The organism is Flavobacterium piscinae, from assembly GCF_004122145.1.
In the GTDB taxonomy this organism is placed as follows: Bacteria; Bacteroidota; Bacteroidia; order Flavobacteriales; family Flavobacteriaceae; genus Flavobacterium; species Flavobacterium piscinae.
In genome coordinates, this window is sequence record NZ_SBKQ01000010.1 from 115,343 (window position 1) to 158,611 (window position 43,269).

At 33.6% G+C, this 43,269-nt stretch carries 41 protein-coding genes (1 of these 41 running past the window's edge); 16 read left to right on the plus strand and 25 right to left on the minus strand.

Going from position 1 to position 43,269, the window contains the following annotated elements; genetic code table 11:
* Positions 1 to 451, minus strand: the 5' portion of a protein-coding gene (locus tag EQG68_RS10660) for a DUF4294 domain-containing protein (RefSeq protein WP_317125520.1). 248 nt of this gene lie to the left of the window's left edge; only the first 451 of its 699 coding nucleotides appear in the window; the start codon lies at positions 449 to 451; the stop codon falls past the left edge of the window.
* An 86-nt stretch (positions 452 to 537) separates the two neighbouring features.
* Here EQG68_RS10660 and EQG68_RS10665 point away from each other — a divergent pair, with 86 nt between their 5' ends.
* Together EQG68_RS10665 and EQG68_RS10670 are read left to right on the plus strand one after the other, a co-directional pair.
* Positions 538 to 1,626, plus strand: a complete 1,089-nt coding sequence (locus tag EQG68_RS10665) for a M42 family metallopeptidase (RefSeq protein WP_129464873.1) — start codon at positions 538 to 540, stop codon at positions 1,624 to 1,626.
* Positions 1,627 to 1,709: 83 nt separating this feature from the next.
* On the plus strand, positions 1,710 to 2,906 hold the full coding sequence (locus EQG68_RS10670) for an LETM1-related biofilm-associated protein (protein WP_129464874.1): 1,197 nt from the start codon (positions 1,710 to 1,712) through the stop codon (positions 2,904 to 2,906).
* 26 nt (positions 2,907 to 2,932) lie between these two features.
* Here the strand turns inward: EQG68_RS10670 and can are convergent, their stop codons facing one another.
* The 4 genes from can to EQG68_RS10690 form a co-directional block, all read right to left on the minus strand.
* Positions 2,933 to 3,568 carry a carbonate dehydratase gene (gene can, locus EQG68_RS10675; RefSeq protein WP_129464875.1) on the minus strand — a complete coding sequence of 212 codons (636 nt, stop codon included), beginning with the start codon at positions 3,566 to 3,568 and terminating at the stop codon, positions 2,933 to 2,935.
* A 25-nt stretch (positions 3,569 to 3,593) separates the two neighbouring features.
* Complete coding sequence (locus EQG68_RS10680) at positions 3,594 to 5,192, minus strand: SulP family inorganic anion transporter (protein WP_129464876.1); 1,599 nt, start codon at positions 5,190 to 5,192, stop codon at positions 3,594 to 3,596.
* Positions 5,193 to 5,258: 66 nt separating this feature from the next.
* Complete coding sequence (locus tag EQG68_RS10685) at positions 5,259 to 5,438, minus strand: hypothetical protein (RefSeq protein ID WP_129464877.1); 180 nt, start codon at positions 5,436 to 5,438, stop codon at positions 5,259 to 5,261.
* Between the two features lie 177 nt (positions 5,439 to 5,615).
* Complete coding sequence (locus tag EQG68_RS10690; protein ID WP_129464878.1) at positions 5,616 to 6,095, minus strand: Dps family protein; 480 nt, start codon at positions 6,093 to 6,095, stop codon at positions 5,616 to 5,618.
* Positions 6,096 to 6,202: 107 nt separating this feature from the next.
* On the opposite strand from EQG68_RS10690, the gene EQG68_RS10695 reads away from it, so the two are divergent.
* Complete coding sequence (locus EQG68_RS10695) at positions 6,203 to 7,147, plus strand: LysR substrate-binding domain-containing protein (protein WP_129464879.1); 945 nt, start codon at positions 6,203 to 6,205, stop codon at positions 7,145 to 7,147.
* 33 nt (positions 7,148 to 7,180) lie between these two features.
* On the opposite strand, the gene EQG68_RS10700 is transcribed toward EQG68_RS10695, so the two are convergent.
* The 5 genes from EQG68_RS10700 to EQG68_RS10720 form a co-directional block, all read right to left on the minus strand.
* Positions 7,181 to 7,378 (minus strand): hypothetical protein, encoded by a 198-nt coding sequence (locus tag EQG68_RS10700; protein ID WP_129464880.1) that lies wholly within the window; start codon positions 7,376 to 7,378, stop codon positions 7,181 to 7,183.
* A gap of 101 nt (positions 7,379 to 7,479) precedes the next feature.
* Positions 7,480 to 8,271: a TIGR00266 family protein gene (locus EQG68_RS10705; protein WP_394343613.1), complete on the minus strand. Its 792-nt coding sequence runs from the start codon at positions 8,269 to 8,271 to the stop codon at positions 7,480 to 7,482.
* A 58-nt stretch (positions 8,272 to 8,329) separates the two neighbouring features.
* Positions 8,330 to 8,989, minus strand: a complete 660-nt coding sequence (mnmD, locus tag EQG68_RS10710; protein ID WP_129464882.1) for a tRNA (5-methylaminomethyl-2-thiouridine)(34)-methyltransferase MnmD — start codon at positions 8,987 to 8,989, stop codon at positions 8,330 to 8,332.
* Between the two features lie 3 nt (positions 8,990 to 8,992).
* Positions 8,993 to 9,448: a hypothetical protein gene (locus tag EQG68_RS10715; protein WP_129464883.1), complete on the minus strand. Its 456-nt coding sequence runs from the start codon at positions 9,446 to 9,448 to the stop codon at positions 8,993 to 8,995.
* Positions 9,448 to 9,945 carry a DUF4920 domain-containing protein gene (locus tag EQG68_RS10720; RefSeq protein WP_129464884.1) on the minus strand — a complete coding sequence of 166 codons (498 nt, stop codon included), beginning with the start codon at positions 9,943 to 9,945 and terminating at the stop codon, positions 9,448 to 9,450. Before EQG68_RS10720 ends, EQG68_RS10715 begins: the two co-directional genes overlap by 1 nt.
* Before the next feature lie 302 nt (positions 9,946 to 10,247).
* On the opposite strand from EQG68_RS10720, the gene EQG68_RS10725 reads away from it, so the two are divergent.
* The gene (locus EQG68_RS10725; RefSeq protein ID WP_129464885.1) at positions 10,248 to 11,315 is read left to right on the plus strand and encodes a branched-chain amino acid aminotransferase; all 1,068 of its coding nucleotides are present in this window, start codon (positions 10,248 to 10,250) and stop codon (positions 11,313 to 11,315) included.
* Between the two features lie 57 nt (positions 11,316 to 11,372).
* Here EQG68_RS10725 and EQG68_RS10730 read toward each other — a convergent pair whose 3' ends face one another.
* Positions 11,373 to 11,756, minus strand: coding sequence for a pyrophosphohydrolase domain-containing protein (locus EQG68_RS10730; RefSeq protein WP_129464886.1), 384 nt, complete (start codon positions 11,754 to 11,756; stop codon positions 11,373 to 11,375).
* Positions 11,757 to 12,132: 376 nt separating this feature from the next.
* Between EQG68_RS10730 and EQG68_RS10740 the strand changes: the two genes are divergently transcribed.
* From EQG68_RS10740 to EQG68_RS10750, 3 genes are read left to right on the plus strand one after another with little or no spacing between them, the layout of a single operon-like run.
* Positions 12,133 to 12,615 (plus strand): hypothetical protein, encoded by a 483-nt coding sequence (locus tag EQG68_RS10740; RefSeq protein WP_129464888.1) that lies wholly within the window; start codon positions 12,133 to 12,135, stop codon positions 12,613 to 12,615.
* Complete coding sequence (locus EQG68_RS10745) at positions 12,615 to 14,417, plus strand: ATP-binding protein (protein ID WP_129464889.1); 1,803 nt, start codon at positions 12,615 to 12,617, stop codon at positions 14,415 to 14,417. Before EQG68_RS10740 ends, EQG68_RS10745 begins: the two co-directional genes overlap by 1 nt.
* Positions 14,414 to 15,025: a response regulator gene (locus EQG68_RS10750; RefSeq protein WP_129464890.1), complete on the plus strand. Its 612-nt coding sequence runs from the start codon at positions 14,414 to 14,416 to the stop codon at positions 15,023 to 15,025. The genes EQG68_RS10745 and EQG68_RS10750 overlap by 4 nt, the downstream gene beginning before the upstream one ends.
* Before the next feature lie 167 nt (positions 15,026 to 15,192).
* Here the strand turns inward: EQG68_RS10750 and EQG68_RS10755 are convergent, their stop codons facing one another.
* Both EQG68_RS10755 and EQG68_RS10760 read right to left on the minus strand, forming a co-directional pair.
* On the minus strand, positions 15,193 to 16,038 hold the full coding sequence (locus EQG68_RS10755) for an isoaspartyl peptidase/L-asparaginase (protein WP_129464891.1): 846 nt from the start codon (positions 16,036 to 16,038) through the stop codon (positions 15,193 to 15,195).
* 93 nt (positions 16,039 to 16,131) lie between these two features.
* Entirely contained in the window at positions 16,132 to 17,004 is an 873-nt protein-coding gene (locus EQG68_RS10760; RefSeq protein WP_129464892.1) for a cyanophycinase, read from the minus strand.
* 251 nt (positions 17,005 to 17,255) lie between these two features.
* On the opposite strand from EQG68_RS10760, the gene cphA reads away from it, so the two are divergent.
* Positions 17,256 to 19,880: a cyanophycin synthetase gene (gene cphA, locus EQG68_RS10765; protein ID WP_129464893.1), complete on the plus strand. Its 2,625-nt coding sequence runs from the start codon at positions 17,256 to 17,258 to the stop codon at positions 19,878 to 19,880.
* Positions 19,881 to 19,969: 89 nt separating this feature from the next.
* On the opposite strand, the gene EQG68_RS10770 is transcribed toward cphA, so the two are convergent.
* The 6 genes from EQG68_RS10770 to tgt form a co-directional block, all read right to left on the minus strand.
* Positions 19,970 to 21,154, minus strand: a complete 1,185-nt coding sequence (locus EQG68_RS10770) for an asparagine synthetase B (protein ID WP_321538572.1) — start codon at positions 21,152 to 21,154, stop codon at positions 19,970 to 19,972.
* Positions 21,155 to 21,375: 221 nt separating this feature from the next.
* Entirely contained in the window at positions 21,376 to 22,920 is a 1,545-nt protein-coding gene (dnaB, locus tag EQG68_RS10775) for a replicative DNA helicase (RefSeq protein WP_129464895.1), read from the minus strand.
* 140 nt (positions 22,921 to 23,060) lie between these two features.
* Entirely contained in the window at positions 23,061 to 24,014 is a 954-nt protein-coding gene (locus EQG68_RS10780) for an acetyl-CoA carboxylase carboxyltransferase subunit alpha (protein ID WP_129464896.1), read from the minus strand.
* A gap of 112 nt (positions 24,015 to 24,126) precedes the next feature.
* Positions 24,127 to 25,005: a DMT family transporter gene (locus tag EQG68_RS10785; RefSeq protein WP_129464897.1), complete on the minus strand. Its 879-nt coding sequence runs from the start codon at positions 25,003 to 25,005 to the stop codon at positions 24,127 to 24,129.
* Positions 24,992 to 26,068 (minus strand): LptF/LptG family permease, encoded by a 1,077-nt coding sequence (locus EQG68_RS10790; protein ID WP_129464898.1) that lies wholly within the window; start codon positions 26,066 to 26,068, stop codon positions 24,992 to 24,994. Before EQG68_RS10790 ends, EQG68_RS10785 begins: the two co-directional genes overlap by 14 nt.
* A gap of 78 nt (positions 26,069 to 26,146) precedes the next feature.
* A complete protein-coding gene (gene tgt, locus EQG68_RS10795) occupies positions 26,147 to 27,277 on the minus strand; it encodes a tRNA guanosine(34) transglycosylase Tgt (RefSeq protein WP_129464899.1) in 1,131 nt (376 codons plus the stop codon).
* Between the two features lie 191 nt (positions 27,278 to 27,468).
* On the opposite strand from tgt, the gene EQG68_RS10800 reads away from it, so the two are divergent.
* Positions 27,469 to 28,317 (plus strand): transketolase, encoded by an 849-nt coding sequence (locus EQG68_RS10800; protein ID WP_129464900.1) that lies wholly within the window; start codon positions 27,469 to 27,471, stop codon positions 28,315 to 28,317.
* Positions 28,318 to 28,332: 15 nt separating this feature from the next.
* Positions 28,333 to 29,286, plus strand: coding sequence for a transketolase family protein (locus EQG68_RS10805; RefSeq protein WP_129464901.1), 954 nt, complete (start codon positions 28,333 to 28,335; stop codon positions 29,284 to 29,286).
* A 71-nt stretch (positions 29,287 to 29,357) separates the two neighbouring features.
* Here the strand turns inward: EQG68_RS10805 and EQG68_RS10810 are convergent, their stop codons facing one another.
* The gene (locus EQG68_RS10810; RefSeq protein WP_129464902.1) at positions 29,358 to 30,341 is read right to left on the minus strand and encodes an FKBP-type peptidyl-prolyl cis-trans isomerase; all 984 of its coding nucleotides are present in this window, start codon (positions 30,339 to 30,341) and stop codon (positions 29,358 to 29,360) included.
* A 115-nt stretch (positions 30,342 to 30,456) separates the two neighbouring features.
* On the opposite strand from EQG68_RS10810, the gene EQG68_RS10815 reads away from it, so the two are divergent.
* The gene (locus EQG68_RS10815) at positions 30,457 to 30,831 is read left to right on the plus strand and encodes an RNA-binding S4 domain-containing protein (protein WP_129464903.1); all 375 of its coding nucleotides are present in this window, start codon (positions 30,457 to 30,459) and stop codon (positions 30,829 to 30,831) included.
* A 4-nt stretch (positions 30,832 to 30,835) separates the two neighbouring features.
* On the opposite strand, the gene EQG68_RS10820 is transcribed toward EQG68_RS10815, so the two are convergent.
* The gene (locus tag EQG68_RS10820) at positions 30,836 to 31,501 is read right to left on the minus strand and encodes a uracil-DNA glycosylase (protein ID WP_129464904.1); all 666 of its coding nucleotides are present in this window, start codon (positions 31,499 to 31,501) and stop codon (positions 30,836 to 30,838) included.
* A gap of 107 nt (positions 31,502 to 31,608) precedes the next feature.
* On the opposite strand from EQG68_RS10820, the gene EQG68_RS10825 reads away from it, so the two are divergent.
* The 3 genes from EQG68_RS10825 to EQG68_RS15315 all read left to right on the plus strand — a co-directional run bounded on the left by EQG68_RS10825 (position 31,609) and on the right by EQG68_RS15315 (position 34,395).
* On the plus strand, positions 31,609 to 33,780 hold the full coding sequence (locus EQG68_RS10825; protein WP_129464905.1) for an endonuclease MutS2: 2,172 nt from the start codon (positions 31,609 to 31,611) through the stop codon (positions 33,778 to 33,780).
* Between the two features lie 3 nt (positions 33,781 to 33,783).
* The gene (locus tag EQG68_RS10830; protein ID WP_129464906.1) at positions 33,784 to 34,194 is read left to right on the plus strand and encodes a thiol-disulfide oxidoreductase DCC family protein; all 411 of its coding nucleotides are present in this window, start codon (positions 33,784 to 33,786) and stop codon (positions 34,192 to 34,194) included.
* 66 nt (positions 34,195 to 34,260) lie between these two features.
* The gene (locus tag EQG68_RS15315) at positions 34,261 to 34,395 is read left to right on the plus strand and encodes a hypothetical protein (RefSeq protein ID WP_129464907.1); all 135 of its coding nucleotides are present in this window, start codon (positions 34,261 to 34,263) and stop codon (positions 34,393 to 34,395) included.
* A 55-nt stretch (positions 34,396 to 34,450) separates the two neighbouring features.
* Here EQG68_RS15315 and EQG68_RS10840 read toward each other — a convergent pair whose 3' ends face one another.
* The gene (locus EQG68_RS10840; protein ID WP_129464908.1) at positions 34,451 to 37,081 is read right to left on the minus strand and encodes a valine--tRNA ligase; all 2,631 of its coding nucleotides are present in this window, start codon (positions 37,079 to 37,081) and stop codon (positions 34,451 to 34,453) included.
* Between the two features lie 182 nt (positions 37,082 to 37,263).
* Between EQG68_RS10840 and EQG68_RS10845 the strand changes: the two genes are divergently transcribed.
* Positions 37,264 to 37,698: a DUF1573 domain-containing protein gene (locus EQG68_RS10845; protein WP_129464909.1), complete on the plus strand. Its 435-nt coding sequence runs from the start codon at positions 37,264 to 37,266 to the stop codon at positions 37,696 to 37,698.
* 30 nt (positions 37,699 to 37,728) lie between these two features.
* Here EQG68_RS10845 and EQG68_RS10850 read toward each other — a convergent pair whose 3' ends face one another.
* Complete coding sequence (locus EQG68_RS10850) at positions 37,729 to 38,919, minus strand: PDZ domain-containing protein (RefSeq protein ID WP_246011719.1); 1,191 nt, start codon at positions 38,917 to 38,919, stop codon at positions 37,729 to 37,731.
* 261 nt (positions 38,920 to 39,180) lie between these two features.
* Here EQG68_RS10850 and EQG68_RS10855 point away from each other — a divergent pair, with 261 nt between their 5' ends.
* Positions 39,181 to 40,371, plus strand: a complete 1,191-nt coding sequence (locus tag EQG68_RS10855; RefSeq protein ID WP_129464911.1) for a pyridoxal phosphate-dependent aminotransferase — start codon at positions 39,181 to 39,183, stop codon at positions 40,369 to 40,371.
* 56 nt (positions 40,372 to 40,427) lie between these two features.
* Here EQG68_RS10855 and EQG68_RS10860 read toward each other — a convergent pair whose 3' ends face one another.
* Both EQG68_RS10860 and EQG68_RS10865 read right to left on the minus strand, forming a co-directional pair.
* Entirely contained in the window at positions 40,428 to 40,787 is a 360-nt protein-coding gene (locus EQG68_RS10860) for a hypothetical protein (protein ID WP_129464912.1), read from the minus strand.
* A 169-nt stretch (positions 40,788 to 40,956) separates the two neighbouring features.
* Positions 40,957 to 43,269 (minus strand): T9SS type B sorting domain-containing protein (locus tag EQG68_RS10865; protein ID WP_164975436.1); only part of this gene is annotated, 2,313 nt, incomplete at its 5' end.

The following is a 43,269-nucleotide window of genomic DNA, read 5'->3' on the forward strand; positions in this document are numbered from 1 at the left end:
CTTTTACAAGCGTATAGGTTGTTTTTCCGGTTTGTCGATGAATTAATTTTACTAAAATTTGACCTTGTTTACGCGATAACTTTTTTAACTGTTCTTCGAATTCGTTTTCAAGATAGTTTTCGACAATTTTAAAATACTTCTTTTTTTCTCTTTCAGTTTTTAACTTACCCATGTTTTGATTTAACTTGGTTAAGTTATCGGCTGCTAATTTAGCATAAGGATAAACTTTAAGCACCCGTTGTTGAAGCAACAGAAATTTTTTACGGTCTTCGTCTTCTTTATTGGATTTTTTTCCGGTTACAACAACTTCTTCTAAGTCCAAAGAAGTTCTTAAAATTGAATCATTACCTATTAAATAATAGATCACAGTAGAATCTTTCTTAGTTTCTTCTTGTGCGAAAGAGACACTTGTGATAAGCAAGAAAAGAATAAACAATATATTAGGTTTCATTTTTCTCATAAATAAAAATCAAAAGTAAAGATTTATACTATAACTGTGTTATCTTATTTATATTTTAGCAAAAAAATACAAATTCTATGTCAGCAAAAACCATACTAAAAAAATCATCGCTCGCATTTTTAGAAAATTATTTAAACAATCCTTCACCAACCGGCTATGAATCTGAAGGTCAAAAACTTTGGATGGACTATATAAAACCGTATGTAGATACTTTTATAACAGACACTTACGGTACGGCTGTGGGTGTCATCAATCCAGATGCTCCCTACAAAGTTGTGATTGAGGGTCATTCAGATGAAATTTCGTGGTATGTAAATTTTATTACTGATAACGGATTGATTTATGTTATACGAAATGGTGGCTCCGATCACCAGATTGCTCCTTCCAAACGTGTGAACATACACACCAAAAAAGGAATCGTAAAAGGTGTTTTTGGTTGGCCTGCCATTCACACCCGAAACCGGGGCAAAGAAGAAACAGCACGTATTGATAATTTATTCATTGATTTAGGCTGTTCCACGAAAGAGGAAGTGGAAAAAATGGGGGTTCATGTGGGGTGTGTTATCACATATCCGGATGAATTTATGGTATTGAACCAAAATAAGTTTGTTTGCCGTGCCATCGATAATCGAATGGGCGGATTTATGATTGCAGAAGTAGCGAGGCTTTTACATGAAAATAAAAAGAAATTACCATTTGGATTATACATTACCAATTCTGTTCAGGAAGAGGTTGGTCTGCGTGGTGCCGAAATGATTACCAAAACCATCAAACCAAACGTTGCAATTGTCACCGATGTATGTCACGACACCTCCACGCCAATGATTGACAAAAAAATTGAAGGTGAAACTCAAATCGGAAAAGGTCCGGTGATTACTTATGCTCCGGCAGTTCAAAATAACTTGCGAGAATTAATCATTAACACGGCAGAAGAAAAGAAAATTCCGTTTCAGCGATTGGCTTCGTCACGAATTACAGGAACAGATACCGATGCTTTTGCCTACAGTAATGGCGGAGTAGCTTCTGCTTTAATTTCCCTGCCATTACGCTATATGCATACAACTGTGGAAATGGTTCATCGGGACGATGTGGAAAATGTGATTCGTTTAATTTATGAATCTCTATTGAAAATTGAGAACAATGAAACATTCTCCTACTTCAAATAAAATAACCAAAATTTAAAATTCCCGATACCGTTTTTCGGGAATTTTTGTTTTAAAAATGATAGCTTTGCATAAAAATTAAAACAATGATTAATCCTTCTGCACAAGGTTGGGTGGATAAATTTTTCAGCAAATCTCATTTGTTGAATACGACCAATTTGTACAGCAACAAAGATTTTTATTGCAAGACCAGAGAAACGGGCTTTATCTATGGTCATGTGGTTTCTATTAACACGCGAGAGCCTTTGTTGATGGATGGCTGGACATCTGAAGAAGTATCTAAAGTAGCCTTGTTGAACTCGCTGTTTGGTATTTATCAGTTAGTTGAAAAAAATCCTGAAAAATCAAAATTTATTGATTTGGCTTTTGATTTTTATAACCTCATGCACCCGATAGGATTTTCTTTTTTTAAAAAAATTTTACCTTCTGAAAGTAAAGCGATACAATTAGAAAAAATAATTGATTCCAGGGTGCAAACAAATGATAACATTGTGAGCAAAAATTTTTCGCACATTGTTACGAATGCACTTTTATTTATTGACGTTTTAGCTTTCTATAATTTTTTGATAAAAGGAGAACTAACCAAAGATTATGTTCAAAAATTAGAAGAAATTATTGTGGGTGTAGTAACGCTTTCGTTAACAATAAAATCAAACAAATCGCATTATGATGATTTGTTGATTAAATTATTTGAAACGTCTGTTCGTTACACTAAATTTTCAGGGTTTAAGATTAGTGATTTGAATGCTCTAAATTTTAGTTTTCTTGAAAACGATTTAGAAAAATTTTACCTCATGGATCTAGCAGGAATGGCAATTTGGAGCGATGAAAAAATGGAAAAAAATGAAGTTGCTTTTTTGTATGATTTAGGTTCTATTTTAAAATTAGAGCATTTTTATATTATAGAAAGTTTAACTGTGATTGATGAGTTTATTAAAAAATACCGAAACGATATTCCCTATTTCAACTATTCTAACCCCATCAAGCATTTTTATGATCAAACTACCCAAAGTGTAGTAATGTTGATTACACGAAACAAAAAAAGATTACTGAAGGAATTAACAGAAAGCAAAGATTTGGTAAAACTACTTGCGGCTTCAACCACCAGAGAACTTGATACTAATGAAAAGAAAAGAATGAAAAAGCAACTGTTGGATGTTTGTAAAACAATACCATCGTTAACCATTTTTTTACTACCCGGTGGAAGTTTACTATTACCAATTTTGATAAAGTTCATCCCTCAAATGCTACCGTCTGCATTTAATGAAAATTTGGACCAATAAAAAAGCCATCCGAAGATGGCTTATCTTTAGAACTTTAACTGATAGACTTCGTCTAACTCATCGTTATTTTTGAAGTTTACGCCTAAATCGGTTACATAGCCGGAGTTTAGTCCGTAAACCCAACCGTGTATGGTTAATTCTTGTCCAGATTTCCATGCCGATTGAACAATGGATGTTTTAGCTAAATCGTAAACTTGTTCCTTTACATTTAATTCAACAAATTTATTGAAACGATCATCTTCATTTTCAATGGCATCTAACTCCGATTGATAAAAACGATAAACATCTTTAATATGTCTGATCCAATTATCAATTACTCCGATAGAACTATTTCCCATGGCCGCTTTAACACCACCACATCCATAATGTCCACAAACGATAACATGTTTCACTTTAAGAGCATTCACCGCATAATCCAATACACTCAACATGTTCATATCACTATGAATGACCATATTGGCAATGTTTCTATGCACAAAAACTTCACCGGGTGCAGCACCAATAATTTCATTTGCAGGAACACGACTGTCAGAGCATCCTATCCATAATAAGGGTGGATTTTGACCTTTAGATAAACCTTCAAAAAAACTTGGGTCTAACTTTAGTTTATTTTCAACCCATTGTTTATTGTTTTCTATTATTTTTTTATAAAAATCACTCATTTTTTTGTTTTATTTATTTGTTAGATTATTCTTTTTTTAATGAAACGTGCTGCCCTTCTGCGGTATTATCTAAATTATAGGCTTTTTTAAACCCAACTAATTGCACCTCAATTTCATCATCAACAGCTCTGATGTTTTTAAATTCTTCAATCAAATCCAAAACATCATGTGCAATGTAAACTGTATCAGAGGCATCAATCACCACTTTTGATTTTTCAGGAATATTATTCAGCGTATTTTTTATGGCAGCTTTATTTAAAAATGAAACTTCTTGAGCCAATTGAATATGAATCACATCATCGTTATGATAATCTTCCTTCTTAAAGGAGTATGCTCGTTTAAAATTACCTCTTAGAACAAAGAAAATACTGATTAACATTCCCAATGCCACTCCTTTTAATAAATCTAAAAAAACAACGGCAATTACCGTGGCGATAAACGGAAAATACTGGTATTTCCCCTTTTCAATGAAGTGTATAAAATGAGCAGGTTTAGCCAATCGATATCCAATTAATAATAGAATTGCAGCTAAAGTTGCTAAAGGAATTTTATTTAAAAAAGGGGCTATGGCGAGTACGCTAATTAATAATAAAAAACCATGTATAATAGTTGATGATTTAGTTCTCGCTCCTGCATTGGCATTGGCTGAAGAACGAACAACAACTGAAGTCATTGGTAACCCCCCAATTAAACCACTTAACAAGTTCCCAATTCCTTGGGCTTTTAACTCAACATTTGTGTTTGTAAAACGTTTGTAGGGATCCATTCTATCGGAAGCTTCAATACACAGTAACGTTTCAATGGAGGCAACTATGGCAATTGTTACTCCTACAATCCAAACTTTTGGATTAGATAAAACTGAAATAGAAAAATCCGGTAACACAAACATGGCCTTGAATTCCTCAAACGAAGAAGGCGTAGGCAGCGAAACTAAATGATCCTTTGAGACTTGAAGTGTACTTCCTGTTCTAATAAAAATTTCGTTGATGATGATTCCGGAAAATACAGCTATTAAAGCCGCCGGAACTAATTTTAATTTTTTCAAAAACGGTACTTTATCCCATAAAATTAATATAGCTAATGCAACTAATGTGATGATAATGGAACCATAATTGATGTAATTAAACGCATCAACAATCGTTTCAAACATGTTGGATCCGCTTTTTTCAAAAAAGGAAGTGTCACCTTCTGCCACTTTATCATAACCCACAGCGTGTGGAATTTGTTTGAGAAAAATAATTATACCGATACCGGCAAGCATACCTTCGATCACATTGGTTGGGAAATAATTAGAAATACTTCCTGCTTTTAGAAATCCTAAAAGTAGTTGCAATAGTCCTGCGATTATAACAGCCGTTAAGAAAACTTCGTAAGCACCTAAATCAGAAATAGCTGTTAATACAATTGCAGTTAAACCAGCGGCCGGCCCAGTTACACTAATGTGAGATTTACTTAAAAATCCAACGATAATTCCTCCGATTATACCGGAAATAATTCCGGAAAAAAGTGGAGCACCGGATGCTAAAGCGATTCCTAAACACAAAGGAAGTGCGACTAAAAATACCACCAAACCGGATGCAAAATCTGATTTTAGATGACCTAAAAGATTATTTTTTTTTGTCATTGACCTTAAAATATAATGAATAAAAACAATTGGTTAATTTCACCGCTGGGTAGCGGATAACATTCATTATAATAATTCAGGTGGTGGAGAAAAGATTTCTTCAAATACAGTATCGTACTGAATGTGATTTTCTAAAACAATTTTTTTTTCAAAAGGTAGTTCAAAGCTAATTTGAAAAACTTGTTTGTTTGTTTTTAAAGCTTCTTTGATATTATAAGTTTTGTGTACTTCTTCTTCTTCAGACATGTTATAAATCATTGACATATCTGTTTCATTATTATCGATTATACCTAAAACTGTCGGTAAAGATAAAAATGTAACAAAAAGAAAAATCATTATGCAAACTACTGACTTCATTGTTACAAATATACCTTTTAACAAATTCAATTGTTAAAAAAAACTTATAATTTAAAAAAAATTTAACTAAATTTCTTCTTCTAACCAAGCCTTCATCATCCAAATGGTCTTTTCTTGTTCTTTAATAAAATCACTCATCATGGAATTAGTACCTTCATCTAACGCTTCATCCGACTGCTTTAAGATAACTCTTTCGATTTTTAATAACTGCGTTAATGCGTTCACAATTAAATTTACAGCATCTTCATCATTGGAAATATCTTTTCCAACAAATAATTTATTGTTTTTGATATAATCTTCAAAAGTGTGCAATGGTCTGCCGCCCAATGTTAAAATACGCTCGGCTATCATATCAATTTTCAATTGACTGTCGTTATACAGCTCTTCAAATTTTACATGTAAGTCAAAAAAACGTTTACCTCTAATATTCCAATGTAAACCTCTCAAATTTTGATAATAAACTTGAAAATTGGCCAATAAAATATTTAATTCAGCAGCTAAAACTTCCGTTTTCTTTAAATCTAACCCTAAACTATTCGTTTTCATTGTGTTCTATTGTTAATTATTATATAATAAATTTACAAAAAATAATACGATTTGTAGTATAACTAAAATTGATAGTTTTTATCTTTGCATCAAAATTTACTATAAAGATGACCATTACTCAACTTCAATATGTGTTAGCTGTAGCTGAACATAAAAATTTCACTTTAGCCGCAGAAAAATGCTTTGTTACGCAACCCACTTTGAGCATGCAAATTCAAAAAATTGAGGAAGAACTTGGCATACAGATATTTGATAGGACAAAAAAACCGATTCAACTTACTGAAATCGGTTTAAAAATTGTGAATCAATCGAAAAACATTGTGAACGAAGCCAATCGAATTCAGGACATTGTAGATCAGCAAAAAGGATTTATTGGAGGCGAGTTTCGATTAGGAATAATCCCAACCGTGATGCCAACTTTATTACCAATGTTTTTGAATAATTTCATCAAAAAATACCCGAAAGTTAACTTAATTATAGAAGAGTTAAATACGGATGAAATCATTGTAAAGTTAAAAAACGGTCATTTGGATGCCGCCATTGCTGCGACGCCATTGGAAGAAGAAAAAATAAAAGAAATTGTTTTATTTTATGAACCATTTGTGGCTTACATTCCGGAAGGTCATTCGGTTTTTGATAAAAAAGAAATTGAAGTATCTGATTTGAATTTAGATGAAATTTTATTACTTCAAGACGGACATTGTTTTAGAGATGGCATTTTAAATTTATGTAAAAACAACCCGGGAAACTCTGATAAATTTAATTTTCATATTGAAAGCGGAAGCTTTGAAACCTTAATTAAATTAGCCGATGAAGGTCTAGGTACCACACTTCTACCTTATTTGCATACCTTAGATTTAAAAGATAAAGACAAAGCAAAACTCAGACAATTTAAAGATCCAAAACCGGCACGGGAAGTGAGTTTAATTTACCCGAAAAATGAATTAAAAATTCATATTATTGATGCTTTACGCCATGTAATTAGTGGGGTGGTTAGAGGAGCGATTGCTTTTCAAGATATTCAAATTATTAGTCCAATACAAAAGAAATAAAATAAAAAAGGAGCTATTTAGGCTCCTTTAGTTTTATAGATTAACATAAATTAAACAATTCTTTAGTTCAGGTTTTTCTTTTGTAAAGTTTAACAACCAATCTTTTAGTTGTTCAATTTCGTAAGGCAATAACTGTTTCATTGCTTTTACGAGTTCTTTACTGAAAAGTGTAGGATCAAAACTTACGCTTTCTAAGATTTTCTTAGTGTAAGCAAACATCGGTCTTGTCATTTTTTCGATTTTTATGTAGAATTTGGTTTTAAAGAACGTTTGGTAAATTTAATAAAAATAAAATTATCTCTTTATTTTTTAACATATCAATTAGCGAAAGTTTAACGATTATCACCATCTAATAAATTACCTAAACCACCTAAAAGACTACCCTCACCTTTGTGTTTTCCACCCCCTTGAGGTGCAGCAGCCCAGATTCTACCTGCTAAACGACTAAATGGTAAGGATTGAATATAAACGGTTCCGGGACCTTTTAAAGTAGCAAAGAATAATCCTTCACCACCAAAGATAGTATTTCGGATTCCTCCTACTAACTGTACATCATAATCTACATTTTGTGTAAATCCTACCACACAACCGGTATCTACTTTTATCATTTGGCCGGGTTGTAATTCAATTTTTGCCATAGTTCCACCGGCATGAATGAAAGCCATACCGCTTCCTTCTAATTTTTGCATGATAAAACCTTCGCCGCCAAACAAGCCTCTACCTAATTTTCTGGAAAATTCGATTCCGATTTTTACACCCTGGTTGGCACATAAAAAAGCATCTTTTTGACAAATGAATTTACCGCCAACTTCATTTAAATTGATGGGTAAAATTTTTCCCGGATAAGGCGAAGCAAAAGATATTTTTCGTTGATTGGGATATGTATTTTCAAATAATGTCATAAACAAACTTTCGCCTGTAAGCAATCGTTTACCTGCCGAAAACAATTTGTTCATGATTCCGCCGGCATCGCTTCCGTCGCCAAAAATGGTTTTCATGCGAATTCCATCTTCCATCATCATAAAACCACCGGCTTCGGCCACAACAGCTTCTGATGCACTTAAACTGATTTCAACATATTGCATTTCTTCCCCGTAAATGGTATAATCTGTGACTTTATACATGTTTATAATTTTTTGAGTAATATTTATTCAACTGATAACTGATGACAGACAACTTCTTCTACTTCCACCCTCTCAACATTTCCCTCTTACCAGGTGGTCCAACCAACTTTTCAATTTTGAAACCGGCTTCTTTCATGGCGTTTTTTATCGGTCCGCGACAAGCGTAGGTAACCAAAATCCCACATTCTTTTAATGCTTCAAACATTTTGGTAAATATTTCTACACTCCACAATTCCGGTTGAACACGATACCCAAAAGCATCAAAATAGATGATATCAAATTGGTTTTGATCGTTTATCTCGTTGAAAAATTGCTGTCGCTTAGTTAGTCGAAAGTGTTCTGAAATTGTTACATTTTCTTCCCAATCAGACGTATGCATTCTTTTAAATTCTAAATCAAATTGATTCGCATTCAGTTGATTAACATAATTCATTTGAATTACTTCTTCGGGTGAAACTGGAAAACCTTCTACACCCACATAATCAATGTTTTGATTGTTTTTTTGACTTTCTAAAAAGGTTATAAATGCATTCAAACCGGTTCCGAAACCAATCTCCAAAACAGAAACGGATTGCCCTTTACAAAGTGACAATCCGTTTTTAATGAATACGTGTTGGGCTTCTTGAATGGCTCCGTGTTTGGAATGATAACTTTCCTCCCACTCCGGCAAATGGATGGAAGTGGAACCATCGGAAGTGATTATAATTTCTCTTTTCAAATTTTACGGTTTAAGTTGTAGTTTTTTTATTCTAGGAATGGGTCCTGAACACTTCACTTCATGACAAGAAATACAAGCTTGGATTGCATTAGAATAATGTTCTTTAGCATTTGCCGGATCGTTGTAAATCTTTTCTTGAGCCGCTAAAAAAACTTGAGCATTTTCTTTAAAAAAAGCGTCATTTTCTGAAGGATCTGTCATTATGGCTTCATGAATTTTAGCAAAATGTGAGGGAAATTCACCCACTGTTTCCCCCTTTTCGATTCTTTCCTTCAATCGTTGGTTATCCACATACATTTGTTCCATGAGCAAAGCCATTTCGGACAGCTCATACATTTCGAACGATTTTTTTTCGGTTGTTGCAGTAGAATCAATTTTTTCTTCATTAGTCGTTTCACTTTTATTTTGACAACTAAAAAAGAACAAAACCAAACATGCAGTACTTAAATATTTTTTCATTATTCTTTGATTAATACGCCATCAGATAAAAAAGAATAAGAAACTTTTGGTTCCGTAATAGAATCGATTGCCGCTTGTGATTTTCCGGCATCTTTGGCATAATGTTTCAATTCATCCACCGTTTCAACAGAAATAAAAGCTTTACCGTTTACAATTGCTTCGCTTCCGGCAGCGTTTAATGGCATAAAAAAACCATAATCTTTAAAACGGATAAAAGCATTTTTTTCATCATTTAAACTCATGTTCATCCAACAACCTTTCTTTTGGCAAACATCTTTTATTTCTGAACGAAATTTTACTTCTACCGTATCGCCTTCTTTTAAGGTTTCAAACTTAGCTAAGAGTTCTTCCTTCGAAATTACACCATCGGCGGTAATTGAATCTCCAAATGACTTGAAATTTTCGGTTGGAACAACTGCAGTTACTTCTTTCGTTTCTTCTTTTTTACAGGCTATCATGGTGAAAACTGCAATAGCCATTAAAATTGTTTTTTTCATTATCTTACTTTTTTAACTTTACTTAAATGAAATACAAAAATAAGCAGTTTAATTCTTTTCAAATTAAATTTTCAATATATTTTAGTTCAAAATGCTAAAAATTCAATAATTTATACTCAGTTTAAAGAAATGTAAAAAAGTAGTTTGAATTTGTGATGTTTTTATAAAACTATCAAAAAACTATTGTTTTTTTTATATTTTAGCCAAATCATAAACCGTTTTTTACCTCTTCGTTATTTAATTTTGTAAATCTCTGTTTATCAATTATTTAATTCAATTTTTTATTTTTAAATTATACTTAAATGAGTTCAAATCTTATTAACGAAATCGATATAGTTAAAGCAAACACCTCAAAAATCAGCAGTGTAGATTTTGAAAATCTCACTTTTGGAAATATTTTTACAGATCATATGTTGATTTGTGATTTTAAAGAAGGAGCTTGGCAAAAACCGATTATTAAGCCGTATGAACCATTTATGATTGACCCTTCGGCAAAAGTTTTTCACTATGGCCAAGCTATTTTTGAAGGAATGAAAGCCTATAAAGATGAAAGTGATGATGTTTGGCTATTTAGACCGGATGAGAATTTTAAACGTTTTAACCACTCGGCAAAACGCTTGGCTATGCCGAAAGTAACCGAAGATATTTTTATCGGTGGATTAAAAGCTATTTTAGATTTAGAACGAGAATGGGTGAAAAAAGGAAAAGGAAACACCTTATATATAAGACCTTTTATGATTGCTATTGGTTCTGGCGTCATTGCTCAACCCTCAACACAATATCGATTTATGATTATACTTTCTCCGGCTCGTTCATACTATTCGGGGGAAGTGAAAGTAATTATTGCCGAACATTATAGTAGAGCGGCAAATGGCGGAATTGGAGCGGCGAAAGCGGCAGGGAATTATTCAGCTCAATTTTATCCAACCAAATTGGCTAATGAAAGGGGTTTTCAGCAAATTATTTGGACTGACGATGCGACACATACCAAACTGGAGGAAGCCGGAACGATGAATGTTTTCTTTAGAATTAATGATACATTATACACAGCCCCAACCGGAGAACGAATTTTAGATGGCGTTACTCGTAAAAGTTTAATTGATATTGCAAGACGTGACGGAATCGATGTAGAAGTCCGTTCATTATTAGTTGCCGAATTAATTGAAGCCGCAAAAGATGGTTCTCTTAAAGAAATCTTTGGTGCCGGAACAGCAGCTGTAGTAAATCCAATTGTTGGATTTTCATACCAGGATAATTATTATGAATTACCAAAAATGGATAATTCATATGCTTCACAATTAAAAGAAAAATTGACCAACATTCAATATAAATTAGCTGAAGATACCTTTGGCTGGACGGTGAAAGTTTAGTCGGTTATCTGTCGTCAGTTTTCTGTTATCTGTTTAAGGAAACCGACAACTGATTTTTTATTTTAGAATGGCTTCAAAATTGGGTTTAAAGTAATTTGGTCCTTTTAACACTTTTCCGTCTTCTCTATAAATTGGTTTTCCGTTTTCACCTAATTTGCTCATGTTGCTGCGTTGGATTTCATCAAAAACCTCTTCGATTTTGTGTTGCAAACCGTGTTCAATGATGGTTCCACATAAAATGTATAACATATCACCTAATGCATCGGCCACTTCAACGATATCATTATTCATGGCAGCTTCTAAATATTCTTCGTTTTCTTCTTTCATTAAGTTAAAACGAAGTAAATTTTTATTTTCACCTAAATTAACAGTTGGCTCTTCTTTAAAACCTAATCCGAATGCCGTATGAAAATCTTTGACGGCTGAAATTTGTTTTTGCATACTTTTCTATTTGTTTTGATAAAAATAACTTTTTTTAGAATGTGGTTTGAATGAGCTTTTCAAAAACAATTAACTATTTTTGTTGAAAAAATTAAAGTTATGTTTTCAACCGGTCAGCTGATCTTTGCAGGTTTTTTTGTGGTATGTTTTATTGCGGTGATGATTTATGTATATCGAAAAGATTTATCGCTCCATAAATTGCATTACAAAGGAAGTTTTAAAGTGCTTTTGGGGTTTATATTTTTTATATTTTTATTGTTTCTCATCAAGTTGTATTTAAAAAAATAAGCAAAACTTAAAAATCCCTATTTGTAGGGATTTTTTTTTGTAAATTACTTTCGACTTTTGAAGTGTCTAACTTTAAAACAAAAAAATTATGGAAGATTTACGCTACACAGCTATTGGGTATTACAATGAGAAAAATAATAAAATAACTCTTGAGTTAGGAATACCAGCTGAAATAGTACCTAAAAGTGAATTAAGTTTTTACAACTTATCTGTAAAACTTTCCATAAATCATTTTTTAAATGTTTTAATGATAAATTTAAAAAGACCAAACACAGAAATTCAAGAAATCAATAATTATGAATATAAACTTGAGATAGATTTAAAAAACGACACTATTATTTCAGAGTATAATGAACCTGTTTTAGACCTATCTCAGCCTGAGATATTGGTTTTACTAGTGCATGACGATGATATTTCTAGTGATAGTATTCGTGAAATTAAAGATAATGTTTTTAAATATTACGGTATAGCAAAATTTAAAAGTTTTTATATCTCAAATGCTTACCAAAAAAAAGGATCTCCAATATTAGGAAGACCGAGAACCATAGGAATGAGTATTATTAAGAAATAATGATATTTTTAAAAATTAATAGAATAATCCCACACGTTATTTTTTTCATAACGAGTGGGTTTGTCTTTTCACAAACTCCTGATTATAAAAAGGTTGAAAAAAAATCAGCTGAGGGAAGAAATTACTCTGTAATTAAATATTTAACACCTTTTCAATCGATAAATAATGAAGAGGAATTAGCAAAAGTTTACAAATACATTGCTATTGCCCACAGTAAAAACAATCAAGAAGACAAATCTTTTGAATATTTAACAAAATCAAGATTAAAATACCTTGAAGCCGGAAAAAAAGAAGAGGCGATGGATGTGAATCTTGAAATTGCGTACTTGTTTAGTACACAAAAGCATAATTTTGAAAAAGCAAAGAAAATAATTGAAGACTATATTACATATGCCAAAGAAATTCAAAAAAATAAATTAATTTCAAAAGGATATTGTAGTTGGGCATCAACTTTAATTGAGGAAAATCCTGAAGAAAGTAAAAAATATTTTAAAAAGGCCATTTATTACAACAATAAAGATTTTGACGAAGAAACATTTACCACAATTAATAATAATTTGGGAGTATTATATAGTGAGAAACTAAATAAACCAGATTCAGCATTATACTATTACAATAAAAATTTAGAAATATCAATTCAAAAAAATGATTTGGATGAAATTTGTACTAATTACATAAACATAGCCGGAGCCTATTATTATAAAGGGGAATACCCGAAGGCTATACAATTATTAAATAAAGCTAACGAAATTGAAATAACCGAATATAAAGACAACACAAAATCTCTTATTCATAAATTTTTATCCTACAATTTTGAAGCATTAAAGGAATATGAAAAGGCTTATAACCATCTTTTTGAACATACTTCATTACAAAATAAAATTAACGCAGAATTACAAGACATAAAAGTATCAGAGCTACAAATTTACTATGAAACCAAGGAAAAAGACCTTGAAAACAAAGCTTTAAAAAATAAAAATAGTTTATTAGAAAGTAAACGAAAAATCAATCTTTTAGTACTTTTTGTACTGGTGGGTGTATTGATTTCGATTATTGTGATTTCGTTATTAACCGTTAAAAATGCAAAAAAGAAACAACTAATTGCCGAACAAGAAAAGCTTCTTGAGAAACAAAAATTAGCCACTACTTTAAAGGAATATGAACTTCAAAATATTGATTTAATGTTGGAAAGTCAAGAAAATGAACGGATTAAATTAGCCAATGAACTGCATGATAATTTAGGAAGTATGTTAGCCACCTTGAAATTAAATTTCCAAAATTTAAAACGCCAAAAGGAAGGATTGATTGAAGAAGAAAACAAACTCTACGAAAAAACAGATGAATTAATTGAAGAAGCCTATCAAAAAGTGCGTGACATGGCACATTTAAAAAACTCAGGAATTATTGGAAATGAAGGTTTAGTTCCGGCTGTTAAAAAAATGGCAGACAAAATGAGTGTTTTAAATCTTTTAGAAATGAATGTCATTCCTTTTGGTTTAAAAGACCGATTAGATAATAAATTAGAAGTAAGTCTATTTAGAATGATACAGGAATTGTGTACCAACATCATTAAACACGCCAAAGCAAGTGAAGTAAATATCTATTTAACGCAACATAACGGAACCGATATTAATTTAATCATTGAAGATAATGGTATTGGTTTTGATCCAAAAAAGATAAAATCAAGCGATGGCATGGGGTTAAAAAACATTGAAAAGAAAGTAGAACAAATGGGCGGAACTTTTTCGATTGATTCCATCAAGGATAAAGGTACTACCATTATAATCGATATTCCATTATGATACGAATTGTAATTGCAGAGGATCATCAAGCGTTAATAGATGGTATCAAACTTATGATTGAATACGAGCCTGATATCGAAGTGGTTGGCGAAGCCAATGATGGCGAAGAATTGATAGAAATAGTTCGAAAAAAACGTCCTGATATCGTTTTAACAGATATTCGAATGCCAAAATGTGACGGAATTTGTGCTACCAAATCAATTATGCAATTATATCCAAATACAAAAGTAATTGGCTTTAGCATGTTTGAACAAACGGAAGCCATTAATCAAATGCAAATTGCAGGTGCAAAAGGTTATATACTTAAAAACTCTTCACTAAAAAAAGTACTAGAAGCCATTAGAACTGTTGCGAAAGGTGGAGTTTATTTTGATGATGCCATCACAACTCACGATTCAATTACAAAAGAAGAAATTTTACTCAGTAAAAGAGAAAAAGAAATTTTACAGCTCATAGGAGAAGGCAAAACATCACAAGAAATTGCAGATACTTTATTTATTGGTAAAACTACGGTTGACACACACAGAAAAAACATCATCAAAAAAATGAACATTCACGGAAAAACGGATTTAATTCGCTTTGCTGTGGAGAGAAAATATGATTTTTAAACCATTCTAAAAAGCGAAAGTCCCTTCTATTGGGACTTTCAACTAAATTTCCAAAAACTACTAACACGGTTTGTTAATAATTAACTAATTAACTTCAGCAAAGTTAGTTTATATAATATTACTAAAACATCCCTATAAGTAGGTATTTTTCATTTGTTTTTTTAGTATTATTTAAAAACCTCTTCATTTTTCCCATCAAAACTGGCAAAAACCATACTTGGATGAGAATCTTGGTGATAAATATTTCCATTATAATCAATTGCAATTGCTCCGGCAAATCCATCAAAAAGTTTGAGTTCGTTAAAGGTTTTTTCAAAAGCGGCTTCAAGCGAAAATCCATCAGTTACTCGGGTTACAATCTTGGTTGCTACTGCCCCACTCACAATGTCTTCACCTACTCCGGTTAAACTCACGCCACAAAACGCATTGGCATAATTTCCGGCAACAGTAGCTGAATCCGAAATGCGTCCAGGAATTTCAAACCCTTTTCCCCCTGTGGAAGTTGCCACAGCAATTTTTCCGTCTGAATCTAATGCCACACAACCTACCGTTCCGGTACCGATTGATTTTAATTTCGCTTCATATTCTGCTTTTCGTTGAGGAATTTCGGTTGAGAAAACTTCAAAACCATGTTTTCTGGCAAAATTTGTGGCTCCACTTCCTCCCAAAATTCGATCATCAACATTCATCAAAACTTCTGCAACTTGAATGGGGTTTTTTACATCTTCAATATTAATCACTCCACTCATTTTCATGGAAGTTCCATCCATTAATGCCGCACTCATTCTTATTTTTCCGTCGCTTTGAATTTGTGAACCTATTCCGGCATTAAATAATGCATCATCCTCTAATAAAGAAACAGCAAAAACAACAGTTTCTAACGCTGTGTGTGATTTAAGGTACTCATATGAATCCTTAACAATTCGCAACAATGCCTCTTGTTTAGCAATTTTGGTTTCAAGATTTGTTGATGATTCCGAGAAAAATCCACCGTGAATAATTATTTTAGACATAATTGAAAATTAAAAAGAACACAGATTTAAGAAATTATAAAAATTATAAAAATTTCTCAAATCTGTATTCCAAAACTATTTACAAATTTAATATTAAATATATTGCGAAGAATGAATATGCATTTTAAATGTACTCAAATCAAAAGTATCCCCCATGCTCATCACATGTGTAACCAAATGATTAATAGAAACCGGCTGACCCAATTCAACTTGTGTTAAATTGGTGTCTTTAATCTCTTTCCCATCCACCAAAATGACCAATCCGGAACCGATGGCTTCCATTTTGGTATTGTTTGTAATCAAAAGTCCGGTATCTTCACCTAAACCAATTCCCAATACTTTTGGATTGCCAACGACCGCTTGAAATAACCGTCCGATTCTACCGCGTTGCACAAAATGCGTATCAATAACCACATCATCAATCAATCCCAGTCCGGAAGTGATTTTTACTTCGCCTTTTAATAAAGCCTCACTACTACTCCCTTGGTAAATCATGTTATTTGACGCAGCAGCTGCTCCTGCGGAAGTACCTGCATAAATGAAATGATCATTCTTGTATTTTTCCAATAAAATATCATGAAACATTGTTCCACCTAAAATGGAAGAAAGACGAAGTTGATCGCCACCGGTAAACATTACTACATCAGCTGCTTTCAATCGTTCGATAACGTCTACCTCAGAAGCTTGCTCACGACGTTCAATATGTAAAACGTCAACATTTGAAGCATTCAAATATTGAAAGGCTTTCACATATTCTGGGCCAACTTCTCTCGGGATTTTTGAAGCGGTTGTAATGACTTCAATTCTTGATTTATCTTTAAATTTTGATTCGTCAATGATGCGTTTTAAAATTCCGGTTTCAAAGAAATTCATGTTTTTTGAAACGTCTTGATCAAAACTTGCTTCTGTAAAACTGCCTTTATCAACAGCTCCACCTATAATTATTAATTTTCCTCTACCATTCATGCCACAAAAATAACAAAATCTAAAAACTAACTCGTGGTTTTTTTAGAAATTGAAACAATTGAACTACATTTTAAAAATGAAAATCATATCATCATCTTGTTGAAAATCAAATCAAAAATTCAATTTTCACTATATTTCAAATAAATTTTAGCAAAAGCAACAAAAAAAGTATTTTAGTAAAACAATTATTTCTTATTTTTAACAAAATCATTACACAAAAACGAAACTAACCTTTCTATTAATTTAAGTTTATGAAAATATTAAAAATACAAGCTCTTCGCGGACCAAATATTTGGAGTGTTCAACGAAAAAAATTAATTCAAATGCGATTGGATTTGGAAGAAATGGAACAATTTCCAACCAATAAAATTGATGGTTTTAAAGAACGAATTGAAGCCATGTTTCCAACCATGATTGAGCATCGCTGTTCAGAAGGAGTGCGTGGTGGATTTTTTATGCGAATAGAACGAGGTACTTGGATGGGACATGTCATTGAACACATTGCCCTAGAAATTCAAACCCTTGCCGGCATGGAAACCGGATTCGGACGAACCCGAGAAACCAAAACACCGGGAGTTTACAACGTAGTGTTTAGTTATACTGAAGAAAATGTAGGGATGTTTGCGGCTGAAAGTTCAGTTAAAATTGCGGAAGCACTGATAGCCGGAACCGATTATGATTTAGAAGCGGATATTCAAAAAATGCGGGAAATAAGGGAACGTGTACGTTTAGGGCCTTCTACGGGTAGTATCGTTGAAGAAGCCGTTGCTCGAGATATTCCTTGGATTAGACTCGGAACCAACTCGTTAGTACAATTGGGGTACGGGGTTAATCAAATGCGTTTTCAAGCGACAATTACATGCAAGACCAGTAACATTGCTGTGGATATTGCTTGCAATAAAGAAGAAACCAAACGCATGTTGGACATGGCTTCTATTCCGGTTGCCAATGGTTCAATTTGCGTGGACGAAGAAGATTTAGAACTCACTATCAAAAAAATTGGTTACCCTATTGTGATAAAACCATTAGATGGCAATCATGGAAAAGGAGCCTCTATAAATGTTGTAACTTGGGAAGATGCATTAGAAGGTTTAACTCATGCTCAACGATACAGTCGCCGTGTAATTGTTGAAAAATTCATCACCGGTTTTGATTTTAGAGTGTTGGTGATTGATAATAAACTAGTCGCTGCCGCTAAAAGAGTTCCTGCACATATTATTGGTGACGGAAAACATACGATTCAAGAATTAATCGACATCACCAACCAAGATCCTAGAAGAGGTTACGGACATGAAAATGTACTTACCGAAATTACAGTTGACAGAGACACAACGGATTTATTAGAAAAATTAGGCTATACATTAGAAACAATTCCAAATAATGGAGAAACCGTTTACTTAAAATCAACAGCAAATTTAAGTACGGGAGGAACTTCAGTGGATGTTACCGATATGATGCATCCTGAAAATATCTTTTTGGCAGAACGAATTTCACGTGTTATTGGTTTAGATGTATGTGGAATCGATATCATGGCAGAAAATTTAACCCAACCTTTAAAAGAAAATGGCGGTGTAATTTTGGAAGTAAACGCCGCTCCTGGGTTTAGAATGCACTTAGCTCCTTCGGAAGGATTACCCAGAAATGTGGCTGCTCCGGTTATTGATATGCTGTATCCTCCCGGAAAACCCAGTAGAATTCCGATTATTGCGGTAACGGGAACAAACGGAAAAACGACCACTACCCGACTATTGGCTCATATTGTTAAAAATAATGGTTATAAAGTTGGTTTTACAACTTCGGATGGAATTTATATCCAAAACCACATGTTGGAAAAAGGAGATACAACCGGACCAATCAGTGCGGAATATATTTTAAAAGACCCCACTGTTGAATTTGCTGTTTTAGAAACTGCCAGAGGTGGAATTTTAAGATCCGGATTAGGTTTTAGTCGCTGTGATATTGCAATCATTACCAATATTAGAGAAGATCATTTGGGATTAAGTGATATTGATACATTGGATGATTTAGCCCGTGTAAAAAGTGTTGTGGTTAGAAGTGTGAAAAAAGATGGTTGGGCCATATTAAATGCCGAAGACGAACAGTGTTTAAAAATTGCCAATGATTTGAATTGTAATATTGCTTATTTTTCGATGGATGAAGAGCATCCTTTTGTAAAAAAATTAAGCAAAGAGGGAAAAATTGTTGCTGTTTATGAAAATGGATACATTACCATCAAAAAAGGCGATTGGAAAATTAGAGTCGAAAAAGCACTCCATATTCCGTTGACTTTGGGTGGTAAAGCGAAATTTATGATTCAAAATGTGTTGGCTGCTACGTTAGCCGGTTATTTATATGGATTTAAAACAGAGGACATTAGCCTTTCATTGCAAACGTTTATACCGAGTGTGGCCCAAACGCCGGGAAGAATGAATATTTTTGAATTTAAACGATTCAAAGTAATGATTGATTTTGCACATAATCCTGCCGGTTACTTAGCTATAGAAGATTTATTGAGTAATATGGAGGCTACCCGAAAAATTGGAATTATAGCCGGTGTGGGTGACCGTAGAGACGAAGACATCCGGGATTGTGCTGAAATAGCCGCAAGAATGTTTGACCATATCATCATTCGTCAGGAAAAACACTTACGTGGAAGAACAGAGCAGGAAATCATCGATTTAATTTTAGAAGGAATCCAAAAATCGAATCGTCCGGTGACGTACGAAATTATTCCCAAAGAAATTGAAGCTATCAAACACGCCATTAATATTGCTGATGACGGAACGTTTATCACCGCTTTAAGTGATGTGGTTACCAATGCTATTGGAATTGTTCAGGAATATTTAGATAAGGAGAATGAGGAGAATTTGAGTTAGTTTGATATAAATATTTGACAAAGATCAATTCAAAAAAAATCCAAAATTAATTAAACCTTAATTTTGGATTTTTTATTCATTTAAAATCATTACGTTTTCTGTTTTTTCTTCTTCGCCGCCGGAAATAAAACATTATTTAAGATTAATCGGTAACCGGGTGAATTAGGATGTAAATCCAAAACCGTTGGAGCATCGCCAACCAGATGTTGGTAATCCTCCGGATCGTGACCACCAAAAAAGGTAAACATTCCTTTTCCTTTGGTTCCGTGAATGTAACGAGCTTCCCCGTTGTACTGATTTTGTCCCATTACCAAAACATGCGATTTTACTAATTCGCTATCAAAAGAGGTAGTTTGTCCCATAAAACCTTTCACTAACATGGTGTGATTTTGGCAAAGCATCGTGGGAATTGGATCCCATTTGGCAGAATATTCCATTAAAGTAAAATAATCTTTTTCCATCGGCATTCTTCTTTTAGTCGTCATATCAATATCCGAAAATTCATAAACGGTTGGCGTTCTTTCTAAAATAAAATCTTTAAATGCAAATGTTTTGGAAAAATCAATTTTGGATTGATAATTGGGCTCGCTTTCGTCGCCATCAAACATCGGTTCGCAAATATCAACGCCTTCGGCTGATAGTGCAATATCAAAACTATCAGTTGCGGAACACATGGCAAACATAAATCCGCCACCAATGACGAAGTCACGAATTTTTTTGGCTACAGCCAATTTAGATTCTGAAACTTTTGAATAACCTAATTTTGTGGCTAACGCTTCGGCTTCTTTTTTCTGCTCAATATACCAAGGTGCATTTCGATACGCTCCAAAAAACTTTCCATATTGACCGGAAAAATCTTCGTGATGCAAGTGTAACCAATCGTACAAAAGCAATTGATCAGACAAAACTTCTTCATCATACACCGCTTTGAACGGAATTTCAGCATACGTTAAAACCAACGTCACGGCATCATCCCAAGGTTGTTTTCCTTTTGGAGTATAAACTGCAATTTTAGGGGCTTTTTCCAACACCACTGATTCCATATTTTGTGACGGACTGCTGATTTCTTCTAAAATTTGATTGGCTTGACTATCGGATAAAAGTTCAAAAGAAACGCCTCGGATCTGACATTCTTTTCGAATTTCTGGAGCATCCGGTAATAAAAATGAACCGCCACGGTAATTGAGTAACCAACTGGCTTTGTAATCATTTTCTAAAGCCCAATACGTTATTCCGTAAGCTTTTAAGTGATTTTGTTGCGTACTTTCATCCATCGGTAAAAGGATGAAATTAGCTTTAACCGTCAAGGAAATTAAAAATATAAATACGTAAAAAATCGTCTTTTTCAAAGTTTGCAAATTTTTTAGGTGGCAAAAAATGTTCTTAAGTCAAAGATAAACGATTTTGTGTGAAGAAAATGATAAAATTAAAAACCATATAAATCATTTTAGTTTAAAGATTTAACTTATATGACTTATATGGTAAAATTTAAATTTTAAAACGGTACGTCCGAATCATCTTCTTCTACATTCATATTGCTTCCAAATGCTTCGTTAGCGGAAGGAAGATTTTTGGTAATAAAAGTTGTTTCTTCGGCATTCATTCGGGAAGGTAAATCGCCGAAACCGGATGAAAAATCATCTAAATTGTCAAATTTACCAAGACTACCGATGAATTTTAAACGTATATTTTCCAAACTACCATTACGGTGTTTTGCGATGATAAATTCGGCTTGACCTTCGGTTGGCGAACGCTCATCGTCATCCCATTCATCAATTTTATAATATTCCGGACGATAAATGAACGATACGATATCGGCATCTTGCTCAATGGCTCCCGATTCACGAAGATCGGAAAGCAATGGTCTTTTGCTGGAACCACGTGTTTCAACCGCACGAGAAAGCTGCGATAGTGCAATCACGGGAACGCTTAATTCTTTGGCTAATGCTTTTAAATTTCTCGAAATCGTTGAAATTTCCTGTTCACGATTTCCGCCGCCTTTTCCGCCACCGCCGGCTGTCATTAACTGAAGATAATCGACAATGATTAATTTAATTCCATGTTGCGAGGACAAACGTCTGGCTTTCGCTCGCAAATCAAAAATCGAAAGTGAAGGCGTATCATCAATAAAAAGTGGAGCTTTTTCAAGGTTTTTTACTTTCACACTCAATTGTTCCCACTCGTGTTTTTCTAATTTTCCGGTTCTTAATTTTTCGGAAGACAATCCGGTTTCCGAAGAAATTAATCGCGTAATTAACTGAACGGAAGACATCTCCAACGAGAATACTGCCACAGGTTGATTGAAATCGATGGCCATATTTCGAGCCATGGAAAGTACGAATGCCGTTTTTCCCATACCCGGTCGAGCAGCAATAATGATTAAATCACTCGGTTGCCAACCGGAAGTTACTTTATCCAATTTATCAAAACCGGTTGCGACTCCGCTTAATCCTTCTTTATTGGCAATTTCTTCAATTCTTTTTTTGGCTTGGATAACTAAACTTTGGGCTGTTTCGGAGCTTCGTTTGATGTTTCCTTGCGTTACTTCGTATAATTTTGATTCGGCTTTGTCTAATAAATCAAAAACGTCGGTGGTTTCGTCATACGATTCTTCGATAATTTCGGAAGATATTTTGATCAAACTTCGTTGAATAAATTTTTGTAAAATAATTCTGGAGTGAAATTCAATGTGAGCCGATGATGATATCTTTTGTGTCAGTTGAATTAAATAAAAATCGCCTCCAACTAAATCCAATTTGGCATTCTTTTTTAATTGAGCTGAAACGGTTAATAAGTCAATTGGCTGTGTATCAGTAAATAGCTGTACAATTGCTTCAAAAATATACTTGTGTGCATCCTTGTAAAAGGCATCCGGTTGAAGAATATCGATTACTTCGTCAACCCCTTTTTTGTCAATCATCATCGCTCCCAACACGGCTTCTTCTAAGTCAAGAGCTTGTGGAGGAAGCTTTCCTTTTTCTAAGTTAATTATTGTAGTTTTATCTACTTTTATCGGGTTAATATTTCGTAAATTTTCCATTAGGCTAAAATAACTATAATATAAAAAAATGCCTGAAGTAGTTGTTAGTAAATCGATGTTAACAACTAATTTTTATTGTTGATAACGCAAAAAAAATCCGAAGTTTCAGGGCTTCGGATTTTAGTATAATAATGTAAGAATTATTCTTTGAACTCGCCCATTTTACTGTATTTATCCATCCTCTGAGCCACTAACTCAGTTGTTGATAAATCTTTCAGTTCATTATATCCTTTAATAATATATTGCTCAACGGTTTTAAATGTTGTTTCTCTATCGTAATGAGCTCCTCCAAGTGGTTCTGGGATAATTTCATCAATTAACTTCTGTTTTTTCATATCATAAGAAGTTAATTTAAGAGCTTCTGCTGCTTGTTCTTTGTATTCCCAACTTCTCCATAAAATGGAAGAACATGATTCAGGAGAAATAACAGAGTACCACGTGTTTTCTAACATATAAACTTTATCCCCTACTCCAATTCCCAATGCTCCACCGGAAGCACCTTCACCCACAATAACCGTTATAATAGGTGTTTTTAAACGAAGCATTTCAAAAATATTTCTGGCAATGGCTTCTCCTTGTCCGCGTTCTTCAGCTTCTAATCCGGGATAAGCCCCGGGTGTATCGATTAGTGTTAAAACCGGAATTCCAAATTTTTCAGCCATTTTCATCAGGCGAAGAGCTTTTCTATAGCCTTCCGGATTGGCCATTCCAAAATTTCTGTACTGACGTGTTTTTGTATTAAAACCTTTTTGTTGACCAACAATCATAAACGACTGGCCTCCAATTTTTCCTAATCCGCCAATCATGGCTTTGTCATCTTTGAAATTTCTATCGCCAAAAAGCTCAAGAAAAGTACCTCCACACAAAGCCCTCACATGGTCCATTGTATAGGGTCTACTTGGATGGCGAGATAACTGTACACGCTGCCAAGCAGAAAGATTTTTGTATATTTTTTTCTTCGTTTCTTCTAATTTCTTTTCAATTTGTTTGCACGTTGCGGTAACATCCACATTCGATTCTTCACCGATAATTTGGCATTTGTCCAATTGATCTTCCAATTCTTTAATAGGAAGTTCAAAATCTAAATATTCCATAGGTTTCGACTGATTTTAGTTTAGTTTGATTAGCAAAGATAGGATTTTATCTTGTTAAGAAAAGCTATTTTTAATGTTAAGTTATAAAAAAATAACAAAAAATTTGTCATGCCTATTTTTTTAATCTGTATTTAATAATTCCATTCAAAACAACTGTAAAAAGAATTATCAAAGCACCCAAATAAAATTCAGGGCTCATTTTTTCTTTATCTTTAAAGATAATCAAAGCTAAGATAATACCATAAATTGGTTCAAGATTGATGGTTAGCATTACAGTATAAGGACTGATAAACTTCATCACTTTAACCGAAGTAATAAACGCGTAAGCAGTACAAATTGAGCTCAAAATAATCAGATAAACCCAATCTGATGCTTGAAGAACGAAGAATTCTTTTGAAAAACTATTTGTTAACAACAAATAAATTGAAAAACTAAGAACGCCCCCCGAAAGTTCATAAAACGAAATCACCGTTGAATCATACATTTTGGCGTATTTTCCATTCATCACAGAAAAAAGTGCTGATAAAAATGCAGAAATTAACGCCAAAATAATTCCTAAATAATAATCTCCTTCAAAATTAAAGATAATATATAATCCAACTACCACTAATAATCCAAAAAAAACTTCATACCAAATGACTTTTCTTTTGTAAAGAATTGGTTCTAAAAATGAGGCAAAAAATGCTCCGGTTGATAAACACGCTAATGTGACCGAAACATTCGAAACTTTAATTGCTTTAAAAAAGGTTAACCAATGTAATGCTATCACTAATCCTAAAAACAAAAAAATCATGATCGTTTTACGAGGAATTGTAATATCTGCTTTTTTATAAAGCATAAAAAGAACGATAAATCCAACCGCCATAAACATTCTATACCAAACCAAAGGTAAAGCATCCAGCGAAATTAATTCCCCTAAAATGGCAGTAAATCCCCAAATGAAGACAATTAAATGAAGGTGTAAATAACTTTTGAGGTTATCGTTTTGCATTTTTGAGCAAATATATCGCTAATATACCGAAAACTATGTTAGGAAACCATACAGCAACCAGCGGAGGAATACTCGATTTTTCAGCCATTGTTCCGAAAATTTTATCAAAGAATATGTAGATAAATGCAATTACAATACCAATGGCTAAGTTAACCCCCATGCCCCCTCTACGTTTCATGGAAGATACTGAAACAGCAATTATTGTCAAAATAAATGCTGCTACCGGTAAACTGTATTTTCTGTACAAAACAACCAAGTACGTATTAATATTTGCATTTCCTCTTGCTTTTTCTTTATCAATAAATCGAACTAAATCCGGAAGCGTTAATGTTTCTGCAATATAAATTACCGGAGTCAAATCCTCTAAATCAAAACGAAATACAGTATCTTTTTTTTCAGCCTTTTCTAAAATATCACCTAACGGACCAACTTTTCTTTTTTGGTAATTGAACATGGTGTATGTACTATCTTTTTCGTTCCATTTCAAACGATTAGCTGTAATTTTATAATCCAGTTTTTCTCCTTTAAACTTTTCTAAAGTAAAATTAAATGCGGTTTTAGAAACTGAATTAAAATTACTGACATATAAAAATTCATCGTCACTTATTTGACGAAATACATTAGAATTTTGTCTGATTTCTCTATTGTTTTTTAAATAGGTATAGCGAAAATCATTGAATCCTTTGCTTGCTTTGGGCACAAGAAAAAATCCCATTATCAAGGCAAAAATAGAAACGATGGTGGCTCCCATTATATAGGGTCTTAAAAATCGGGTGAATGAAATTCCGGAACTTAAAATAGCAATAATCTCCGTATTATTTGCCAATTTTGATGTGAACCAAATAACTGATAGAAATAAAAAAATGGGAAATAGTAAGTTGGCAAAATAAATTGTAAAGTCTAAATAATAGATAGCAACTGCAGAAAATGGCACTTTACTCTCTAAAATTTTATTGATTTTTTCGGCAACATCAATTACAATTCCAATCGGTATAAATAACAAAAGCATGACTGTGAATGTCACTAGATATCGCTTTAAGATGTATTTATCAATTATTTTCATTTAGAAAATTAGAATTTAGAGTTTAGAATTTAGAAATTTTTGTGAAACAATTCTAAATTCTAATTTCTACCTTTTTTTTTATAACCGTTGACTCATTTGCTTCACCATTTGGTCTTTCCAAACGCTGAAATCTCCAGCGATAATGTGTTTTCTAGCTTCGCGAACCAACCACATATAAAATCCGAGATTATGTATAGTGGCAATTTGTTTGCCAAGATACTCATTTGCAGCAAACAAATGACGTAAATACGCTTTTGTGTATTCAGTATCAACAAAAGTGATTCCCATTTCATCTATTGGTGTAAAATCATTTTCCCACTTTTTATTTTTAATATTAATGGTTCCATTGGCTGTAAATAGCATTCCGTTTCGTGCATTTCTGGTCGGCATTACACAATCAAACATATCGATGCCCAATGCAATGTTTTCTAAAATGTTGATTGGAGTGCCCACGCCCATTAAATAACGAGGTTTGTCTTTTGGCAAAATAGCTGTAACAACCTCGGTCATGGCATACATTTCCTCTGCCGGTTCTCCAACTGAAAGTCCGCCAATTGCATTTCCTTGTGCTCCGGCATTGGCAATATATTCGGCAGATTGCTGACGTAAATCTTTGTAAGTACTTCCTTGAACAATCGGAAAAAATGTTTGTTCGTAACCGTATTTAAATGGTAGTTTTTCCAAATGATTGATACATCTGTCTAACCAACGATGGGTCATGTGCATCGAACGGCGAGCATAATTATAATCACATGGATAAGGTGTACATTCGTCGAAAGCCATGATAATATCGGCTCCAATTGTTCGTTGAATTTCCATTACATTCTCCGGAGAAAAGAAATGATAGGAACCATCAATGTGGCTTTTAAACTTCACCCCTTCTTCCTTAATTTTTCGATTAGAAGAAAGTGAATACACCTGATAACCACCACTATCGGTCAAAATATTGCGATCCCAATTCATAAATTGATGCAAACCACCTGCTTTTTCAAGTATATTAGTTTGCGGACGAAGGTATAAATGATACGTATTCCCTAAAATGATATCGGGATTAATGTCATTTTTCAATTCGCGTTGATGTACTCCTTTTACAGAAGCAACCGTTCCAACCGGCATAAAAATGGGCGTTTCAATCACACCGTGATCAGTGGTAATTGAACCGGCACGGGCTTGCGAATGAGGGTCAGTCATCAATAAATCAAACTTCATATCTATTTTTTACAGTTGGCAAAGATAAAAGAATTCGTATTTGTTGCGTCTGTTTTATGAATAATTTATAGAAGTCTTTCATAGGTTTACTAACAATTTATCTTGAAAACTTTCCCAAAAACTGTTAAGGCGGATTAGCCAAAATATAATAATTGAATTACCTTTGCCAAAGTTTAACTTTTATCTTAAAAATGAAACCCAACACACAACAACTAAACGACTTTGCAACACAAGTCAGAAGAGACATTCTTCGTATGGTTCACGCCGTAAACTCAGGTCATCCGGGAGGTTCTTTGGGATGCACGGAATTTTTTGTTGCCCTATACCAAGTTTTAATGGACAGAAAAGAGGATTTTGATATGGACGGAAAAGAGGAAGATATTTTCTTCTTATCAAACGGTCACATTTCACCTGTTTTTTACAGTGTTTTAGCCCGAAGCAGATATTTTCCGGTATCAGAATTAGCCACCTTTCGATTGATTAACTCAAGATTACAAGGTCATCCTACTACACATGAAGGCTTACCCGGAATCAGAGTTGCCTCCGGATCACTTGGACAAGGAATGTCTGTAGCGATAGGAGCAGCTTTAACAAAAAAATTAAATAATGATTCACATTTGGTTTATTCGCTTCATGGGGATGGTGAATTGCAGGAAGGTCAAAATTGGGAAGCAATGATGTACGCTTCTGCTTATAAAGTGGATAACTATATTGCTACCATCGATGTAAACGGTAAGCAAATTGATGGTTCAACTGATGAAGTTTTAAACATGGGTGATTTAAAAGCCAAATTCACCGCTTTTGGTTGGGATGTTTTAGAAATTAAAGAAGGTAATAACATTGAAGCTATCATTTCAGGAATGACAGAAGCGAAAGCAAAAACCGGAAAAGGAAAACCGGTTTGTGTTCTACTTTATACCGAAATGGGCAATGGCGTTGATTTTATGATGTATACCCACGCATGGCACGGAAAAGCTCCTAATGACGAGCAATTAGAAAAAGCATTGGCTCAAAACCCAGTCACTTTAGGCGATTATTAAAACGTTGAAAATCTCATGAAAAAATATACAAATACAGGAAATAAAGACACCCGTTCCGGTTTTGGAGCAGGTTTGACAGAATTAGGTCAGAAAAATGAAAATGTAGTAGCACTTTGTGCTGACTTAATCGGATCATTAAAAATGGATGATTTCAAAAAAAATCACCCCGACCGATTTTTTCAAATCGGAATTGCAGAAGCAAATATGATTGGTATTGCTGCAGGATTAACTATTGGTGGAAAAATTCCATTTACAGGAACTTTTGCTAATTTTTCTACCGGTAGGGTGTATGATCAAATTCGTCAATCGGTTGCTTATTCGGATAAAAATGTAAAAATTTGTGCTTCGCATGCCGGATTGACTTTAGGTGAAGATGGTGCAACACACCAAATTTTGGAAGACATTGGTTTAATGAAAATGCTACCGGGAATGACGGTAATCAACACGTGTGATTATAATCAAACCAAAGCTGCAACACTGGCCATTGCTGATCATCATGGTCCGGTATATTTGCGTTTTGGTCGTCCAAGTGTGGCCAATTTCACTCCTGAAAATGGAGAATTTGTAATCGGAAAAGCTGTAATGTTAAATGAAGGAACCGATGTTACTATTATTGCAACCGGTCATTTGGTTTGGGAAGCCTTACTAGCCGCCGAAAAACTGGAAGAAAAAGGAATTTCTGCTGAAGTCATCAATATTCACACAATCAAACCATTAGATGAAGAAGCTATTTTAAAATCGGTTGCTAAAACGGGATGTGTTGTTACGGCAGAAGAGCACAATATTTTGGGTGGTTTAGGCGAAAGTGTAGCAAGAACTTTATCATTGAATAATCCTATTCCACAAGAATACGTGGCTGTTCAAGATAGTTTTGGCGAAAGTGGAACACCTGCTCAATTGATGGAAAAACACCAATTGAATGCCGATACAATTATAGCAAAAGCTGAAAAAGTTATCCATAGAAAATAAATTAATTATCTATTTACCAAAAAAAATCCCGATTAAAACTTTAATCGGGATTTTTTCATTAATAAAATTGTTTATTGACAACTTGAATCCAAATGTTTCTTCAATCTATTAGGATCTATTTGATCTCCGGAGCAACTTGGTATATCATTAAATTGATAATAAAGTTGTGGAATCGTTCCGGGAATTTTTAATTCATTTCTGGTTAAAACACCATCTGCATCATCATCCGCATCTAAAAAATCAGGGGTTCCGTCTCCATCACTATCTTGATTAAACAAACCAATGTCGGTATCGCCACTAGGGTTATAATATTCATCTTTGGATAGAATTTTGTCTCTATCATGGTCATTATATCTTAAACCCTTTAATTGAATTTGAAAAACTAGGTTGGAATAAGCTGGGATATTTTCTCCACGACTAATATTGAAGTAAGCCAAAGCAGATGGAATAAAAACAACTCCGTTTCCAAAATTTAAGTGAGAAAATGTCCCATCTGTATTTTCAATGACAGTCTCTGCAGTTTTTATTTTAGGAACAAATTGTCTAAAACCAGAAATAAATTGAATATTAGGTGCGGGAAAAGATGTCCAAAGAGGAGAAGATGTCCTATCAAATTCTTCATTATCAAGATTCCATCCTCTGTAATCAACAAACATAGAATCAATTGTCGTAGGTCGTTGACCGCCTCCTTCATTTAAAATTATGTAATACAATTTATAGGTGACCGGATCTTCAACTAATCCACCTTTTGAATATGAAACTCTTGAATCATTTTTAACTTCAAAATCTTTAACTAATGGATAATCCGTTTGATCCCAAATCGAAGTTTGGTTTCCACCTGTAGGAATTTTTAAAATTGTTACATTCAAATCATCATCCAAAACCATATAATGGGTTTTTAAATAATCCTCTATTTTTACAATATCCACAGCATATTGCTCTGTTAGATCGTTAGGGGGAATAAGTCTAACTTCATCATCATCTTTTTTACATGAAAAAATTACTAACGACAAGACAGCAATTAATAAAACATTTTTAAATCTTTTAAATAGCATTTTGTATAAAATTTATTGTTCGGGTTAAGTATAATTAAATATTAAAATAAGTGTCGCAAGATACAATTTTGATTTATTTTTGTATACTAATTAACGAAGAATTCTGAAAAAAGGTATGCGAATAGATAAATTCTTGTGGTGTGTGCGTTATTTTAAAACCCGAAATATGGTTACCGAACTATGCAAAAAAAATCATGTTACGGTAAATGGTCAAGTTGCTAAGCCTTCGAAGGAAGTTTTTCCTAGTGATGATATTACATTCAGAAAAGAGCAAATCACATATAAAATAAAGGTTTTAGCCATTCCTGAAAATCGTGTAGGAGCAAAATTGGTCGATATATATCGAAAAGATGAAACACCCGCAGAAAGTTTTGCTCATTTGGAATTACTGAAATTATCCAAAGAACATTACCGCAAAACAGGCGAAGGAAGACCCACCAAAAAAGACCGAAGGGATTTGGAAAATTATACAGATGATATTGTAGAATAATAAACTACCAACTAATTTCTTTTTTACCCAAATCTTTTAACTGTTGATTGGTTTTGCTAAAATGTTGGTTCCCAAACCAAAGTCCTCGATTAGCACTTAAGGGTGAAGGATGCCCGGTTTCTAAAACAATGTGTTTTTTTCTATCGATTTTAGCTCCTTTTTTCTTGGCAAACCCACCCCAGAGTAGGAAAATGACATTTTCTTTTCGGTTTGAAATGGCTTGAATAACAGCATCTGTAAAAATTTCCCAACCTTTATTTTGATGACTTCCTGCCTCTGAATGTCGCACAGTTAAAGTAGCATTAAGCAACAAAACGCCTTGGTCTGCCCAACGTTCTAAATTGCCGGATTTGGGGTACGGAATCTTTAAATCACTTTCAATTTCTTTGAAGATATTTTGCAAAGAGGGAGGAAAAGGAATTCCATCATTTACAGAAAAACACAATCCATTGGCTTGATTTGGGCCGTGATAAGGATCTTGTCCAATGATGACTACTTTTACATTTTCAAACGGACAATGGTCAAACGCAGCGAAAATTTGACTGCCTTTTGGATAACAAGTATGCCGATTATACTCGTTTTTGACAAATAAAATCAACTGTTCAAAGTATGGTTTTGTAAATTCGCTTTCAAGAATGGTTTGCCAAGACGGATGTATTTTAACTTGCATATTCTTATTATTTCCACAAAGATAAGTATACTTCTCAATTTGAAGTTAAACCCATTCCAACAAAGAAAAATTATCGTTAAATTTGCCTAAAATTGCTATTTAACTAAATGATTTCAATCACCGATAAAACCTTAAAAGATTTAGAATTTTCAACCATTCTGCAAACTGTTTCCGATCGATGTAATACCGAATTGGGTAAACAGAAAGCATTAGAAATTGTGCCCTATAGAGATAAAGCTTTCTTAATGGATTCGCTTTTGCAAACATCCGAATATTTATCTTCTTTTTCTAATAATAATGCTCTTCCAAATCATGGCTTTGATAATATTAGCAACGAAATTAAGTTCATTGGCATTGAAGATAGTTTTTTAGAAGTTGGCAGTTTCAGAAAAATTGCTCAATTGTCGGAAACAACCAATACGATGTTGCTTTTTTTGAAAAAATTTGCCGACTATTATCCTACCTTACATCAAAAATCACTTCAAATAGAGTTTACCAAATTTATCATTCAAAAAATTGACGAAGTAGTCGATAAATATGGTGAAATTAAAGACAATGCTTCGCCGGATTTAATTAATATCCGTAGAGAAATGAGTTCGGTTCGAGGCAAAGTAAATCAAAGTTTCGGATTGGCATTAAGTCAATACAACAGTCTAGGTTATTTGGATGAAATCAAAGAAAGTTTTGTAGAAAATCGTCGTGTTTTAGCCGTTCTGGCGATGTATCGAAAAAAGGTAAAAGGTTCTATTTTAGGAAGTTCAAAAACCGGAAGCATTGCTTACGTTGAACCCGAAGCTACGTTGCGTTATTCAAGGGAATTGAGCAATTTGGAATACGAAGAACGCGAAGAAATTACTCGAATTCTCAAAAAATTGACCAACGATATTCGTCCGTTCAAAGACCTTTTAAATCAATGTCAGGAATTTTTGAGTGATATGGATGTGATTGCCGGAAAAGCAAAATATGCTCTAAAAATTAATGCTGTATTACCGACAATAATTGAAGAAAAAAGGTTGTTTTTTAGAGATGCCTTCCACCCTATTTTATATTTAAATAACAAAAGTAAAAACGAAGTTACCTATCCACAAACAATTGAATTAACAAACGAAAGTAGAATTATTGTGATTTCCGGACCCAATGCCGGTGGAAAAACCATTTCGTTAAAAACAGTTGGTTTATTACAATTGATGTTACAAAGCGGTATGCTAATTCCGGTTCATGAACGAAGTGAAACATTTTTGTTTGATCGAATTTTAACCGACATTGGAGATAATCAATCCATTGAAAATCACTTGAGTACGTATAGTTATCGACTCAAAAACATGAATTACTTTTTGAAAAAATGTAACGCTAAAACATTATTTTTAATTGATGAGTTTGGAACAGGTTCCGACCCGGAATTAGGAGGTGCATTGGCCGAAACTTTTTTGGAAGAATTTTATCATCGGGAAGCCTTCGGAATTATTACGACGCATTATTCTAATTTAAAAATATTGGCTAACGAATTACCGTTTGCCTCCAATGCCAACATGCTTTTTGATGAAAAATCATTAGAGCCGATGTATAAATTAATATTAGGTCAAGCCGGAAGTTCATTTACGTTTGAAGTGGCTCAAAAAAATGGTATTCCATACGGATTGATAAATCGGGCAAAAAAGAAAATTGAAGGCGGAAAAGTCCGTTTTGACAAAACCATTGCTACGTTGCAAAAAGAACGTTCGAAGTTAGAAAAGACTTCAATAAATTTGAAAGAAGAAGAATCAAAAGCCCGCGAAGAGAGCAAAAAAATGGAAACCATCAATGCTAAAATTCAGGAAAAATTAGAACGTTATCAGGAATTGTATGATGCGAATCAACGCTTAATTTACATCGGTCAAAAAGTTGATGATCTTTCGAACAAATATTTCAATAACAAAGACAAAAAAGTGTTGATTGGTGAGTTTTTGAAAATTGTTGAAATTGAAAATTCCAAACGCAAAAAAGCAAGTGCTAAGGAGATAAAGGAAAAGGAAGTGATTCAGAAGCAAATTATTCAAGAAGTTACAACAAAAGTAGACGAAATACGAGCCGTTAAAAAAGAGAAAAAAGCCAAAGCTTTAAAAGTAGAATCGGAAAAGCCAAAACCTATTTTAAAAATCGGCGACCGAGTTCGCATGTTTGACGGAAAGGCAGTTGGAACTTTGGATGCTATTGAAAAAAATAAAGCAACCGTAAACTATGGCATGTTTACCTCAAAAGTAAGTTTAGAGGTATTGGAATTGGTAGAAGCAAAAAAATAAAATATGGAAGGTTTACCACTCGATAAAAAAATAATTTTGTTTGACGGAGTTTGTAATTTATGTGACTCTTCGGTTCAATTTATTATCAAACACGACAAAAAGGACATTTTTCGTTTTGTTGCATTGCAATCAGAATTAGGTGAAAAAATTCTGAAACACATTGGCGTTGATACATCTAAAGTGGATAGTATTATACTTTATGAGCCGGGTATTGCTTATTATTACAAGGCAGAGGCAGCCATGCTAATTGCTAAAGAATTGAGTTCTTGGCATCGAATTATCAGCTATTTTTCTTTTACCGGAAATTTTGGAAATTTTATTTATGATTATATTTCCAAAAACCGGTATAAATGGTATGGCAAAAAAGACGAATGCATGATACCTACTCCCGAATTAAAAGCAAAATTTTTATAACTGATAATTATCATAAAAAATCTGTGGTTTGATTTTTAATTTTGATTCAACTTAAAACTTGACAAAATGATTAATCAAACTTTTGCTTTATACTCTTGGGATAACGGTGCCTTCATCATGATTGGTGTTTTTCTTTTAGTCATCTTTGGACTAATTGGAGCCGTTATGTTGATGATGAACGAGAAAAATAAAAAGAAATAAGAAATTTATATCCAAAAAAAATCCCGAATTAACTCTCGGGATTTTCTTGTTCGTTTTATTTTAAACTCGCTAAACTTTGTTCGATGGTGGCAATTTTCGCCAACGCATCAGCTTCTTTGTTTCGTTCGTTGGCGATTATTTCAGGTTTTGCATTGGCAACAAACTTTTCATTTGAAAGTTTTACTTGAACCGATTTCAAAAAGCCTTGCATGTATTTTAATTCTTCTTCCAATTTTTCAATTTCAGCGTCTACATCAATGTTTCCGGCAATTGGAATAAAATACTCGTTTGATTTTACACGATACGTCAATGCTCCGTTTACTGTTTCTGTAACATATTCTAAGTTATCAATATTTCCTAATTTTATGATTACAGCATCAAAAGTAGTCGCATTTTTTTCGTTATTGATTATTTTTAAATCAATACTATCTTTATTAGCAATATTTTTTTGTTTACGAATGGTTCGAATACCGGCGATTACTTCTGTTACAAAATCAAATTCTGTAATTAAACCCGTATTAGTATTTTGAATTGTTGGCCATTCGGAAATAATCAACGCTTGTTCCGGTGATCTTTCTGCAATGTATTGCCAGATTTCTTCGGTTAAGAAAGGCATAAACGGATGCAATAATTTCAAATTCGCTTCTAACAATTCAATCGCTTTATCCAAAGTTATTCTATCGATTGGTTGTTGATAAGCCGGTTTGATAATTTCTAAAAACCATGAACAGAAATCGTCCCAAACTAATTTATAAATTGCCATTAAAGCGTCTGATAATCTGTATTTTTCAAAATTATCTTCAATTTCAGCAAGGGTTTGTTGCAGCTTAGCTTCGTACCAATCAATAGCAATTTTAGAAGCTTCCGGTTGAGTAATTTCAGCTACTTCCCACCCTTTTATTAATCGGAAAGCGTTCCAAATTTTATTTGCGAAGGCTTTTCCGTTACTGCACAATTCTTCATCAAACATGATATCGTTTCCGGCAGAAGAACTTAACAATAAGCCAACACGTACTCCATCAGCTCCAAATTTCTCAATTAAATCTAATGGATCCGGGGAATTTCCTAATGATTTTGACATTTTGCGACGCTGTTTATCACGAACTAAACCGGTTAAATAAACATTTGTGAACGGTTTTTTACCAGTATATTCATATCCGGCAATAATCATACGTGCCACCCAAAAAAACAAAATATCCGGACCGGTCACTAAATCATTGGTTGGATAATAGTATTTAAAATCTTTATTTTCCGGATCTAAAATTCCGCCAAAAACAGCCATTGGCCATAACCATGATGAGAACCACGTGTCGAGTGCATCGGCGTCTTGGGTTAAGTCGTCAGTGGTCAGTTGTTGGTTGTTGGTTTTTTGTTTTGCTAAAACTAAAGCTTCATCAATATTTTCTGCAACTACATAATCTTCTTTTCCTTCACCGTAATAATAAGCCGGAATTTGTTGCCCCCACCACAATTGACGAGAAATATTCCAATCGCGAATGTTTTCCATCCAATGACGGTAGGTATTGTTAAATTTGCTTGGATATAATTTTATTTCTTCGGTTTCTAAAACGGCTTTAATGGCTGGTTTAACCAATTCTTCCATTTTAAGAAACCATTGATCAGATAATCGTGGTTCGATAACCGCTTTTGTTCTTTCCGAAGTTCCTAGTTTATTAATATGCGATTCGGTTTTTACTAATGCACCAATCAATTCTAATTCTTTTGAAATTTCTTCTCGAACTACAAATCGGTCTTTGCCTTGGTAATGTAAACCAAAATTATTCAAAGAAGCATCTTCATTGAAAATATCGATTATATCAAGGTTATGTTTATCGCCTAACACTTTATCGTTTACATCATGAGCCGGTGTCACTTTTAAGCAACCCGTTCCAAATTCAACATCTACATAGTCATCTTCTATAATTGGAATTATTCTATTGCAAATTGGAACAATCGCTTTTTTACCTTTCAAATGAGTAAAACGTTCATCATTTGGGTTAATACAAATGGCTGTATCTCCGAAAATGGTTTCCGGACGAGTGGTAGCTATTGTTAAAACATCAGCTGTACCTTCTACCTTGTAATTGATATAATATAAATTCCCTTGACGTTCTTCATGAATAACTTCTTCATCGGATAAAGTAGTTTTTGCTTCCGGATCCCAATTTACCATTCGATAACCACGATAAATCATGCCTTTGTTATATAAATCCACAAACGATTTGATAACTGAAGCAGACATATCTTCATCCATGGTGAATTTTGTTCGGTCCCAATCGCATGAACAACCTAATTGTTTTAATTGTTCTAAGATAGTGCCTCCGTATTTATCTGTCCAATCATACGCATGTTTTAGAAATTCTTCTCGTGTTAAATCTGCTTTGTTGATTCCTTCAGCTTTTAATTTGGCAACCACTTTTGCTTCGGTGGCAATAGAAGCATGGTCTGTACCGGGAACCCAACACGCATTGAATCCTTTCAAACGAGCACGACGAATCAAAACATCTTGAATAGTGTTATTTAACATATGTCCCATGTGTAATACTCCAGTTACATTTGGAGGTGGAATTACAATAGTATAAGGAGTTCTATGATCAGGTTTTGAATGAAAATAATTGTTTTTCATCCAGTAATTGTACCATTTTTGTTCGGCTTGCTTGGCATCAAATTGTGCAGGAATAGACATAAAAATATATTATATGGTTATGCAAACTGAATAAATGTCATTTATACAATAATTTTCAGTTTGGTCTGGTTTTTGTATTTAAATGCAAAAGTAAGGATTTAGAAAGAAGTATTAAAAAAGAAATTAGTATTTGTAGTTTGAATAAAAGTAACTATTTTTACACAACCCAAAAACACATAACCATGAAAAAAAATTTATTTATTGCTGTATTTAGCATTATTAGTATAACAGCTATTGCTCAAAAAGGTCCAAAAATTGAGTTTAAGGCCAAAGACAATACGATAGATTATGGAAAAGTTTACAAAGACAGCGACAACGGTGTTCGCGTTTTTGAATTTACCAACACCGGTGATGCTCCTTTAATTATTACAAATGTTCAGTCTACCTGCGGTTGCACGGTTCCGTCTAAACCTAAAGAACCTATCATGCCGGGAAAATCAGATAAAATTGAAGTAAAATATAATATGGCAACCGGTCCAATCAGAAAAAGCATCACCGTTGAAACAAATGCTGTGAATGCCGAAGGAGGAAAAGTTCACCTAAAAATTAAAGGAGAAGTTTTGGAACGCCAAGAAGTCAATTTGATGGAAAAGAAAAAAGTTGGTCCGATGCAATAAAAATTAAATCCCTTTAACGAAGGGATTTTTTTATAATATACTTTTTAAATAGAAAGTGAATTTCATTCTTCTGTTACCACGATCTACTTCAAAAATAATTTTTTTTCCTTCTTGTGATTTTAATAAATTATTGACCTCTTGAAGAGAATATCTGTCTGTTCCATGTGAATTAATACTAACAATTATGTCCCCTTTTTTTAGTCCGCAAAGGTCAGCCGGTGAATCTTTTCTGATATTAGCTATGACATAAATGGGTTTTAAAACAAATTTATATTTAAAACTATCACTTCCTTTTGTGATATTTTCATAGGATGTTTGATCTCTTGTTAATACATTCATCTTTACTTCCTCCTGAATCCATTGTAAACCGGCATGATTAATCTCAATACCACTCATATTATACTCAAAAGGATCATTAAATTTTTTATTTTTCTTGAGGTATAATTTACTATTCTTATAATCAAAAATTATATTAAACCGTTTAAAAACTTCTCCTCCTATAGAACCAATTCTGCTTTCTGCCCATTTGATATTGCTTAAAGAAGTTGAATCCGGAATAGCAACATAGGGATTTTTAAATCTAAAATCCTCAAATGAAAAGGAATTTAACTTTGTTCTTTTTCCAAAAATGTCTCCATTAAACCCTTTACCGAGAAAATCTTCAAAAGATTGATTTGAAAATGTATAGCTTTTTATTCTGTTTGAAAAAAACCAAAAAGCATCACTATTTCCAATATCTAAAAGTAATTTACCATCTACTTTCTGATTATCAAATTCAAATAGAGTACTGTAGTAAGGCTTATTATTATGAAAAAAAATGTCTACCTCCAGAAATTTATTCATTTTTCTCTTTTTTATTTCTTTAGAGGGATTGTGAATGTAAATTTTTTGTGATAGATAATTAATTTCAACTTTAAAATTTTTAAAAAATTGATACCCAATTATACCATTTACAGGTATTCCAACACTTCCAGAAAAATTAAATTCTTCATCAAGAATAATATAAATATCATGTTTTTGATCAACAATATCATCTTTAAAAACAACAAGATTTCCGGATGACTTTAATCCTTCAATAAAATCTGAATTACCCAAACCACGTAATTTAATTTTCTCAACATTATTAAATTTTAATTCTTCTTTGTCTTCTAAACTAAATAAAATTGATTCTTCAACACCTGTATCTAGCAAAAAAGTTAAATCGACTCCATTTACTTTCAAAGGAATGAAAATCAAATTATTAATAAATTGAAATGGGATGGTTACTTTATCTTTTTTAGAATAATATTGAAATCCTTCTTGTCCAATTAAATTGGGTGAAAAAAATAAAAAAGATAAAAAAATAAGAAAGATTTTCATGAACAATATTTTAATAAAATTACAAAAAATAGCTTTAAAAATCAACATAAGTAAATATATACTCAAAAAGCATTGGGTCTGAAAAAAAAAAATTGCAAATTTGCATTTCAAAAATCAACCATTATGCCTAAGATTTCCAATAAAGGTCAACAAATGCCGGAATCACCTATCAGAAAACTGGTTCCCTATTCTGAAATTGCCAAAAAAAAAGGTACAAAAGTTTATCATTTGAATATTGGACAACCCGACATTAAAACTCCTGAAGTGGCCATGAATTCAATAAAAAATATTGATATTAAAGTATTGGAGTACAGTCATTCTGCCGGATTCGAAAGTTATCGTAGAAAATTAGCTGAATATTATCAAAAACATGGTTTACCCATTAACATTGAAGATATAATTATTACAACCGGTGGTTCTGAAGCCTTACTTTTTGCCATGGGTAGTACAATGGATTCCGATGATGAAATTATCATTCCTGAACCGTTTTATGCCAATTATAATGGATTTTCAACAGCTTCCGGTGTAAAAGTTGTGCCTGTTATTTCTACGATAGACGAAGGTTTTGCCCTTCCTCCTATCGCTGATTTTGAGAAATTAATTACTCCAAATACAAAAGCAATATTAATTTGTAATCCCGGAAATCCAACGGGTTATTTATATTCAAAAGAAGAAATTTATCAATTAGCTGAATTGGTTAAAAAATATGATTTGTTTTTAATTGCTGACGAAGTTTATCGTGAATTTATATATGATGGTGATCATCATTTTTCTGTGATGAATGTACCCGGAATTGAGCAAAATGCCATTATGATTGATTCTGTTTCTAAACGTTACAGTATGTGTGGAGCACGAATTGGTTGCATTGTTTCAAAAAACAAAGAAGTCATGGCTGCTGCGATGAAATTCGCTCAAGCCAGATTGAGTCCGCCAACATTTGCTCAAATTGCAAGTGAAGCGGCTTTGGAAACTCCTCAAAGTTATTTTGATGAAGTGATTACAGAATACAAAGACAGAAGGGATACTTTAATTACTGAATTAAATCAAATTGATGGTGTTAAAGTAGCTACTCCAAAAGGAGCTTTTTATTGTATTGCTAAACTTCCGGTTAAAAATGCTGATGATTTTGCTCAATGGTTATTAGAGTCGTTTGATTTTAATGGTGAAACAGTCATGGTTGCCCCAGCGGCAGGCTTTTACTCAAGTCCTAATGTAGGCTTAGATGAAGTTAGAATTGCTTATGTTTTAAAGAAAGAAGACTTGATTAAATCTGTAAGAATATTAAAGGAAGCCTTAAAAGTTTACCATCAGTAGTTGACATTATTTTATAACTAAAAATCCCAACTTTTAGTAAATTGTTGGGATTTTTTTTATTCAATCTTTTTATGCTTAAACCAACCTAAGTTTAATTCATTAAACTGAAAGTTTATTTCTTCATCTAAAGTTGTTTTATTAAAAATTAAAATATCAGATTCTGTGGTTATTGTATAATGATTTTCATCTTCTGTTTCCGAAACAATCAGTGAATAATTATATAGGTATTCTTGATTATCAACTTTAAATTCAATATTTTGACTTGAAATGCGAAGATATTCTCCGGTATGAACTCCTTCATATTCGCCTTTTAACCATTCTGGCAAGTTAAATCCTTCCGTGTCAAGTTCAGTTGATTCAGATTCACATCCAATAGAAATTATACTTAATACAAAAATTACTATAATTTTTTTCATTACTTACTTCTATGATTATACAGTTGTAAATCTAATGATTAGAAAAAGTAATTAACATTAAACTCGTTCAAATGATGATTTAAACGTTTAACGAATAGTGAAGTGAATTTTATCGATAAAAAAAACTCCTGACGTTAATCAGGAGTTTTTTACTATCGGGTTTTTATTTCTATCTTTTTAATGAAAAATGTGCTTTAAATGTTTTGGTTTGATTGTTTTCTACATACTCTACCGTAAACCAATAATCGGTTGATGGGAGGTTTTGACCGTTGAATGTTCCATCCCATCCTTGACCCGCAGGGGCTATTTGTTTCAGGAATTTTCCATAGCGGTCAAATATATAAATTTTTGCGTTAGGATTGGTCTCTCTTAAGGTAAAAATATTCCATGTGTCATTATGACCATCTCCATTGGGTGTAAAGAACAATGGATAATCTACCACATACACCTCGATAGTGGCATCTTGACATCCGTTTAAGTCTTGTACCGTCACTAAATGACTTCCTGCACTCACATTGGTAAACACATTGCTGGCTTGGAATGGACCATAGTCTAAACTATACACATAATTCGAATTGCCTTGATCCGGAATCGTGATTCCTTCTGCAATGATGGTGATTGTAGCATTATCGGTAAAATAATTGCTCTGTACATAACTCAAGGTGGCTTGCTCGGATTGAACCACATTCACCGTTACCGTATTGGAACAGTTGGGCTCAGTTTGGTCATTGATAACCGTTAAGGTATAGGTTCCCGGTGTGTTTACCGTTAAGTTTGCGTCTGTTCCCAATACATTTCCTGCGGAATCTGTCCATGAAAACTCGTGTGTGTCTGGATCTAATCCACTCTCTAAAACCGCTTCTCTAATGATAGCTCCCGTTAAAGGATCGGCACAAATAAAGTCGTCCTGAACTGTTGGCTCGGGTAACTTGTGAACCGTTAGGGTTATAGGAACAATCGTCGGACAACCACTTTGCGTGTTCGGATTAACCAAAATGGCATATATCTCCTGACTCATCGGTGTTGTATTGACAAAAGCTGTTGCATCCGCTCCACTGATTGCCGTACTGTAATCGTTCTGTGCTGCGGCTGCTTGTGCTACTGTGAGACTTTCAAAATAATACACTACCGTATCCGGATAATTATTGGCTCCTAATAAAATTGGTGTTACATCAGCATCTAGATTAAACTCAGCTCTTCCATCGTTAGTATCATCTTGGTCATCGCACTTGGTTACGGCTGCATCATCCACCGGAATCGCATTGGCAATGGTTCCTTCTTCAATTACTAAGTCTACCGTGCCTACTATAAAACATCCGGTAAGGTTGTTCTCTACTCGTACAAAAATGGTCTCCGGTGCTCCTAGAACACTTGTGCTGGTGTAAGTAGTTGGCAACTGTGGACTGCCCGCCTCTGCATCAGTCTGTGAAGCATAATACGTGACTGTAAAGTCTGCCTCACTTTGGTCGTCTCCTAATACATCTTCATTGGCCAAACTTAATGTGAAAGGTAAAATCGGTTGACTTGGTGCCACACATTGGTATAAATTAACCGGTGAAACAATATCCGGTAACGGATTTACAATCAATTGAAGCTCTACAATCTCATAACATCTTGGCTCTAACGGGTTAGTTGGTATTCTGGTTACACGAACATAAATCGTTTGTGTATCGGAATCAGTACTGTCATAATTCGTTGGATCAGAAATTGGATTGGTCTCTGTTTCTGCCTCTGCAAAACTCTCAAAATACGTCAGTGAAAACTCCGTTAGACTCGCTCCGTTTAAGATGTAAAGCTCTCGCTGGGTCAAATCGAAGTTCTCTAAACCATCACCCGGATTTGTATCGTCACACTCTTCTATCGGTGCCGGATCAAATAATGGTTCCGGTCTTGGGATTACTCGTATGGTCAAGGTCGTAAAACTTGTACACCCTTCCGAACTTGTCACTCTCACCCCTAAGGTTTGCACCGCAGCAACAGCGTTAGTGTAAGCCGTTGGGTCTTGAATCGGATTTACATTATTCTGTGCATTTTGAAGGCTTGGATAATACGTAACGGTATAACCGCCTAATCCATTGGTAATATCATTATCGCGAATGGTTAAGTCAAAGGCTGTAAATTGATCATTTGGCAAGGCCTCATCACACAAAGATATCGGATCCGGTACAGTGAGTGTCAAAGGTAAATTCACAATCAAATCAAAACTTCCCGTGTGGAAACAACCCGTAGCAACATCCGTTACGCGTACCCAAATCGTTTGTGGATTACTTGTGTTTGGATATGATGCTGTATTAACAATGGCTCCAATATTACTTATCGCAGCTGCCTCAGAGGTAAAATAACCCACTTGATAGTCGGAAGCCGCTCCACTTTGAGCCGCTAAGATACCAGGCGTTTGTACACTTAAATCAAACGTACTCAATCCGTTTTGCTGATTACCATCGGTATCACATTGAATAATGTCTTCTAAATCAGTCGGCAC

What these genes read in the sequence shown, in the direction of transcription:
- EQG68_RS10665 (WP_129464873.1), top strand. Translation starts at nt 538, where the DNA reads ATGTCAGCAAAAACCATACTAAAAAAATCATCGCTCGCATTTTTAGAA.
- EQG68_RS10670 (WP_129464874.1), top strand. Translation starts at nt 1,710, where the DNA reads ATGATTAATCCTTCTGCACAAGGTTGGGTGGATAAATTTTTCAGCAAA.
- can (WP_129464875.1), bottom strand. Translation starts at nt 3,568, where the DNA reads ATGAGTGATTTTTATAAAAAAATAATAGAAAACAATAAACAATGGGTT.
- EQG68_RS10680 (WP_129464876.1), bottom strand. Translation starts at nt 5,192, where the DNA reads ATGACAAAAAAAAATAATCTTTTAGGTCATCTAAAATCAGATTTTGCA.
- EQG68_RS10685 (WP_129464877.1), bottom strand. Translation starts at nt 5,438, where the DNA reads ATGTCTGAAGAAGAAGAAGTACACAAAACTTATAATATCAAAGAAGCT.
- EQG68_RS10690 (WP_129464878.1), bottom strand. Translation starts at nt 6,095, where the DNA reads ATGAAAACGAATAGTTTAGGGTTAGATTTAAAGAAAACGGAAGTTTTA.
- EQG68_RS10695 (WP_129464879.1), top strand. Translation starts at nt 6,203, where the DNA reads ATGACCATTACTCAACTTCAATATGTGTTAGCTGTAGCTGAACATAAA.
- EQG68_RS10700 (WP_129464880.1), bottom strand. Translation starts at nt 7,378, where the DNA reads ATGACAAGACCGATGTTTGCTTACACTAAGAAAATCTTAGAAAGCGTA.
- EQG68_RS10705 (WP_394343613.1), bottom strand. Translation starts at nt 8,271, where the DNA reads ATGTATAAAGTCACAGATTATACCATTTACGGGGAAGAAATGCAATAT.
- EQG68_RS10715 (WP_129464883.1), bottom strand. Translation starts at nt 9,448, where the DNA reads ATGAAAAAATATTTAAGTACTGCATGTTTGGTTTTGTTCTTTTTTAGT.
- EQG68_RS10720 (WP_129464884.1), bottom strand. Translation starts at nt 9,945, where the DNA reads ATGAAAAAAACAATTTTAATGGCTATTGCAGTTTTCACCATGATAGCC.
- EQG68_RS10725 (WP_129464885.1), top strand. Translation starts at nt 10,248, where the DNA reads ATGAGTTCAAATCTTATTAACGAAATCGATATAGTTAAAGCAAACACC.
- EQG68_RS10730 (WP_129464886.1), bottom strand. Translation starts at nt 11,756, where the DNA reads ATGCAAAAACAAATTTCAGCCGTCAAAGATTTTCATACGGCATTCGGA.
- EQG68_RS10740 (WP_129464888.1), top strand. Translation starts at nt 12,133, where the DNA reads ATGGAAGATTTACGCTACACAGCTATTGGGTATTACAATGAGAAAAAT.
- EQG68_RS10745 (WP_129464889.1), top strand. Translation starts at nt 12,615, where the DNA reads ATGATATTTTTAAAAATTAATAGAATAATCCCACACGTTATTTTTTTC.
- EQG68_RS10750 (WP_129464890.1), top strand. Translation starts at nt 14,414, where the DNA reads ATGATACGAATTGTAATTGCAGAGGATCATCAAGCGTTAATAGATGGT.
- EQG68_RS10755 (WP_129464891.1), bottom strand. Translation starts at nt 16,038, where the DNA reads ATGTCTAAAATAATTATTCACGGTGGATTTTTCTCGGAATCATCAACA.
- EQG68_RS10760 (WP_129464892.1), bottom strand. Translation starts at nt 17,004, where the DNA reads ATGAATGGTAGAGGAAAATTAATAATTATAGGTGGAGCTGTTGATAAA.
- cphA (WP_129464893.1), top strand. Translation starts at nt 17,256, where the DNA reads ATGAAAATATTAAAAATACAAGCTCTTCGCGGACCAAATATTTGGAGT.
- EQG68_RS10770 (WP_321538572.1), bottom strand. Translation starts at nt 21,154, where the DNA reads ATGGATGAAAGTACGCAACAAAATCACTTAAAAGCTTACGGAATAACG.
- dnaB (WP_129464895.1), bottom strand. Translation starts at nt 22,920, where the DNA reads ATGGAAAATTTACGAAATATTAACCCGATAAAAGTAGATAAAACTACA.
- EQG68_RS10780 (WP_129464896.1), bottom strand. Translation starts at nt 24,014, where the DNA reads ATGGAATATTTAGATTTTGAACTTCCTATTAAAGAATTGGAAGATCAA.
- EQG68_RS10785 (WP_129464897.1), bottom strand. Translation starts at nt 25,005, where the DNA reads ATGCAAAACGATAACCTCAAAAGTTATTTACACCTTCATTTAATTGTC.
- EQG68_RS10790 (WP_129464898.1), bottom strand. Translation starts at nt 26,068, where the DNA reads ATGAAAATAATTGATAAATACATCTTAAAGCGATATCTAGTGACATTC.
- tgt (WP_129464899.1), bottom strand. Translation starts at nt 27,277, where the DNA reads ATGAAGTTTGATTTATTGATGACTGACCCTCATTCGCAAGCCCGTGCC.
- EQG68_RS10800 (WP_129464900.1), top strand. Translation starts at nt 27,469, where the DNA reads ATGAAACCCAACACACAACAACTAAACGACTTTGCAACACAAGTCAGA.
- EQG68_RS10805 (WP_129464901.1), top strand. Translation starts at nt 28,333, where the DNA reads ATGAAAAAATATACAAATACAGGAAATAAAGACACCCGTTCCGGTTTT.
- EQG68_RS10810 (WP_129464902.1), bottom strand. Translation starts at nt 30,341, where the DNA reads ATGCTATTTAAAAGATTTAAAAATGTTTTATTAATTGCTGTCTTGTCG.
- EQG68_RS10815 (WP_129464903.1), top strand. Translation starts at nt 30,457, where the DNA reads ATGCGAATAGATAAATTCTTGTGGTGTGTGCGTTATTTTAAAACCCGA.
- EQG68_RS10820 (WP_129464904.1), bottom strand. Translation starts at nt 31,501, where the DNA reads ATGCAAGTTAAAATACATCCGTCTTGGCAAACCATTCTTGAAAGCGAA.
- EQG68_RS10825 (WP_129464905.1), top strand. Translation starts at nt 31,609, where the DNA reads ATGATTTCAATCACCGATAAAACCTTAAAAGATTTAGAATTTTCAACC.
- EQG68_RS10830 (WP_129464906.1), top strand. Translation starts at nt 33,784, where the DNA reads ATGGAAGGTTTACCACTCGATAAAAAAATAATTTTGTTTGACGGAGTT.
- EQG68_RS15315 (WP_129464907.1), top strand. Translation starts at nt 34,261, where the DNA reads ATGATTAATCAAACTTTTGCTTTATACTCTTGGGATAACGGTGCCTTC.
- EQG68_RS10840 (WP_129464908.1), bottom strand. Translation starts at nt 37,081, where the DNA reads ATGTCTATTCCTGCACAATTTGATGCCAAGCAAGCCGAACAAAAATGG.
- EQG68_RS10845 (WP_129464909.1), top strand. Translation starts at nt 37,264, where the DNA reads ATGAAAAAAAATTTATTTATTGCTGTATTTAGCATTATTAGTATAACA.
- EQG68_RS10855 (WP_129464911.1), top strand. Translation starts at nt 39,181, where the DNA reads ATGCCTAAGATTTCCAATAAAGGTCAACAAATGCCGGAATCACCTATC.
- EQG68_RS10860 (WP_129464912.1), bottom strand. Translation starts at nt 40,787, where the DNA reads ATGAAAAAAATTATAGTAATTTTTGTATTAAGTATAATTTCTATTGGA.